Annotated in this window: 50 protein-coding genes and 1 pseudogene (1 of these 51 running past the window's edge); 30 read left to right on the top strand and 21 right to left on the bottom strand. The window is 59.1% G+C overall.

The genetic code is table 11. The features are described from left to right. Window positions 1-293: 293 nt before the first annotated feature. Window positions 294-638, bottom strand: coding sequence for a hypothetical protein (locus ACZZ0B_RS20520; protein ID WP_008078374.1), 345 nt, complete (start codon window positions 636-638; stop codon window positions 294-296). A 213-nt stretch (window positions 639-851) separates the two neighbouring features. Here ACZZ0B_RS20520 and ppc point away from each other — a divergent pair, with 213 nt between their 5' ends. The 7 genes from ppc (at window position 852) to ACZZ0B_RS20485 (ending at window position 8,279) form a co-directional block, all read left to right on the top strand. After that, on the top strand, window positions 852-3,482 hold the full coding sequence (ppc, locus tag ACZZ0B_RS20515; RefSeq protein ID WP_463546115.1) for a phosphoenolpyruvate carboxylase: 2,631 nt from the start codon (window positions 852-854) through the stop codon (window positions 3,480-3,482). 300 nt (window positions 3,483-3,782) lie between these two features. After that, complete coding sequence (gene adk, locus ACZZ0B_RS20510) at window positions 3,783-4,433, top strand: adenylate kinase (protein WP_008078383.1); 651 nt, start codon at window positions 3,783-3,785, stop codon at window positions 4,431-4,433. 93 nt (window positions 4,434-4,526) lie between these two features. After that, window positions 4,527-5,201 carry a tRNA (adenosine(37)-N6)-threonylcarbamoyltransferase complex dimerization subunit type 1 TsaB gene (gene tsaB, locus ACZZ0B_RS20505; RefSeq protein WP_463546114.1) on the top strand — a complete coding sequence of 225 codons (675 nt, stop codon included), beginning with the start codon at window positions 4,527-4,529 and terminating at the stop codon, window positions 5,199-5,201. A gap of 364 nt (window positions 5,202-5,565) precedes the next feature. Then, window positions 5,566-5,874 carry a hypothetical protein gene (locus ACZZ0B_RS20500; protein ID WP_463546113.1) on the top strand — a complete coding sequence of 103 codons (309 nt, stop codon included), beginning with the start codon at window positions 5,566-5,568 and terminating at the stop codon, window positions 5,872-5,874. Next, window positions 5,874-6,734: a DUF72 domain-containing protein gene (locus ACZZ0B_RS20495; protein WP_463546112.1), complete on the top strand. Its 861-nt coding sequence runs from the start codon at window positions 5,874-5,876 to the stop codon at window positions 6,732-6,734. The genes ACZZ0B_RS20500 and ACZZ0B_RS20495 overlap by 1 nt, the downstream gene beginning before the upstream one ends. A 28-nt stretch (window positions 6,735-6,762) precedes the next feature. After that, window positions 6,763-7,584, top strand: coding sequence for an isocitrate lyase/PEP mutase family protein (locus ACZZ0B_RS20490; RefSeq protein ID WP_463546111.1), 822 nt, complete (start codon window positions 6,763-6,765; stop codon window positions 7,582-7,584). Window positions 7,585-7,586: 2 nt separating this feature from the next. After that, window positions 7,587-8,279, top strand: coding sequence for an extensin-like domain-containing protein (locus ACZZ0B_RS20485; RefSeq protein ID WP_463546110.1), 693 nt, complete (start codon window positions 7,587-7,589; stop codon window positions 8,277-8,279). 3 nt (window positions 8,280-8,282) lie between these two features. On the opposite strand, the gene ACZZ0B_RS20480 is transcribed toward ACZZ0B_RS20485, so the two are convergent. Continuing rightward, on the bottom strand, window positions 8,283-8,903 hold the full coding sequence (locus ACZZ0B_RS20480; RefSeq protein WP_008078403.1) for a hypothetical protein: 621 nt from the start codon (window positions 8,901-8,903) through the stop codon (window positions 8,283-8,285). Window positions 8,904-8,995: 92 nt separating this feature from the next. Between ACZZ0B_RS20480 and ACZZ0B_RS20475 the strand changes: the two genes are divergently transcribed. Further along, window positions 8,996-9,778: a class I SAM-dependent methyltransferase gene (locus ACZZ0B_RS20475; protein ID WP_463546109.1), complete on the top strand. Its 783-nt coding sequence runs from the start codon at window positions 8,996-8,998 to the stop codon at window positions 9,776-9,778. Between the two features lie 132 nt (window positions 9,779-9,910). Here the strand turns inward: ACZZ0B_RS20475 and ACZZ0B_RS20470 are convergent, their stop codons facing one another. Beyond that, window positions 9,911-10,546: a TetR/AcrR family transcriptional regulator gene (locus ACZZ0B_RS20470; protein WP_158830714.1), complete on the bottom strand. Its 636-nt coding sequence runs from the start codon at window positions 10,544-10,546 to the stop codon at window positions 9,911-9,913. A gap of 94 nt (window positions 10,547-10,640) precedes the next feature. On the opposite strand from ACZZ0B_RS20470, the gene ACZZ0B_RS20465 reads away from it, so the two are divergent. Together ACZZ0B_RS20465 and ACZZ0B_RS20460 are read left to right on the top strand one after the other, a co-directional pair. After that, window positions 10,641-11,753, top strand: a complete 1,113-nt coding sequence (locus tag ACZZ0B_RS20465) for an efflux RND transporter periplasmic adaptor subunit (protein WP_463546108.1) — start codon at window positions 10,641-10,643, stop codon at window positions 11,751-11,753. A 6-nt stretch (window positions 11,754-11,759) separates the two neighbouring features. Then, the gene (locus ACZZ0B_RS20460) at window positions 11,760-14,831 is read left to right on the top strand and encodes an efflux RND transporter permease subunit (RefSeq protein WP_463546107.1); all 3,072 of its coding nucleotides are present in this window, start codon (window positions 11,760-11,762) and stop codon (window positions 14,829-14,831) included. Window positions 14,832-15,109: 278 nt separating this feature from the next. Here ACZZ0B_RS20460 and ACZZ0B_RS20455 read toward each other — a convergent pair whose 3' ends face one another. Continuing rightward, complete coding sequence (locus ACZZ0B_RS20455) at window positions 15,110-15,565, bottom strand: hypothetical protein (RefSeq protein WP_463546106.1); 456 nt, start codon at window positions 15,563-15,565, stop codon at window positions 15,110-15,112. Window positions 15,566-15,667: 102 nt separating this feature from the next. Here ACZZ0B_RS20455 and ACZZ0B_RS20450 point away from each other — a divergent pair. Beyond that, window positions 15,668-16,759 (top strand): annotated as a pseudogene (locus ACZZ0B_RS20450) (Fic family protein); the annotation flags it as partial. 127 nt (window positions 16,760-16,886) lie between these two features. Here ACZZ0B_RS20450 and ACZZ0B_RS20445 read toward each other — a convergent pair. The 4 genes from ACZZ0B_RS20445 to plsB form a co-directional block, all read right to left on the bottom strand. Next, window positions 16,887-17,576: a DUF4197 domain-containing protein gene (locus tag ACZZ0B_RS20445; RefSeq protein WP_053117582.1), complete on the bottom strand. Its 690-nt coding sequence runs from the start codon at window positions 17,574-17,576 to the stop codon at window positions 16,887-16,889. 40 nt (window positions 17,577-17,616) lie between these two features. Further along, window positions 17,617-18,015, bottom strand: a complete 399-nt coding sequence (locus ACZZ0B_RS20440; protein WP_463546105.1) for a YbaY family lipoprotein — start codon at window positions 18,013-18,015, stop codon at window positions 17,617-17,619. Between the two features lie 51 nt (window positions 18,016-18,066). Further along, window positions 18,067-18,753, bottom strand: coding sequence for a hypothetical protein (locus tag ACZZ0B_RS20435; RefSeq protein WP_463546104.1), 687 nt, complete (start codon window positions 18,751-18,753; stop codon window positions 18,067-18,069). 97 nt (window positions 18,754-18,850) lie between these two features. Further along, window positions 18,851-21,349 (bottom strand): glycerol-3-phosphate 1-O-acyltransferase PlsB, encoded by a 2,499-nt coding sequence (gene plsB / locus ACZZ0B_RS20430; RefSeq protein ID WP_463546103.1) that lies wholly within the window; start codon window positions 21,347-21,349, stop codon window positions 18,851-18,853. Between the two features lie 238 nt (window positions 21,350-21,587). Between plsB and ACZZ0B_RS20425 the strand changes: the two genes are divergently transcribed. Beyond that, window positions 21,588-21,797 carry a cold-shock protein gene (locus ACZZ0B_RS20425; protein ID WP_007908870.1) on the top strand — a complete coding sequence of 70 codons (210 nt, stop codon included), beginning with the start codon at window positions 21,588-21,590 and terminating at the stop codon, window positions 21,795-21,797. A gap of 91 nt (window positions 21,798-21,888) precedes the next feature. Here ACZZ0B_RS20425 and ACZZ0B_RS20420 read toward each other — a convergent pair whose 3' ends face one another. From ACZZ0B_RS20420 to ACZZ0B_RS20405, 4 genes are all read right to left on the bottom strand, one after another. Next, a complete protein-coding gene (locus tag ACZZ0B_RS20420) occupies window positions 21,889-22,266 on the bottom strand; it encodes a hypothetical protein (protein ID WP_150594540.1) in 378 nt (125 codons plus the stop codon). A gap of 76 nt (window positions 22,267-22,342) precedes the next feature. Next, a complete protein-coding gene (locus ACZZ0B_RS20415) occupies window positions 22,343-23,152 on the bottom strand; it encodes a putative RNA methyltransferase (protein ID WP_158830720.1) in 810 nt (269 codons plus the stop codon). Beyond that, the gene (gene dapE, locus ACZZ0B_RS20410) at window positions 23,152-24,303 is read right to left on the bottom strand and encodes a succinyl-diaminopimelate desuccinylase (protein ID WP_122591327.1); all 1,152 of its coding nucleotides are present in this window, start codon (window positions 24,301-24,303) and stop codon (window positions 23,152-23,154) included. The genes ACZZ0B_RS20415 and dapE overlap by 1 nt, the downstream gene beginning before the upstream one ends. 205 nt (window positions 24,304-24,508) lie before the next feature. Further along, window positions 24,509-27,097, bottom strand: a complete 2,589-nt coding sequence (locus tag ACZZ0B_RS20405) for a glycosyltransferase (RefSeq protein WP_008078436.1) — start codon at window positions 27,095-27,097, stop codon at window positions 24,509-24,511. 226 nt (window positions 27,098-27,323) lie between these two features. On the opposite strand from ACZZ0B_RS20405, the gene tcdA reads away from it, so the two are divergent. After that, window positions 27,324-28,142 carry a tRNA cyclic N6-threonylcarbamoyladenosine(37) synthase TcdA gene (tcdA, locus tag ACZZ0B_RS20400; RefSeq protein ID WP_008078446.1) on the top strand — a complete coding sequence of 273 codons (819 nt, stop codon included), beginning with the start codon at window positions 27,324-27,326 and terminating at the stop codon, window positions 28,140-28,142. Between the two features lie 141 nt (window positions 28,143-28,283). Here the strand turns inward: tcdA and ACZZ0B_RS20395 are convergent, their stop codons facing one another. The 4 genes from ACZZ0B_RS20395 to ACZZ0B_RS20380 form a co-directional block, all read right to left on the bottom strand. Beyond that, the gene (locus tag ACZZ0B_RS20395; protein WP_463546102.1) at window positions 28,284-28,694 is read right to left on the bottom strand and encodes a SufE family protein; all 411 of its coding nucleotides are present in this window, start codon (window positions 28,692-28,694) and stop codon (window positions 28,284-28,286) included. After that, the gene (locus tag ACZZ0B_RS20390) at window positions 28,691-29,896 is read right to left on the bottom strand and encodes an aminotransferase class V-fold PLP-dependent enzyme (protein ID WP_463546101.1); all 1,206 of its coding nucleotides are present in this window, start codon (window positions 29,894-29,896) and stop codon (window positions 28,691-28,693) included. Before ACZZ0B_RS20390 ends, ACZZ0B_RS20395 begins: the two co-directional genes overlap by 4 nt. A gap of 132 nt (window positions 29,897-30,028) precedes the next feature. Continuing rightward, window positions 30,029-31,063, bottom strand: coding sequence for a 2,3,4,5-tetrahydropyridine-2,6-dicarboxylate N-succinyltransferase (dapD, locus tag ACZZ0B_RS20385; protein ID WP_008078452.1), 1,035 nt, complete (start codon window positions 31,061-31,063; stop codon window positions 30,029-30,031). A gap of 33 nt (window positions 31,064-31,096) precedes the next feature. Then, window positions 31,097-31,459, bottom strand: a complete 363-nt coding sequence (locus tag ACZZ0B_RS20380; protein ID WP_003222107.1) for an ArsC family reductase — start codon at window positions 31,457-31,459, stop codon at window positions 31,097-31,099. A gap of 279 nt (window positions 31,460-31,738) precedes the next feature. Between ACZZ0B_RS20380 and ACZZ0B_RS20375 the strand changes: the two genes are divergently transcribed. Continuing rightward, a complete protein-coding gene (locus tag ACZZ0B_RS20375) occupies window positions 31,739-33,370 on the top strand; it encodes a Na+/H+ antiporter (protein WP_008081687.1) in 1,632 nt (543 codons plus the stop codon). A 12-nt stretch (window positions 33,371-33,382) separates the two neighbouring features. Here the strand turns inward: ACZZ0B_RS20375 and ACZZ0B_RS20370 are convergent, their stop codons facing one another. The 5 genes from ACZZ0B_RS20370 to map all read right to left on the bottom strand — a co-directional run bounded on the left by ACZZ0B_RS20370 (window position 33,383) and on the right by map (window position 39,949). Next, window positions 33,383-34,024: a zinc metalloprotease gene (locus ACZZ0B_RS20370; RefSeq protein WP_008081688.1), complete on the bottom strand. Its 642-nt coding sequence runs from the start codon at window positions 34,022-34,024 to the stop codon at window positions 33,383-33,385. 95 nt (window positions 34,025-34,119) lie between these two features. Next, the gene (locus ACZZ0B_RS20365; protein WP_008081689.1) at window positions 34,120-34,848 is read right to left on the bottom strand and encodes a M12 family metallopeptidase; all 729 of its coding nucleotides are present in this window, start codon (window positions 34,846-34,848) and stop codon (window positions 34,120-34,122) included. A gap of 166 nt (window positions 34,849-35,014) precedes the next feature. Continuing rightward, window positions 35,015-36,214 carry a succinyldiaminopimelate transaminase gene (gene dapC, locus ACZZ0B_RS20360; protein WP_463546100.1) on the bottom strand — a complete coding sequence of 400 codons (1,200 nt, stop codon included), beginning with the start codon at window positions 36,212-36,214 and terminating at the stop codon, window positions 35,015-35,017. A 208-nt stretch (window positions 36,215-36,422) separates the two neighbouring features. After that, window positions 36,423-39,125 carry a [protein-PII] uridylyltransferase gene (locus tag ACZZ0B_RS20355; RefSeq protein ID WP_463546099.1) on the bottom strand — a complete coding sequence of 901 codons (2,703 nt, stop codon included), beginning with the start codon at window positions 39,123-39,125 and terminating at the stop codon, window positions 36,423-36,425. A gap of 41 nt (window positions 39,126-39,166) precedes the next feature. Next, window positions 39,167-39,949, bottom strand: coding sequence for a type I methionyl aminopeptidase (map, locus tag ACZZ0B_RS20350; protein ID WP_008081693.1), 783 nt, complete (start codon window positions 39,947-39,949; stop codon window positions 39,167-39,169). A gap of 373 nt (window positions 39,950-40,322) precedes the next feature. On the opposite strand from map, the gene rpsB reads away from it, so the two are divergent. The 16 genes from rpsB to dnaE form a co-directional block, all read left to right on the top strand. Beyond that, on the top strand, window positions 40,323-41,063 hold the full coding sequence (gene rpsB / locus ACZZ0B_RS20345; protein ID WP_008081695.1) for a 30S ribosomal protein S2: 741 nt from the start codon (window positions 40,323-40,325) through the stop codon (window positions 41,061-41,063). A 203-nt stretch (window positions 41,064-41,266) separates the two neighbouring features. Further along, window positions 41,267-42,130 (top strand): translation elongation factor Ts, encoded by an 864-nt coding sequence (tsf, locus tag ACZZ0B_RS20340; protein ID WP_007908856.1) that lies wholly within the window; start codon window positions 41,267-41,269, stop codon window positions 42,128-42,130. A 209-nt stretch (window positions 42,131-42,339) separates the two neighbouring features. After that, window positions 42,340-43,083 (top strand): UMP kinase, encoded by a 744-nt coding sequence (gene pyrH, locus ACZZ0B_RS20335; RefSeq protein ID WP_003222124.1) that lies wholly within the window; start codon window positions 42,340-42,342, stop codon window positions 43,081-43,083. Then, window positions 43,080-43,637: a ribosome recycling factor gene (frr, locus tag ACZZ0B_RS20330; RefSeq protein ID WP_008081697.1), complete on the top strand. Its 558-nt coding sequence runs from the start codon at window positions 43,080-43,082 to the stop codon at window positions 43,635-43,637. Before pyrH ends, frr begins: the two co-directional genes overlap by 4 nt. A gap of 14 nt (window positions 43,638-43,651) precedes the next feature. Next, the gene (gene uppS, locus ACZZ0B_RS20325; protein ID WP_008081700.1) at window positions 43,652-44,407 is read left to right on the top strand and encodes a polyprenyl diphosphate synthase; all 756 of its coding nucleotides are present in this window, start codon (window positions 43,652-43,654) and stop codon (window positions 44,405-44,407) included. Beyond that, window positions 44,407-45,213 (top strand): phosphatidate cytidylyltransferase, encoded by an 807-nt coding sequence (locus ACZZ0B_RS20320; RefSeq protein WP_463546098.1) that lies wholly within the window; start codon window positions 44,407-44,409, stop codon window positions 45,211-45,213. Before uppS ends, ACZZ0B_RS20320 begins: the two co-directional genes overlap by 1 nt. Beyond that, entirely contained in the window at window positions 45,210-46,400 is a 1,191-nt protein-coding gene (ispC, locus tag ACZZ0B_RS20315) for a 1-deoxy-D-xylulose-5-phosphate reductoisomerase (RefSeq protein ID WP_008081704.1), read from the top strand. Before ACZZ0B_RS20320 ends, ispC begins: the two co-directional genes overlap by 4 nt. A gap of 54 nt (window positions 46,401-46,454) precedes the next feature. Next, window positions 46,455-47,807: a sigma E protease regulator RseP gene (gene rseP / locus ACZZ0B_RS20310; protein WP_008081706.1), complete on the top strand. Its 1,353-nt coding sequence runs from the start codon at window positions 46,455-46,457 to the stop codon at window positions 47,805-47,807. A gap of 74 nt (window positions 47,808-47,881) precedes the next feature. Beyond that, the gene (gene bamA / locus ACZZ0B_RS20305) at window positions 47,882-50,272 is read left to right on the top strand and encodes an outer membrane protein assembly factor BamA (RefSeq protein WP_008081708.1); all 2,391 of its coding nucleotides are present in this window, start codon (window positions 47,882-47,884) and stop codon (window positions 50,270-50,272) included. Between the two features lie 45 nt (window positions 50,273-50,317). Next, the gene (locus ACZZ0B_RS20300) at window positions 50,318-50,821 is read left to right on the top strand and encodes an OmpH/Skp family outer membrane protein (protein WP_007908849.1); all 504 of its coding nucleotides are present in this window, start codon (window positions 50,318-50,320) and stop codon (window positions 50,819-50,821) included. A 3-nt stretch (window positions 50,822-50,824) separates the two neighbouring features. Next, on the top strand, window positions 50,825-51,880 hold the full coding sequence (lpxD, locus tag ACZZ0B_RS20295) for a UDP-3-O-(3-hydroxymyristoyl)glucosamine N-acyltransferase (RefSeq protein WP_463546097.1): 1,056 nt from the start codon (window positions 50,825-50,827) through the stop codon (window positions 51,878-51,880). Between the two features lie 106 nt (window positions 51,881-51,986). Further along, window positions 51,987-52,427 carry a 3-hydroxyacyl-ACP dehydratase FabZ gene (fabZ, locus tag ACZZ0B_RS20290; RefSeq protein WP_003222142.1) on the top strand — a complete coding sequence of 147 codons (441 nt, stop codon included), beginning with the start codon at window positions 51,987-51,989 and terminating at the stop codon, window positions 52,425-52,427. Continuing rightward, window positions 52,424-53,200 carry an acyl-ACP--UDP-N-acetylglucosamine O-acyltransferase gene (gene lpxA, locus ACZZ0B_RS20285; protein ID WP_007908847.1) on the top strand — a complete coding sequence of 259 codons (777 nt, stop codon included), beginning with the start codon at window positions 52,424-52,426 and terminating at the stop codon, window positions 53,198-53,200. Before fabZ ends, lpxA begins: the two co-directional genes overlap by 4 nt. Before the next feature lie 2 nt (window positions 53,201-53,202). After that, window positions 53,203-54,333 carry a lipid-A-disaccharide synthase gene (gene lpxB, locus ACZZ0B_RS20280; protein ID WP_463546096.1) on the top strand — a complete coding sequence of 377 codons (1,131 nt, stop codon included), beginning with the start codon at window positions 53,203-53,205 and terminating at the stop codon, window positions 54,331-54,333. Between the two features lie 11 nt (window positions 54,334-54,344). After that, complete coding sequence (rnhB, locus tag ACZZ0B_RS20275; protein WP_463546951.1) at window positions 54,345-54,971, top strand: ribonuclease HII; 627 nt, start codon at window positions 54,345-54,347, stop codon at window positions 54,969-54,971. A gap of 76 nt (window positions 54,972-55,047) precedes the next feature. Continuing rightward, window positions 55,048-56,732, top strand: partial view of a DNA polymerase III subunit alpha gene (gene dnaE / locus ACZZ0B_RS20270; RefSeq protein WP_463546095.1) — the 5' end (the start) only. It continues 1,837 nt past the right edge of the window; only the first 1,685 of its 3,522 coding nucleotides appear in the window; the start codon lies at window positions 55,048-55,050; its stop codon lies beyond the right edge, outside the window.

Raw genomic sequence — 56,732 nt, 5'->3', positions numbered from 1 at the left:
AACGCTCGTTCCAGGCGTGGTTACAGCTTCCGACCGGAGGCGTTTTTCAAAAGTTCAGAAAAGATGGCCTATCGCCTAAATAATTTTTGACCGAATGGACAAGGCTCTGGGACGGGAACTTTGGCGGGTTGAAGCGGTACGCGCGGGGAAAAAAGACGTAATTTTGGAGCTAAATTACAATTCCCGTGGGAGCTGGCTTGCCAGCGATGGGGCCATCAGATTCAACACATCGGCGACTGCACTGACGCCATCGCTGGCAAGCCAGCTCCCACAGGTTTTGAGGCGTTAGAAGTTTAGTGTTTTTGCTTGCCGGCAGCGGCCGAGAGGTCATGCAAATGGCGGCGCGACAGCGCGAGAAACCGTGGCGTAGGCCCCACATCTTCGTACAGCGGATCACCTTCCTCATCCGTCGCCACCACCGTCGAACCCTTCACATACGGCAGGCTCGCTTCAAACTCTTCAAGGGCGGCGCCGATCAGTTCGCCGAGCAGTTCTTCGGCATGCCGTTTAGGGTACATCTCGGCAATCGCTGCCAGTCGCGCAGCCGCTTCAACGTCCAGATGAATCGTGTAGCCAGTGTCAGTCAGGCGACCTTTGGCGTTTTCTTCCCAATGCTGGGCGAGTTCACGAATTTTCATGATGACCTCATTTCGCACCTGCTCATGGCAGGTCTGGGTGAGTGTCCGCCGGGGCCGGCGGCAAGCCGTTGTACGGCTTACTGTTGAGACTAGCTTTCGGCCACAAGGTTTAAAGTCCCTTGGTCGGATGCTTGTAAGAAGCGGCGTAGAGCGGCACTCTCTAGGTCATGCACTTGTTTCTAAGCCGTCCGGATTACTGCTGGGGAATTGCTGATGACCGATATTGATGCACGCTTGCGCGAAGACGTTCACCTGCTCGGAGAGCTGTTGGGCAACACCATTCGAGACCAGTACGGCGAGGCGTTCCTCGACAAGATCGAGCAGATTCGCAAGGGCGCCAAGGCCGATCGCCGTGGCTCGATGGACGCTGAACTGAGCGCCAGCCTCAATCAATTGAGCGAGGACGAACTGCTCCCGGTGGCGCGCGCGTTCAACCAGTTTCTCAATCTGGCGAACATCGCCGAGCAGTATCAGTTGATCCATCGGCGCGAAGAGTCGCAGCCGGCGCCGTTCGAGTCCCGCGTGCTGCCTGAGTTGCTCGCGCGTTTGCGCAACGAAGGCCACAGTGCCGAATCGCTGGCGCGGCAACTGGCGCGACTGGAGATCGAACTGGTGCTGACTGCGCACCCGACCGAAGTCGCACGCCGCACGCTGATCCAGAAGTACGACGCGATTGCCGCGCAACTCGCCGCGCAGGATCATCGCGACCTGACCAGCACCGAACGCGAACAGATTCAAAACACCCTGCAACGCTTGATTGCCGAAGCCTGGCACACCGAAGAAATCCGCCGCACACGACCGACGCCGGTCGATGAAGCCAAATGGGGTTTCGCGGTGATCGAGCATTCGCTGTGGCAGGCGATTCCCAACCATATGCGCAAGGCCGACAAGGCCTTGTTTGAAGCGACAGGCCTGCGCTTGCCGCTTGAAGCTGCGCCGATCCGCTTCGCTTCGTGGATGGGCGGCGACCGTGATGGCAACCCTAACGTCACCGCTGCGGTAACCCGCGAAGTGTTGCTGCTGGCGCGCTGGATGGCCGCCGATTTGTACCTGCGTGATGTCGATCACCTCGCCGCCGAGTTGTCGATGCAGCAGGCCTGCGAGGCCCTGAAAGCCAAGGCTGGCGACAGCGCCGAACCGTATCGGGCGGTGCTCAAGCAATTACGCGAACGTCTGCGTGCCACACGTAACTGGGCGCACGCCTCACTGGCGGCGAACACCCCGGCGCCGGCCGATGTGCTGCACAACAATCGCGACCTGCTCGATCCGCTGGAACTGTGTTTCAACTCGCTGCACGAGTGCGGCATGGGCGTGATCGCTGACGGCCCGCTGCTCGATTGCTTGCGCAGGGCGGTGACCTTCGGCCTGTTCCTCGTGCGCCTCGATGTGCGCCAGGATTCGTCTCGACACAGCTCGGCGATGACTGAAATCACCGACTACCTCGGCCTCGGTCGCTACGAAGACTGGGACGAAGAGCAACGCACCACCTTCCTGACCCGCGAACTGAGCAATCGTCGGCCGTTGCTGCCCGCGCATTTCAGGCCATCGGCCGACACCGCCGAAGTGCTCAACACCTGCAAGGAAATCGCCGCGGCGCCGGGCGCCTCGCTCGGTTCCTACGTGATCTCCATGGCCGGCGCCGCTTCCGATGTGCTCGCCGTGCAACTATTGCTCAAAGAGTCCGGCGTACTGCGACCGATGCGCGTGGTGCCACTGTTCGAAACCCTCGCCGACCTCGACAACGCCGGGCCAGTGATGGAGCGGTTGTTGTTGCTGCCGGGTTACCGCGCACGGCTGCAAGGCCCGCAGGAAGTGATGATCGGCTACTCCGACTCGGCCAAGGACGCCGGCACCACAGCCGCGGCCTGGGCGCAATATCGCGCGCAGGAGCGCTTGGTGGAAATCTGCCGTGAGCAGCAAGTCGAACTGCTGCTGTTCCACGGTCGCGGCGGCACCGTAGGCCGTGGCGGCGGCCCGGCGCACGCGGCGATTCTGTCGCAGCCACCGGGTTCGGTGGCGGGGCGTTTCCGTACCACCGAGCAGGGGGAAATGATTCGATTCAAATTCGGCCTGCCGGACATTGCCGAGCAAAACCTCAATCTGTATCTGGCGGCGGTGCTTGAAGCGACCTTGCTGCCACCACCGCCACCGACCCCGGAATGGCGCCATCTGATGGATGAATTGGCGGCTGACGGTGTCAGCGCCTATCGCCAGGTGGTGCGAGAGAATCCGCAGTTCGTCGAGTACTTCCGCCAGTCCACCCCGGAGCAGGAACTGGGTCGTTTGCCGCTCGGCAGTCGGCCGGCCAAACGTCGCGCGGGCGGTATCGAGAGTCTGCGAGCAATTCCGTGGATCTTCGGCTGGACGCAAACGCGGCTGATGCTGCCGGCGTGGCTCGGCTGGGAATCGGCGTTGAGCAAAGCACTGGAACGTGGCGAAGGCGAGTTGCTCGGGCAGATGCGCGAGCAGTGGCCGTTCTTCCGCACGCGTATCGATATGTTGGAAATGGTGCTGGCCAAGGCTGACGCGGATATTGCGCTGTCCTACGATCAGCGTCTGGTCGAGCCGGACTTGCTGCCGTTGGGCGCGCAGTTACGCGACCTATTGTCGCAGGCGTGCGCGGTGGTGCTTGGTCTGACTGGCCAGTCGCAGCTGCTGGCACATAGCCCGGACACCCTCGAATTCATCCGTTTGCGCAACACCTACCTCGACCCGCTGCATCTATTGCAGGCCGAGTTGCTGGCGCGTTCGCGGCAGCAGGAGGTCGAGCAGGGCAGCCCGGTGGAACAGGCGCTGCTGGTGTCTGTGGCGGGGATTGCCGCCGGTTTGCGTAACACCGGCTAAGGTTTCTGTCGTGGCGCGCGGCACCGGTCACAAACGCCGAATGCCGCTTTGCCTGCCCGGCGAAAGTGCCGTCAGGCGACAGTTAATGATGGGGTTGCGACTTGGGTTACCGCGTCGCGAGGTCGCGGGGGGCGTCGGTTTCTCCGACTTTTGGCGTCTTGTGTGGGCGCAGCCTGCTGTGTATCTTGATCAGCCTTTGGCCGTTTGTGCGGCCACGACCCGTATTTTCAGGATTCGTCCCAAGAGGCGAATCCTTTGTTTTGTAAAAGCTTTTTATAAAAAAATTGAGGAGCACATCTAATGCGCGTCATTCTGCTGGGAGCTCCCGGGGCCGGTAAAGGTACTCAGGCTAAGTTCATCACCGAAAAATTCGGCATTCCACAAATTTCCACTGGCGACATGCTGCGTGCAGCGGTCAAGGCCGGTACTCCACTGGGCGTGCAAGCCAAGAGCATCATGGATGCCGGCGGCCTGGTGTCGGATGACCTGATCATCGCACTGGTTCAGGACCGTATCGCTCAGCCAGACTGCGCCAACGGTTTCCTGTTCGACGGCTTCCCGCGCACCATTCCGCAGGCTGAAGCACTGGTCACCGCCGGTGTCGAGCTGGACGCTGTGGTTGAAATCGCTGTTGAAGACGAAGAAATCGTTCAACGCATCGCCGGCCGTCGTGTTCACGAAGCCAGTGGCCGCGTTTACCACATCGTCTACAACCCGCCGAAAATCGCTGGCAAAGACGACATCACCGGCGAAGAGCTGGTACAGCGCAAGGACGACACCGAAGAAACCGTGCGTCATCGCCTGTCGGTCTACCATTCGCAGACCAAGCCGCTGGTGGAGTTCTATCAGAGCCTGTCCGCGAAAAACGCTGGCAAGCCGAAGTACAGCCACATCCCGGGCGTTGGTTCGGTCGATGCGATCACCGCCAAGGTGCTGGCAGCGCTGAGCTGAAAAGTCTGAATCGCAGCATCATCCACGGCCCGCTTGCGGGCCGTAGTTGTTTATACTGACGCACTTTTTCCCACCCCTGTTTTGGAAACATCGATGAGCACCTTGCTGGCCCTGGACACCGCGACTGAAGCTTGCTCCGTTGCCTTGCTGCATGACGGCAAGGTCACGAGCCATTACGAGGTGATCCCGCGCCTGCACGCGCAGAAGCTGTTGCCGATGATTCAGCAACTGCTGGCCGACGCCGGCACTACGTTGCGGGCGGTCGATGCGATCGCTTTCGGTCGCGGGCCGGGCGCGTTTACCGGTGTGCGGATTGCCATTGGTGTAGTGCAGGGGCTGGCATTTGCGCTGGAACGGCCGGTGTTGCCGGTGTCCAACCTGGCGGTGCTGGCGCAGCGCGCGTTGCGTGAGCATGGCGTGAGCCAGGTCGCGGCGGCCATCGATGCGCGCATGGATGAGGTGTATTGGGGCTGCTACCGCGAGACGGCGGGGGAGATGCGCCTTGTTGGCGCTGAAGCGGTGCTGCCGCCGGAAGCGGCGGCGTTGCCGGCGGATGCCAGTGGCAAGTGGTTCGGTGCCGGCACCGGTTGGGGTTATGCCGAGCGCATCGCCGTCCAACTGACGGGCTCCGACGCCGGCATGCTGCCCCACGCCGAAGACCTGCTGACCCTGGCGCGCTTCGCCTGGGAACGCGGCGAGTCGATCCCGGCGGACGACGCACAACCGGTTTACCTGCGCGACAAAGTCGCCACCCCCAAAGCTCGCTGATCTGTTTGCAGTTTCCCGGTGCTGAGAGGATTTAGTGGTGAGGACATTTTGTGGCGAGGGGATTTATCCCCGTTGGAGTGCGCAGCACTCCCCTGCATTTTTCCAGTGACACCGCATTCTCAGGATTTACGACTGCTGCGCAGCCGAACGGGGATAAATCCCCTCGCCACAATGATCTCACCCAAGGCCTCCACCAAGCTTCCCGCCAAAACCCAGTGTGACATTCCGCAAATCCTGCCAATCGTCAGTTTCCACCCTCCGGTTTTAAACCTTTTGCGCTTTATGTGTTCTAGTTATCACTCGGCGATTTGCTAAGTCGGTCAGGTGCCGCTAAATTGCCATCATCGATACCGAGCATGAATTTATGCGTATAGACGGCCTCTCCTCTCAGTCCTATCCCATCAAGCGCAAGCCTCGCAAAGGCAATGTGACCGTGGATGAATCCGTCGACGATATCGACGGTGAGCTGGAATTTCCGAGCGAAGAACAACTGGCCGCCCGAGCTGCCAAAGCCTCTGCGCAACGCCTGAGCAATCTGCCTGCCCGTCAGCAAGACATGATCTACCACCGTGCGATGAAAAAGAGCGTGGCCATGGCCCTCGCCAGCTACCTGAGCACGGCCGGTTTTGTCGATTGGGATGCGGACGTGCTGGGCCTCGATCTGTACATCTGATGGCGCTGCCTTACTACCTCGGTTGCCCGTCCTGGAGCGAAAACGCCTGGCGCGAGTACCTCTATCCGCAAGACGCCAAAACCTCTGATTTTCTCAGCCTGTATTGCCAGGTGTTCAACGCTGTTGAAGGCAACACGACCTTCTACGCCAGCCCGTCGCCCGCCACCGTGCAGCGTTGGACCGAGGTCATGCCCGCGCACTTTCGTTTCACCGCCAAATTCCCTGGCGATATCAGCCACAGTGGTGACCTGCGCGAACAACTGACCGCCGCCGAGACTTTCCTGCAGTTGCTCAAGCCGCTGGGTGAACGCGTGTCGCCGCTGTGGCTGCAACTGTCGAAAAGCTTCACGCCGCATCGGCTGCCGGAACTGGCGGCGTTCATTGATGCGCTGGATTGCCCGCTGGCGGTGGAAGTGCGCCATGAACAATTCTTCGCCAAAGGCGAGAGCGAACGCCTGCTCAATCGCTTGTTGCTCGACCGTGGCGTCGAGCGCATCTGCCTTGATCCGCGCGCGCTGTTCAGTTGCCTGTCGACCGAGTCCTCGGTGATCCACGCGCAATCGAAAAAGCCCCGCGTGCCGACGCGTCCGGCGGCGTTCACACAATTCCCGCAGGTACGTTTCATCGGCCATCCCGAGCTTGAGGCCAACGACACGTTCCTCGTGCCGTGGGTGGCGAAAATCGCCGAGTGGATCGAAGAGGGGCGCACGCCGTACATCTTCCTGCACACCGCCGACAACTTGCTGGCGGCGAAGCTGGCGCAACGTTTTCATGCACAACTGATGCAACGTTTGCCTGGCTTGCCGTCCCTGCCTGAGCTATACAGAGAACCCGCCGCCGAGCAACTTGGCCTGCTCTGAGGCGGTTTTTTTGCCCTGGAGTCTGCCGATGGACGCGCAAACCGTTAAAGCCCACGCCTTCAAAGCGCTGCATGAGCGTTCGCAGATTTTCGTCATTCCCAATCCATGGGATGCCGGTTCAGCGAAGATGCTCGCCAGCCTCGGCTATCAAGCCTTGGCAACGACCAGCGCCGGTTATGCATTTTCCCAAGGCAAGGCCGATGGTGCGTTGAGTCTCGATGAGACCTTGGCCAACGTCCGCGCGATTGTCGCCGCGACCGATTTGCCGGTGGCGGTGGATCTGGAAAACGGTTTCGCCGATGACCCGGCCGAGTCCGCAAAAAGCCTGTTGCGCGCTGCCGAAGCGGGCGCAGTCGGTGGCTCGATCGAAGATGCGACGGGCCGACCGGACGCGCCAATCTACTGTTTCGAACATGCGCTGGCGCGCATCGAAGCCGCCGTCGCCGCGGTGCGCACGCTGCCGTTCCCCTTCATCCTCACCGCCCGTGCGGAGAACTATCTGCACGGCAATCCTGACATCAACGACACCATTCGCCGGCTAAAGGCTTTCGCTGACGCGGGCGCCGACGTGCTGTACGCGCCGGGTTTGCGCAATGCCGAAGAAGTGCGGGCGGTGGTGCGCGCGGTGGCGCCGAAACCGGTCAACGTGTTGATGTCTGGCGGTTTGAAACTGACCGTGCAGGAGCTGCAGGACATGGGCGTGCGCCGTATCAGCACAGGTTCGGCACTGGCGCTGGCGGCGTTCGGCGAGTTCTTCCGCGCTGCCGAAGAGATTCAGCAATCGGGCACGTTCGGGTTCACCTCGCAGTCGATGCCGTACGCCAAAGCCAATCAGTTCTTCAAGGACTGAGCATGGGGCGATGGATTGCCCTGACGGTGCTGCTGCTCATCGGCGGCGCTGTCGTCAGCGTCTGGCGCGGCTGGCTGGAGGTGCCGCCACAGTGGAATCCGTGGGCACCACTGGACGTCAAAGCCGCGCCCAACTGGCTCACCGGTTACAAGCTGATGCGTTTGCGCAGCGACCGGCAACTTTGTGCTCAGGCCTTGAGCAGCTCCGATCTGCGCGTCACGCGACAATCCGACAGCCCCGACGCCAAGTGCCCGCTGATCGGCGCTTTGCGCGTGCAGGGCGGTGAGGTGGCGCTGAGCAGCAGTTTCCTCGCCAGTTGTCCGCTGGCAGTCGCCTACGCCATGTTCGAATACCACACTCTGCAACCCGCTGCGCAAGCTGCGTACGGCGAGAAAGTCGTGCGCCTCGACCACCTCGGCAGCTTCGCCTGCCGCAATATCTACAACCGCGAGAGCGGCGCACTCAGTCGCCACGCCAGCGCCGATGCGTTGGACATCGCCGGGTTTCGTCTGGCCGACGGCCGCAGCATCAGCGTGCTCAAGGATTGGCCCAAGCAAAACCAGCACGCGCAGTTTCTGCGCCAGGTGCGCGACGGCGCCTGCGAGGCGTTCAGTGTGGTGTTGAGCCCGGATTACAACGCCGCCCATCGCAATCATTTTCATGTCGATGTCGGGCGTTGGAGCGTGTGTCGCTGAGGCTTAAGCGGCGATGCGCAGGTTCTGCAGAACGATCGGGCGTGCCCAGCCGTTATCGAAGTCCAGGGCCTTCTGTTGCTCGACGATTTCTTCCGGCGGGAACGGCGGATAAGGTTTTTGCAGCAGATCGAGGTCGAATTCGGCAATCGGCAGGTACAGCGGTTTCTTCTGCGGCGCGGCACCTGGCTCGGGTACTGGCTGGCCATTGTTGATCACGATTGGCCGTACCCAGCTGCTGTCGAAATCCTGCTGTTCTTGCTGAGCTTTCAGTTCTTCTGCCGGGAACGGTGGGAAAGGCTTGTCCAGCAGTTCCGTTTCGAACTCGGCGATCGGCAGGAACAATGGCTCCGGCGGGCGCACTTCGGTTTCCACCACATCGCATTCGCGCTGGCTGACGATGTGCGCGTGCAGGTCGCTGCCGATGGTCGGCTCTTCAGTGCTGCTCAGATCAACCGGTGGAAATGTGCCGCAGGCCGGCACCACATCACTCGACTGCTCGGCCATCGCCTGGGCAAAGAAATCCTGCCACAGATGACTGACGCCGCTCAGTGCTTGAGTGTTTTGACGGCTAAAGTCGCCATGGGGCGAGATGTAGCCAATCGATGTGGGAAGAATGCCTGACATTTTTTTCGGTTGACGCTCAGCTCTGGCAAAATGCGCGTTGAATGAGTTATCGGCGGTTTTTGCCGCTCCTTGAATTTTTGAGCGTGTTTTCCATGATTGAGCAACCCGCGGCCTGCCGCATTTATGTTCAGGCCCTCGGCCCGACGTTTGAAGTGCAAGCCGAGCATTGGGCCGAGCGTCTCGGTCTGCCGCGTGAGGGGGCGGACGGCGAGTTTGCCTTGCAGGTCGGCGAGCAGGGTTTGCAGCTGCAACAGCTGGGCCCGGACGCACCAGGGCCGGTGCGGGTCGACTTCGTTGAGGGCGGCGCGGCGCATCGGCGTTTATACGGTGGCGGCAGCGGGCAGATGATCGCCAAGGCTGTCGGCGTCGCACAAGGCGTGCGCCCACGCGTGCTGGATGCTACGGCGGGGCTGGGCAAGGACGCGTTTGTGCTGGCCAGCCTCGGTTGCGAGATGAGCCTGATCGAGCGTCAGCCGTTGATTGGCGCGCTACTTGAGGATGGTCTGGCGCGCGGTGCTGAAGATTTCGAGGTCGCGCCGATCGTGGCGCGGATGAAATTGCTCAAAGGCAATTCCATCGAGGTCATGCAGAACTGGGAAGGTGAGGCACCGCAGGTGATCTACCTCGACCCGATGTTTCCGCACCGTGAGAAGACCGCGCTGGTGAAGAAGGAAATGCGCCTGTTCCGGCCGCTGGTGGGCGATGATCCGGATGCGCCGGCGCTGTTGCAGGCGGCTTTGGCCCTGGCGACGCACCGGGTGGTGGTCAAGCGACCGCGCAAGGCACCGTGCATTGAGGGGCCTAAGCCGAGTCATGCGCTGGATGGCAAATCGAGCCGCTACGATATCTACCCGAAGAAAGCGCTCAAGCCTTAAAACCGAGTCGCTTCTATCGCTGGCAAGCCAGCTCCCACAGGGTTCAGCGGTGTGCAGACGATTTGTGATCACACCCAAATCCTTGTGGGAGCTGGCTTGCCAGCGATGGCGTCAGTGCCGACAGCGCAAAAGTCAGGGCTTGTATGCGCGCATAAACAGCCCCACCACTTCCTCGATATGGCTCTGCGAAGCCTCTTCGCTCAACGGCTCCCCACAGCCATACAACAACCGAAAATTCCCCGCACCTTTGATCAGGCAAAAGAAATGCTCGGCCGCATTACGCGGCAGGTCGATGTTCAGCGCGCCCGTCTCATGGATGCGCGTCAGCAGCCGCTCCATCCCCAGCACCATGCGTTGCGGCCCCGCCTCGAAGAAGATCAGCGACAACTTCGGATCCTGACTGCCCAGCGCCATGATCAAACGGTGCAAATTCACCGATTCATCGCTGTTGATCAGGTGATGGAAGCCTCGGGCAATGTTCAGCAACACATTTTCCACGGCAATGCCTTCGGGCAATTCGAAGAACAGTGGCGGTAATTGCTCCTCGCATTTGGCCACCACGGCGGCGGAGAACAGCGTCTCCTTGTCGTTGAAATGGCTGTAAACCGTCAGCTTCGACACGCCGGCCTCGCTGGCGACCGCGTCCATGCTGGTGTTGGCATAACCATGACTCAGAAACAGAGTTTTCGCGGCGTCGAGGATCGCCTGGCGCTTGGCCAGATCCTTGGGACGGCCCGGGCCGTTTGGAGCTGCAAGATTGTTCGACATTCTTCGCTTTTATTACTGGACTGGTGAGTTTGCTATTAATAACATACCGGCCAGTATAATTATTCCAAGCAGCATTAGCGAAAGGTCCATCACCATGTTCCGTCATGCACTGCATTTCACGTGGCCATTTGCATTGCCAGTGAGTCTGGCGTTGTTATTGTCCGCATGCGGTCAGGAAGAGGCGACGCAAGTCAGCGTGCGACCGGCCATGGTGGTGCAGCCAGAGCCTTCGGCGCAGGCGATGGAAAGTTATCCGGGCGAGGTGCGCGCCCGCTATGAACCGGATCTGGCTTTCCGCATCGGCGGCAAAGTCAGCCGACGACTGGTCGATGAAGGTCAGCGCGTGAAGGCTGACCAAGCGCTCGCCAAACTCGATCCGCAGGACGTGCGCCTGCAACTCGAAGCCACCCGCGCACAGGTCGCTGCCGCCGAAGCCAATCTCAATCTGGTGCGCGCCGAGCGCGATCGCTACAAGACCCTGATGGACCGGCAGATGGTCAGCCGTTCGGCCTACGACAATGCCGAAAACCTTTACCGTTCCGGTGAAGCCCGCCTTAAACAAATCAAAGCTGAATTCAACGTTTCGACCAATCAGGCCAGTTACGCGGTGCTGCGTGCGCCGCAGGATGGCGTGGTGGCCAAACGTTCGGTGGAAGTCGGGCAAGTGGTGGCCGCCGGGCAAACCGTGTTCACCCTCGCCACTGATGGCGAACGTGAAGTGCTGATCAGCCTGCCGGAGCAGAGCTTCGGCCGCTTCAAGGTCGGTCAGCCGGTCACCGTCGAGCTGTGGACGCAGCAGAATCAGCGCTTCGCCGGGCAGATCCGTGAACTGTCGCCCGCCGCCGATCCACGCTCGCGCACCTTCGCCGCACGCATCTCTTTCACCAGTGGCAAAGTCCCGGCGGAGTTGGGCCAGAGCGCTCGCGTGTTCGTGCAATCGGCCGATGCCGTGTCGCTGTCGGTGCCGCTTTCGGCACTCACCGCTGAAAACGGCGCGACCTACGTTTGGGTCGTCAACGGCAACAACACGGTGAAGAAAACCCCGGTGCGCATCGGCCCATTCGGCGAAAAAACCGTGCCGGTGCTCGAAGGATTGAACGCCAGCGACTGGGTAGTGGCGGCTGGCGTGCATGTATTGCTCGAAGGGCAGCAGGTGCGTCCGGTGGATCGCTCCAACCGTGTGGTCAATCTGGCGGACAAGGAGTAAGCCCCGATGCGCTTCAACCTTTCCGAATGGGCGCTGCGTAATCGCCAGATCGTACTGTTCCTGATGCTTTTGCTGGCCATTGTCGGCGCGTTGTCCTACACCAAACTCGGCCAGAGTGAAGACCCGCCGTTCACCTTCAAGGCCATGGTCATCCAGACTCGCTGGCCGGGCGCGACGGCTCAGGAAGTCTCGCGCCAGGTCACCGAACGCATCGAAAAGAAACTGATGGAAACCGGCGAGTACGAGCGCATCGTCTCGTTTTCACGTCCCGGTGAATCGCAGGTGATGTTTATCGCCCGCGACTCGATGCATTCCAAGGATATTCCCGACCTCTGGTACCAGGTGCGCAAGAAGGTCAGCGATATCCGCCAGACCTTGCCGCCGGACATTCAGGGGCCGTTCTTCAACGATGAATTCGGCACCACGTTCGGCAATATCTATGCGCTGACCGGCGATGGTTTCGATTACGCAGTGCTCAAGGATTACGCCGATCGCATCCAGATCCAGCTGCAACGGGTCAAGGACGTCGGCAAGGTCGAGCTGCTCGGTTTGCAGGACGAAAAAATCTGGGTCGAACTGTCCAACGTCAAACTGGCAACCCTCGGTTTACCACTGGCGGCGGTGCAACAGGCGCTGCAAGAACAGAACGCCGTGTCGACCGCCGGGTTCTTTGAAACCGGTAGCGAGCGATTGCAGCTACGGGTCTCGGGGAATTTTCAGACAGTCGATGAGATAAGAAACTTCCCGATCCGCGTCGGTGATCGTACGTTCCGCATCTCCGATGTCGCTGATGTGCGTCGGGGGTTCAATGATCCTCCGGCACCGCGCATGCGTTTCATGGGCGAAGACGCGCTGGGTCTGGCAGTCGCGATGAAGGATGGCGGCGATATTCTCGTACTCGGTAAAGCGCTGGAAGTCGAGTTCTCGCGCATCCAGAAAAATCTGCCGGCCGGCATGCAATTGCGCAAGGTCTCCGATCAGCCGGCAGCAGTGAAAACCGGGGTTGGCGAGTTCGTCCAGGTGTTGGTCGAAGCGCTGGCGATCGTGTTGCTGGTGAGCTTCTTCTCCCTCGGCGTGCGCACCGGGATGGTCGTCGCGCTGACCATTCCGCTGGTGCTGGCGATGACTTTTGCCTGCATGTATTACCTGGGCATCGGCCTGCACAAGATTTCCCTCGGCGCGCTGGTGCTGGCGCTGGGTCTGTTGGTGGACGACGCGATCATTGCTGTGGAAATGATGGCGATCAAAATGGAGCAGGGCTTCGATCGCATCCGCGCCGCGAGTTACGCCTGGACCAGCACGGCGTTCCCGATGCTCACCGGTACGTTGATCACCGCTGCCGGGTTCTTGCCCATTGCCACCGCGCAATCGGGCACTGGCGAATACACGCGCTCGATCTTTCAGGTGGTGACCATTGCGCTGCTCGCGTCATGGGTGGCGGCGGTGGTGTTTGTGCCGTATCTGGGGGAAAAGCTCCTGCCGGATCTGGCGAAAATTCACGCGGCCAAACATGGCTCCGGCGATGGTCAACCCGATCCGTATGGCACGCCGTTTTATCAGCGGGTTCGGCGTTTGGTCGAGTGGTGTGTGGTTCACCGCAAGACTGTGATTGTGTTGACGGTAGGACTGTTTATCGCCTCGGTGATGTTGTTCCGCTTCGTGCCGCAGCAGTTCTTCCCGGCCTCCAACCGGCTGGAGTTGATGGTTGATCTGAAGTTGGCCGAAGGTGCCTCGCTGGCCAATACCGCCGCAGAGGTCAAACGACTGGAAGCGATGCTCAAGGAACACGCCGGCATCGACAACTATGTGGCCTATATCGGCACCGGTTCGCCGCGTTTCTACTTGCCGCTGGATCAGCAATTACCGGCCGTAAGCTTTGCGCAGTTTGTGGTGTTGGCCAAGACCATCGAAGAGCGTGAGGCGCTGCGCAGCTGGTTGATCGCGACGCTTGATGAACAATTCCCGGCCATGCGCTCACGGGTTACGCGCCTGGAAAACGGCCCGCCGGTAGGTTATCCGGTGCAGTTCCGGGTGACCGGTGAACACATCGAAGAAGTCCGCGCGCTGGCGCGAAAAGTTGCGGCGAGGGTTCGCGAGAATCCGCATGTGGTCAATGTGCATCTGGATTGGGAAGAGCCGAGCAAAGTCGTGTACCTGAACATCGATCAGGACCGCGCGCGGGCGCTGGGCGTGAGCACGGCCAATCTGGCGAAATTCCTGCAGAGTTCGTTGACCGGGTCGAGTGTCAGTCAGTATCGCGAAGACAATGAGTTGATCGAGATTCTGCTGCGCGGCACGGTGCATGAGCGTACTGAGTTGTCGCTGTTACCGAGTCTGGCGGTACCGACGGATAACGGTCGCAGTGTGGCGTTATCGCAGGTTGCGACGTTGGAATACGGCTTCGAAGAGGGGATTATCTGGAGCCGCAATCGTCTGCCGACGGTGACGGTGCGGGCGGATATTTATGGCAAGGAGCAGCCGGCGACGCTGGTGAAGCAGATCATGCCGACGCTGGACCCGGTTCGGGCTGAATTGCCTGACGGCTATTTGCTGGAGGTCGGTGGCACGGTGGAGGATTCCGAGCGTGGGCAGAAGTCGGTGAATGCCGGGGTGCCGATGTTCATCGTCGTGGTGCTGACATTGCTGATGGTGCAGTTGCGCAGTTTTTCGCGCACGGCGATGGTGTTTTTGACGGCGCCGCTGGGGTTGATCGGGGTGGTGTTGTTTTTGCTGGTGTTCCGTCAGCCGTTCGGGTTTGTGGCGATGTTGGGGACGATTGCGTTGTCCGGGATGATCATGCGCAATTCGGTGATTCTGGTGGATCAGATCGAGCAGGATATTGCCTCGGGACTGAGGCCTTGGCAGGCGATTATCGAGGCGACGGTGCGGCGGTTTCGGCCGATTGTGTTGACGGCGCTGGCGGCGGTGCTGGCGATGATTCCGTTGTCGCGCAGTGTGTTTTTCGGGCCGATGGCGGTGGCGATCATGGGCGGGTTGATTGTTGCTACGGCTTTGACGCTGTTGTTTTTGCCGGCGTTGTATGCGGCTTGGTTCAGGGTTCGGCGGGAATCCGTTTGAGCTTGGCGGCCTTTGGGCCGACCATGCTCTGGGTGTTCTTTGTGAATATCCGTTTCTGCGGGGGTTGCCGCTGGCGGTTTCGCTTTTACAGCGAGTCCCTTTGGCAAACGCCCCAAAGGAACCAAAGGTCTGTGCCCTGACGTCCGGCCCTCGCTAAGGCTCGGGTTCCTTCGTTCCGGGTTCATCCGGGGGCATCGTCTACGGTTTGCTGCGCTGCACCTCCCTCGATGCTTTCCCCGTATGAATCCCTCCACTCAGCCTCCCGACGAGCTCCAAGATCAAAAGCAGGCGAGCTGACACTCGGCCTGATTGTGGGTGCGGGTTCGCCACGATTCCATGTAGGAGCTGCCGAAGGCTGCGATCTTTTGATCTTGCTTTTGCAGGAGCCGAGCTTGCTCGCGAAGGCGGCCTGACAGCCAACTTGTTTCTGCCCGGATGTACACGATCCAATTGTAGGAGTGAGCCTGCTCGCGATGACGGCCTGACAGCCAACCATGCTCTGTCTGATTCAACACGATCCAATTGTAGGAATGAGCCTGCTCGCGATAACGGCCTGCCAGCCAACCATGCTCTGTCTGATTCAACACCATCCAATTGTAGGAGTGAGCCTGCTCGCGAAGGCGCCCTGCCAGCCAACCATGCTCTGTCTGATTCAACACCATCCAATTGTAGGAGTGAGCTTGCTCGCGAAGGCGGCCTGACAGCCGACCAATCTCTGCCTGAGTTGCCTCCATTTCCTTCCTACATCTTTTTCAGAAACCTCCGATATTGAGCCTTTCCCCCCTCGGGTGTTGTACTCCAGCGTCTGTTTTCAACCGCCTCGAGTTCACCCTTTCATGAAAAACCCACCCGTCTTCAAAGGCCGATCCGATCCCGTGTTCAATCTTCTGCTGCGCTCGCCGCACAAGCAGCGTCTGGCGGATTATCTGGCGTTGCTCAAGCCGCTGGATGATCAGGGCCGTTATCTGCCTTTCGAGGCGTTGCGTTATCGCTGGGCGTCCGGGTTGGATGTGAAGGTGTGTTGGGCGTTGGTCAAGAAGGCGCGGGTGGCGCAGTACGTCAATCTGTTGCCGTTGGGCGAGCCGGTGCAGTGGGGCAAGTATGTGCTGACGCCGTTGGCGCAGATCACGTTGTCGTTGGTGGATCGGCAGACGACTTCTGCCGCTCTGGATTACATGACCCGTCAGATCGGCGAGCAGGCGCATTGCAGTTATTTGCTGAATGATTTGATCGAGGATGAGGCCATCGCCAGTAGTCAGTTAGAGGGCGCGGCGACGACTACGCGTGTGGCCAAAGACATGCTCAGGCATCGGCGTCAGCCGCGTACGCCGGATGAGCGGATGGTGATGGGCAACTACAGGATGATGAATTTCGCTTGGGAAAAACGCGATGAGCCCATGAGTGTGGATTTGATCGCTGCGATGCATCGGGTGGGGGTGGAGGGGATTGCTGACGAGGATTATTCTCCGGGCGTTTTCCGGGCGAATGATGAGGTGGTTGTTCAGGACGGCGCGGGCAATACGGTGCATCGTCCTCCGCCCTCTGCCGGGTTGGTCTTGCGGCTAGAAAGGTTGTCGGACTGGATCAATTTGCCTGAGGGGTCACCTCAGGAGAAGGGTTATGTGCATCCGCTGATCAAGGCGATCACGCTGCATTTTGCCTTGGGTTACGAGCATCCCTTTCGCGACGGTAACGGGCGGGTTGCGAGGGCGTTGTTTTACTGGTTCATGTTCAAGAACGAGTTTGCGGCGTTTCGTTACATTGCGATCAGTTTGCTGCTGCGTAATGCGCCGGTGAAGTATGGGCGCTCTTATTTGTATAGCGAAGCGGATGAGCTGGATCTGACGTACTTCATCGAGTTTCAGTGTTCGGTGATTCAGCGAGCGGTAAGCCGGTTCACGGACGTGTACCGCAAGAGCGTGGTCTACAAGACCCATGCAGCCTGACAGAAAACCCTGTAGGAGCTGCCGAAGGCTGCGATCTTTTGATCTTCAATGCTCGACAGCAAAGACAAGATCAAAAGATCGCAGCCTTCGGCAGCTCCTACATGGGACGTTACAACGTGCCGAAGACTTTCTTCGCCAGACTCGTCGCCGCAGCGGCCGGGTTCTGGCGGATGGTTTCTTCCTGTTTGCCGATCATTTCGAACAAGCCATTCAGCGCCTGCTCGGTCACGTAGTTTTCGACATTCGCGCTTTTCGCATCGACCACACCGAACGCCGCAGCCTGGCCGGCGAACGAGTTGTACTTCTGCGCCACGCCGACTTTGTCGGTCGCCTGTTTGACGATCGGCAGGAACTTGGCGCGGATTTGTTCGCGGCTGGATTTGTCGAGGTATTGCGTGGCTGAATCCTGGCCGCCGCTGAGGATGCCTTTGGCGTCGGCGACGCTCATTTTTTTCACGGCGTCGACGAGGATTGGCTGGGCTTGGGTCACGGCACTTTCCGCCGCTTTGTTCATCGCGGTTTCGAGTTCTTCAACCTGGGCGCCCATGCCGAAGGCTTTCATTTTGCTGGCGGCTTTACCGAGTTTACCCGGCAGTTCGATTTTCACCTCGGGGTTGTTGCTGAAGCCACCCGGGGTGCCCAGTTGTTTGACGGCGATTTGCGCGCCTTGGGTCAGGGCATCCTTGAGGCCGCCGGTGGCGTCTTGTTGCGACAGGTCGCTGAGTGACAGGGCCAGAGCATTGGCGCTGATCATCAGACCGGCGCACAGGCCGGCGAAGCGAAGGGTAGGGCGGAGCATGGCGGCTTCCTTGTTGCAGAAAGTGGTGGCGGAGAATGAATTAACGAATCGCGTCGACGCGGATTTTCAGCGGCTGCGGGTCGTTGCCGTCGAGTTGCACGGCGTGGTTTTCGGTGGTGATGAACATCAGCTCGCCGTTGACTTCGATACGCGCGCTGACCGAATAACGGTGGCCGGGTTTGACCTGCGCCGGATCGTAGCTCAAGTGGAACGGCAGCGGCACCTGGCCTTTGATCGGGCCTTTCTGCTCGTCGAGCACGACCGCTGGGGCGTCGGCGAGGGAAACGTCTTGCAGGCTCACGCTCAGGGTCGCGCTCGGTGGCAGGGCGATGCGTTGCAGGTAGAACACTTCGCCATTGAGGCTGGCCTTGCCGGCGGGGGTGGTCGATTGGCAGGCGCTCAACAGCGTGGCGGCGGCGAGAAGGGTGAGTTTTTTCATCGGAACCTCTAATACTTTTGCGCCGGAAGAATCCCGGCGCCGAAGAGAAATCTAGCGGATTTTGCCATCAACGTCAGTGAACAAACGTAATGGTTTCTCCAGCCACTGCGAGATCCACTGCGATAGCCGCGAACTCAACGTAGGCGAAACCGGCGCAAGTTCGACATGCCAGGGCGTGACTGCAATGGATTGGTGATAGCGGTTTTCCACACCGCTTAACGCATAGCGCTTGCCGGGTATGACGCTGTCTGGATCGTATTGCAGATAAAACGAAACGGCGCTTCGTTCATCTTGAGTGACGCGGGTAAGTTGGGTATTCGGGTCATCAGCATCGTGCAGACTGATCGTCACGGCTTCATGTTCAGCAACGACACTGGGCTCCTGAACTTCCACATACAGAAAGCCGATCGGACTTAGATGCAGCGTCTGCCGGTGCGGGGCTGTGTTGACGATAACGAAGTAGTCCAGCGCCACCAGCAAAGGCTGTTGGTCATGGAACATTTGAACGTTGATCTGATACTTCACGCCGACATCGCTGTACTGATGCGGAAATGAGAACTTCCAGTCGACATCAAAGACTGACGAGTGCCGCCAGTCTTTAATGTTGATCGGAGAAGTGGAGTTAACCACTTTGACGCTGACCACCGTTTCATTCTCACCGCCCTCAGGAGCGCGGAAGTCTGGGGGCAGACGGAAGTCGACGGTGACGATGGGAGTTTGTTCGTGCAGCAGGCTCATCTCGATATCCTTATCGCGATTTTTAAAGTGAGCCTATTTATCCACGAATCAACTAACGGGAGAACCCGGCGGGCTCTCCGTTAGTTATCGGCAAGTTTCAGCCTTCGGCGGTTACCGCGCTTTCAGCCGCATCTTCACTGCGATGCAAGGCGACCTGGCGGATCGACAAACGAATGTCCGCTGGCAGCACGCGCTTGGCCGCACCTTCGGCCAATTCGCCGAGCAGTTCGTGGTAGCTGAGCTTGCCGGCCTCGTCGCGACGCAGCACGTCGAGGTCGAGCAAGGTCTGGATGAAATGACGGAACAGGCTCTTGTCGAAAAACTCCGGGGCGTTGAGGCCGTGGAGGATCGACAGGCGCTGGGCCATGACGGTGCAGAGGTCTTCCAGTTCTTCGGCGCTGATGCTGTTCTGGCCGCTGTTGAGCAGCAAGGACACGGTCATGTAGAAACGCTGCAAGGTCTGCGCGATGCTTTTCGACAGCAATGTCAGTAACACAAAATGCCGCGAACTTGGCGCCGGACGCAGGTAGACGTCTTTCTCGAAACGCAGCAGACCTTGCTCGACGAATGCTTCCAGCCACTGATCGACCACGGCATCCAATTCGTCCAGCGTCCAGCGAATGAACAGCTCCGATTGCAGGTACGGATACAGCGCGCGGGTGTAGCGCAGGATCTGTTCGCGGCTCATGCGCGAGGCGCTCTGGAAGAAGCTCGCGAGCAACGCCGGCAGGGCGAAGATGTGCAACACGTTGTTGCGGTAGTAGGTCATCAGGACGGCGTTCTGCTCGTCGAGATAGAGAATCTTGCCCAGCGCATCGTTCTGCTCGGACAGCAGATCCATGTCCTTGACGTGCTCGATCAAGGCACGACCATCGCCTTCCGGCAACGTGGTGTGTGGCGAGTACGGGACTTTGCGCAGCAGCGCCAGATACAGATCCAGCACCCGCGCCATCGCCCGATCGTCCAGCGCCAGCCGCGTGGTCGACAGCAGCGCCAGCGCCACCAGGTTGACCGGGTTGATCGCCGCCGCTTCGTTCAAATGCTGCGCGACTTTCTCGCCGAGGCGATTAGTGGTTTCGTTGAGCCACGCCGGTTTGAACTGTGGGCCGAGTTCCTGTTGGCGCCAGTCCGGTTGCTCGGCATCGAGGAATTCCGCCAGTTTGATCGGCTCGCCGAAGTTGACGGCGACCTGACCGAAGCGCTGCTTGAGCGCACCGATGACTTTGAAGATGTCGAAGATCGATTCTTTCTTCTTGCTCGCGCCACGCAGTTCGCCGAGGTAGGTACGCCCCTCCAGCACGCGCTCGTAACCGATGTACACCGGCACAAACACGATCGGCATGCGCGACGAACGCAGGAAGCTGCGCATCGTAATGGCGAGCATTCCGGTTTTCGGTTGCAGCATGCGTCCGGTGCGCGAGCGGCCGCCCTCGACGAAGTACTCGACCGGGAAACCTTTGGTGAACAGCGTGTGCAGGTATTCGTTGAACACCGAGGTGTACAGCGGATTACCCTTGAAGGTGCGGCGCATGAAGAACGCGCCGCCACGCCGCAGCAGGCTGCCGATCACCGGCATGTTCAAGTTGATCCCGGCGGCGATGTGCGGCGGGGTCAGGCCGTTGCGGAACAGCAGGTACGACAGCAGCAGGTAGTCGATGTGGCTGCGGTGGCACGGCACATAGATCACTTCGTGACCCTGAGCGACCTTCTGCACGCCTTCGATGTGGTTGACCTTGATGCCGTCGTAAATCTTGTTCCAGAACCAGCTCAGCACCACTTCGAGGAAACGGATCGCGGTGTAGGTGTAGTCCGAGGCGATCTCATTGCCGTAGCGCAGGGCCTGGGCCTTGGCTTTTTCCGCGGAGATGTTTTCGCGCTCGGCTTCGTCGAGGATCGCTTGCTTGACCAGTGGCTGGTTGAGCAGACCTTTGACCAGGTTACGGCGGTGGGAAATGTCCGGGCCGATCACTGCTGCTTTGAGGTTGCGGAAGTGCACGCGCAGGATCCGCTGGGCCATGCGCACAGTGCGTTCGTGACCCTTGTTGTGCTCGATCAGCTCGCGCAGGTGAATCGGTGCGGAGAATTGCACGCGGGTTTTGCGGCCGAGGACGATGATGCTCAGCAGCCGACGCAGACGTCCGGTAACTGCCCAGCTGTCGGCGAACAGCAACTTCCACGGACTGTTTTCGCTGTCCGGCGACTGGCCCCAGAACACGCTGACCGGAATGATCTGTGCGTCTTCAGCAGCGTTCTGCGTGAGCGCACTAACCAGTCGGGTCAAGGTTGGCGGTGCGCCGCGTTTGTCCTGGCGACCGAGCCAGTCGGGATCCGGCGTCAGGTAGAAAAACGCCGCCGGTTCAATCAGCGAACCCACCGACACCGGCAGCACCGGACGCGGCAGGCCGGCCTTGGTGCACTCAGTGTCGACCACCGCCAGATCGGTCAGCGAAGGGTTTTGCAGGACGTAGAACACCGGACGACTGCGGTCGAGGTTGAGGGTGAACGACGACTGGTTGATCGTCTCCGAGCGAACCCAGAGATACAACAGTCGGCGCAAGGTGCCAAACACAAGACGACGGAACGGGGAGCGGGTCATACGGCTTCTGCGTGAGTGGATAAAACCGAGCGTTTGCTCGGGCGGTCGATAGTGTGCCGTATTGGACGAAAATCGGCAAAAAAGCGGCGAAGTAATCTCCTGTTGAGACTTTTCGCGCCTGTCATATACTCGGCGGTCTGTCGCCGGGGCCCTTTTATGGACGTCGGACGCAGGTTGATGTTCCGCAAAGGCTTTCCTGCGAAAAGCCTGTTCAATAATAAAAAAGGAGTATGAACAGATGGCAACCCGTGAAACCGGCAACGTGAAGTGGTTCAACGACGCCAAGGGCTACGGCTTTATCCAGCGCGAAGACGGGGTGGACGTGTTCGTGCACTACCGCGCGATCCGCGGCGAAGGGCACCGGTCGCTGACTGAAGGTCAGCAGGTCGAGTACGCGGTGATTACTGGCGAGAAGGGTTTGCAGGCTGAGGATGTTGTAGGCCTGTAACCTTGAAGATCAAAAGATCGCAGCCTTCGGCAGCTCCTACAGGTGTACACATGACCCTGTAGGAGCTGCCGAAGGCTGCGATCTTTTGTGTTTAAGCGGTTTTCCAGGTGATTTCTTCTTCACCGTCTTCGCTGATGCGCATCCAGCGATCTGCCGTCTCTTCACCTTCTTCTTCGACCCACGTCCCCGGCGCGCAACGCACTTCGACGTTCAGCGCGGCAAACGCTGCGCGCGCGCAGGCGATGTCGTCGTCCCATGGGGTCTGGTCGCTTTCCAGGTACAGGCTGTTCCACTTGCCCACGGCTTTCGGCAGCCAGGTCACCGGCACATTGCCGGCCTTGCACTTGTAGGTCTGACCTTTCTGAACCCAGTCGGTGCACGGGCCCAGCGCGGCGCCCAGCCAGGCCGAAATGGCCTTGTGGTCGACGTCGGCGTCTTTCAGGTAAATCTCGATATCCGGTTGGCGCATGGATGTCCTCACTGCGGGTCTGAAAAATCCACTCGCGGATTTAGCCGGCCCCGGGCACTCGCCCGAGGCCAAAAGTTTATTGAAGAACGAAATAATCGTAGCGCATCGACACGGTGGTCTCGAACGGCTCGGCCTGTTCGATCACCGCCGCGCGACGCTCGGCACTGGCGCGCCAGCCGTGGGGTGTCATCGCCAACAGGTTGGCGCGATCCTCGGGCTTGTCCAGGGTCAGCTTGAATTCCAGGGTTTCACTGTGCGCCAGCGCCATGCCTTCCGGCACCAGGGCCAGATGCTTGTCGTCGGTGTACTCGCGCACTTCGTCGTACAGGCGTTCGCGCAGTTCCATCAGATGGCCGCTGGTCGGGCCGACTTTCATCAGACCGCCGCCGACGCTGAGCAATCGCTTGGCTTCTTCCCAATCCAGCGGGCTGAAAACGCTGGCGAGAAACTGGCAACTGCCCGACGCCAACGGCACACGGGCCATGCTGGCGATCAACCAGCTAATCGCCGGGTTACGTTTGCACGCGCGTTTGACCGCTTCACGTGAGATGTCCAGCGCGTAGCCATCGGCGTTCGGCAAGGCCTCGGCGATTTGCGCGGTGTAATAACCCTCGCCACAACCGATGTCGACCCAGCGCCCCGGCGCATAACTCGCCGCCAGCTCGGCCAGGCGCTTGGCCACCGGCGCGTAATGGCCGGCGTTCAAAAAGTCGCGGCGCGCCTCGACCATGGCCTGGTTGTCGCCAGGGTCGCGGCTGTTTTTGTGCTGCACCGGCAGCAGGTTCAGGTAACCCTGCCGCGCACGGTCGAAGCGGTGGCCGGCGGGGCAGACCACGCCGTTATCCACCGCATTCAGCGGCTCACTGCATATCGGGCAAGCAAGCATCAGGCGAGCAACTTGATCAGGGTCTGATAGTAGATCTCGGTCAGTACGTCGAGATCTGCCGCCAATACGCGCTCGTTGACTTGGTGAATGGTCGCGTTGACCGGGCCCAGTTCAACCACTTGTGTGCCCATGGTCGCGATGAAACGGCCATCGGAAGTCCCGCCGCTGGTCGACGCTTTGGTCTCGCGGCCGGTGATGTCCTTGATGCTCGCCGACACCGCGTCGAGCAGCGCGCCCGGTTCGGTAAGGAACGGCAGGCCGGACAGCGCCCAGTCGATGTGCCAGTCCAGATCGTGTTTGTCGAGGATGTCGGCCACGCGTTTCTGCAGGCCTTCGACGGTCGATTCGGTGGAGAAACGGAAGTTGAATACCGCCACCAGATCGCCCGGAATCACGTTGGTCGCGCCGGTGCCGGAGTTGACGTTGGAGATCTGGAAACTGGTCGGCGGGAAGAAATCGTTGCCGTGATCCCAATGCTCGGCGGCCAGTTCGGCCAGCGCTGGAGCGGCGAGGTGGATCGGGTTCTTCGCCAGATGCGGGTAAGCGACGTGACCCTGAATGCCTTTGACGGTGAGCTTGGCACCGAGCGAGCCGCGACGGCCGTTTTTCACCACGTCGCCCACCAGCGTGGTGCTCGACGGTTCGCCGACGATGCACCAGTCCAGACGCTCGTTACGCGCGGCCAGACGCTCGACCACAGCCTTGGTGCCGTGGTGCGCCGGGCCTTCTTCGTCGCTGGTGATCAAGAACGCGACTTTGCCTTTGTGATTCGGGTAGTCGGCGACGAAGCGCTCGGCGGCCACGGTCATCGACGCCAGGCTGCCTTTCATGTCCGCCGCGCCACGGCCGCAGAGCATGCCGTGTTCATCGATCAGCGCGTTGAACGGGTCGATCTGCCACGCGGTGACCGGGCCGGTCGGCACCACGTCGGTGTGGCCGGCGAAGCACAGCACCGGGCCGTCGTTGGTGCCGTGGGTCGCCCAGAAGTTATCCACATCTTCGATGCGCATCGGCTCGAGGCTGAAACCGGCATCGCCCAGGCGCTGCATCATCTGCTTCTGGCAATCGGCGTCGACCGGCGTCACGGACGGACGGCGGATCAGGTCGATGGCGAGTTGGAGGGTCGGCGAAAGGTCGGCGTGGGCCGTCATGTAATAACTCCGGGGTGCGCACGGTAAACCTGTAGGAGCTGCCGCAGGCTGCGATCTTTTGATTTTGTTTCTTGAAATCAACAGCGAGATCAAAAGATCGCAGCCTGCGGCAGCTCCTACCGAGTTTGTTGGCATTGAAAAAGGCGACCATTCTAATGCAAAACGGCGACCCGAAGGCCGCCGTTTGACGTTATGCAACAACCAATCAAGCGGCGGCAGGCTCAGGTTTGGCCGCAGGTTTCGGCAATGACGACAGGAACGCCATGATCAGCGCCGCCAGATACGGCAGCGACTGCACCAGCAGCATCACCACCCAGAAACGCATGTCGTTGCTCGGCATGCCGTTGACCAGGTAGATCCCCAGCGCCGCGCCCCACAACAGCAGCATGATGAACAGCTCTTCACGCGCTTCGGAAATCGCCACCCAGAAACCATGGTTGTCGGCGTTTTTCGGTGTGCGGAAGAACGGAATGCTGGTGGTGAAGAAGCCGTACAGCACCGCTTTGGCGATGGTGTGCGACAACGCCAGCCCGGCCAGCGCCGCGCAGAAGGCATCTTTCAGGTTCACGCCGACGGCGCGACGGTAGAGGAAGATGATCTTGCCGACCTTGAACACGAACAGCGCCAGCGGCGGAATTGCAAAGATCAGCAGCGGCGGATCGACCCGCTGCGGCACGATGATCATCGCCGCCGACCACAACAACGCGCCGACGGTGAAGAAGATGTTCATGCCATCCGCGACCCACGGCAACCAGCCCGCGAGGAAGTGGTAACGCTGGCCGCGCGTCAGTTCGGTGTCCTTGCCGCGCAGCAGGCTGCGGGTGTGGCGCTTGATGATCTGAATCGCACCATAAGCCCAGCGGAATCGCTGCTTTTTGAAGTCGATGAAGGTGTCCGGCATCAGACCCTTACCGTAGCTGTCGTGGTAATACGCCGCCGACAGGCCTTTTTCGAACACGCGCAGACCGAGTTCGGCGTCTTCACAGATGCACCAGTCAGCCCAACCCAACTCTTCCAGCACCGAGCGACGGGTCATGGTCATGGTGCCGTGCTGGATGATCGCGTCACGGTCGTTGCGGGTGACCATGCCGATGTGGAAGAAGCCTTTGTATTCGGCGTAGCAGAGCTTCTTGAAGGTGCTTTCGTTCTGGTCGCGATAATCCTGCGGCGACTGCACCACCGCGATTTTCGGATCGGCGAAGTGCGGCACCATGTGCTTTAGCCAGTTTGGGTGCACGCAGTAATCGGAGTCGATCACGGCGATCACTTCGGCGTCTTTGGCGGTGTGTGGAATCAGGTAGTTCAGCGCGCCGCCCTTGAAACCGGCCAAAGGCGAGACGTGGAAGAACTTGAAGCGCGGGCCGAGGGTTTCGCAGTAGTCACGCACCGGTTCCCACACAGCCGGGTCCTTGGTGTTGTTGTCGATGATCAGGACTTCGTAGTCCGGGTAATCGAGAGCAGCAAGGGCGTCGAGGGTCTGTTTGACCATCTCCGGCGGCTCGTTGTAGCACGGCACATGAATCGAGACTTTCGGGCGGTAATTGGAGTCGCCCTCGACCGGCAGGAACTCGCGCCGGCGTTTGTGAATCCACACCGCTTCGGCCAGCTCATGCGCCTCGGTGAGCAACACAATGAACACCCCGAGCGCACCGAGCGCCAACAGGAAGCCGACCGTCAAACTGAACCACGTGCTGTATTGCAGGCTGTAGTCGTAACCGATCCAGACCAGCACCGAACCGCAAAGGAAGGCGATAAAGGTCAGGAAGATCCGCCCACGCTGACGCAGGGCCGAGCCGTCGATCATCAGCAAAGTCAGCGACAGCAGCGCCAGCACCACCGAGCCGATCGCCAGCACGCGCCACTGCGGGATCGCCACCACCGGGCCTTCGAAGTTGAATTTCTGCTGACGCGCGGCGTTGAACACGCCCCAGTACGCGCCCACCGAACCTTCGTCGCTGGCCTTCCACGGCTGGTCAAACGCTTCGATGACGAAGTAGTTGAAGCCTTGGCGGTTGAGCTTGTTGACCAGCGTACGCAGGTAAATCGCTTGATCCGCCGGCGATGCATCGGCGCCACCGCGCATGCGACCGTTGCTCGGCCAGCCGACCTCGGAGAGCAGTAGCGGTTTTTTCGGGAAGAGCTTTTTCAGGTCGCGGGCACGGTCGAAAACGAACTGCCCAGCCTTGTCGACCGGAATAAATTCCCAGTACGGCAGAACGTGCGCAGCGATCAGGTCAACGTGCTTGGCCAGCTCCGGGTGTTCTTCCCAGACGTGCCATTGCTCGGAGGTGGTCACCGGCACTTTCACTGCCGCGCGCACACGATCGAGCAATACGCTCAGCTCTTGCGCGGTGATTTCCTTACGGAAGATCGCCTCGTTACCGACCACCACGCGAACCACGCTGCGCGAGGTGTTGGCCAGTTCGATGGCGCGGGTGATTTCCCGTTCGTTGCGTTCCTGATCGGGGCTGATCCAGATCCCCAGCGTCACGCGCAGGCCGAACTCTTCAGCCAGTTTCGGGATGTCTTGCAACGAACCGTCGACCGAGTAGATGCGGATGTTGTCCGTCAGCTTGCTCATGATCTCCAGGTCGCGGCGCATTTCTTCGTCAGACGGATACTGATCCTTCTGCGGATATTGTCCCTGCTGGAATGGCGAATAGGAGAAACCGGAGATCTGCTCCGGCCAGTTCGGCGCGGAAACCGGGCGATTGATCAGCGCCCAGAAACCGGTGAACAGGGCAGCGATTGCCAGAACCACCACCAGGTTGAGTCCAAATTTACGCGATGACATAGCTATTTCGGGTTCCAAAGGCTGTGGAACGAAGGAGTCGGTTGGCGTTGCGCCTTTCTTATTGCAAAAGGGCGCGCATCCTACACCGGCAGTCCGCCAGTCGTACATCTGACAGGGAAATGCCCGACATTGGGCAGCCGACTTTGACTTAAGTTCTTACACTTGTAGCTCGAAGCTTAAAACTTGTCGCTGTGTAGCCCTATAATGCGCGCCGGTTTTTGGGGTAATGGTCATGAGTACAGAAGATCCGCGGTTTGCAGGCATCGCCCGTTTGTATGGCATCGAAGGCCTGGCGCGTTTGCGCGCGGCGCATGTGGCGATCGTCGGCGTCGGTGGCGTCGGTTCCTGGGCGGCGGAAGCCATGGCCCGTTGTGGCGTCGGCGAGATTTCGCTGTTCGACTTAGATGACGTCTGCGTCAGCAACGCCAATCGCCAGTTGCACGCGCTGGACAGCACCGTCGGCAAACCCAAGGTCGAGGTGATGGCCGAGCGTCTGCGCGGGATCAACCCGGATTGCACCGTGCACGCGGTCGCCGACTTCGTCACCCGCGACACGATGGCCGAATACATCACGCCAAATATTGATTGCGTGATCGACTGCATCGACGCGGTCAACGCCAAGGCGGCGCTGATCGCCTGGTGCAAGCGCCGCAAGATCCAGATCATCACCACGGGTGGCGCGGGCGGGCAGATCGATCCGACGCTGATTCAGGTGTGCGACCTCAACCGCACGTTTAACGACCCGTTGGCCTCGAAAGTGCGTTCGACGTTGCGTCGTGATTATGGCTTTTCGCGCACTGTGACCCGCCATTACAGCGTGCCGTGTGTGTTTTCTACGGAGCAACTGCGTTATCCGAAGCCGGATGGCAGCATTTGTTTGCAGAAGAGTTTCGTTGGCGATGGGGTGAAGTTGGACTGCGCGGGTGGGTTTGGCGCGGTGATGATGGTCACGGCGACGTTTGGCATGGTTGCGGCGACCAAGGCTGTGGACAAGATTGTCGCGGGTGTTCGGCGCCCGGCGGAGCGGGTCAAACCTCAGGTTTGATGCTGGGGCTTATGGCCTCATCGCGAGCAGGCTCACTCCTACAATTGGAATGCATTCCCCTGTAGGAGTTGTCGAGTGAAACGAGGCTGCGATCTTTTGATCCTGTTTTCAAGATCAAAAGATCGCAGCCTGCGGCAGCTCCTACAGGGTGGAGGCCAGCTCATTCATTCGCTGGAGCACGGCATTCAGGCCATTGCTGCGCGAGGGCGATAGCTGGCGCGAAAGGCCGAGCTGATTGAACCAGTCCGGCAGATCAACTTGCTGCAACTCAGCCGCCGATAAGCCGTTAACCCGCAACAGCAACAACGCCACCAACCCGCGAATCATCCGTGCATCGCTGCTGGCGCTGAATTGCCAGTGACCGTCACGCAAATCCCCCACCAGCCACACTTGGCTCTCACAGCCATGTACTCGGTTGGCCTCGCACTTGTCCGCGTCATCCAGTGGCGGCAGACGATCACCAAACTGCATCAACAACCGCGCCCGCTGTTCCCAGCCAGCGGCATTCTGAAAAGTCTGTAGTGCCTCGGCAGCCTCGACCGGCAAGCTCATCGCAACAGCTCCAGCGCCTGATCCAGCGCTTCAAAGAACCGTTCCAGATCCTCGGAATCGTTGTACAACGCCAGCGACACCCGAATCGCCCCGGCCAGCTCGAAGCTTTTCAGCAACGGCATCGCGCAATGATGCCCGGCGCGCACGGCAATGCCTTGTTCGGTCAGCAAGTGCGCCAGATCGGCGTTATGCACACCTTCGACGACAAAACTCGCCAGCGCCAATTGCGGCTTGCCGAGCAGGCGAATGCCATTACGAGCGGCGAGGCCACGCAGCAGATAGTCATGCAGCGCGGCTTCATGGGCCGACACTGCGTCCTGATCGAGCCCGGCCAGATAATCGAGCGTCGCGCCGAGGCCGATCACACTGGCAATCGGCGGCGTGCCCGCTTCAAAACCCAATGGCGCCGGGCGGAAACGAGCGTCGTGGTAGTTGGCTTCCAGCACCATTTCGCCGCCAAACTGCCAAGGCTTCAATTGCTCAAGCGCAGCATTACGTCCGAACAACACACCAAGGCCATCCGGCCCATAGAGTTTGTGGCTGGAAAACACATAAAAGTCGCAACCCAGCGCCTGCACATCGTGCCGACCATGAACCACGCCTTGCGCGCCATCGACCACGGTCAACGCGTTCTGCGCCTTGGCCATGCCCAGCAGCGCCGGCAATGGCTGCCATGCGCCGAGCACGTTGGACAACTGACTGACCGCCAGCAATCGCGTGCGCGGGCCAATCAAATGCACAGCCGCAGCGAGGTCGATCAAGCCGTCGGCATCCAGCGGCAAAATCACCAGTTTCAGGTTGCGCCGTTGTGCCAGTTGCTGCCACGGCAGCAGGTTGGCGTGATGCTCCAGGGCGCTGATGACAATTTCATCGCCCGGGTGGAAAAGATGTTCCAGGCCATAGGCCAGGAGATTCAGCGCACTGGTGGCGCCGTGGGTGAAGATGATTTGTCCGTTGTCACCGGCATTCAGCCACTGGGCGACCTTCAGCCGACTGTCCTCGAACGCCTGCGTGGCATGGGCGCCGGGCAGGTGTTGCGCACGATGCACATTGGCCGCGCCGTTGGCGTAGTAATGCGTCAGCGCGTCGAGCAGGGCTAGGGGTTTTTGCGTGGTGGCGGCGTTGTCCAGATAGGTCTGGTCTTGCCGTTGCAGCGCGGCGATGGCCGGGAAATCGGCACGCCAGGGGGAGGGAATCATCACAGTTTTTAGCCCTGGTGAAGAGGGGCGGGATGTACGCCAGACCCTGTAGGAGTGAGCCTGCTCGCGATGGCGTCTGTGAGGGCGCTAAAAGCATCGCGAGCAGGCTCACTCCTACAATGGATCGTCTAACGTTTAGTTGTGAGCGTGCAGCGCTTCGTTCAGTTCGATCGCCGATTTGTGGGTTTTGCATTCCACTGCGCCGGTTTCCGAATTGCGACGGAACAGCAAGTCAGTCTGACCGGCCAGCTCACGCGCCTTCACGACTTTAACCAGATTGTTGTTTTCGTCGAGCAGCGCCACCTTGGTGCCGGCGGTCACGTACAGGCCCGACTCCACAGTGTTGCGGTCGCCCAACGGAATACCGATACCGGCGTTGGCGCCGATCAGGCAGCCTTCGCCGACCTTGATGACGATGTTGCCGCCGCCCGACAAGGTGCCCATGGTCGAGCAACCGCCGCCCAGATCGGAACCTTTGCCGACGAATACGCCAGCGGAAACGCGGCCTTCGATCATGCCCGGGCCTTCGGTGCCGGCGTTGAAGTTGATGAAACCTTCGTGCATCACGGTGGTGCCTTCACCGACGTAAGCGCCCAGACGCAGACGTGCCGCGTCAGCGATACGCACGCCGGCCGGAACCACGTAGTCGGTCATTTTCGGGAACTTGTCTACCGAGAATACTTCCAGCAGGTCGCCACGCAGGCGGGCTTCCAGTTGCAGTTCGGCCAGTTCGCTCAGGTCGATGGCGCCCTGGCTGGTCCAGGCAACGTTCGGCAGCAAAGGGAAGATCCCGGCCAGGCTCACGCCGTGCGGCTTGACCAGACGGTGCGACAGCAGGTGCAGCTTGAGGTAAGCCTCAGGCGTCGAGGTCAGTTGTGCATCTTCGGCCAACAGGGTGGCGACCAGCGGCTTGTGGCTCTCGGCCAGACGGGTCAGCAGCTTGCCTTGTACGGCGTCGATGCCTTTCACGGCTTCAGCCAGTTGCGCCGCCTGAGCGGTGGTGAAGGTGATGGCCTGGTTGCCTTCGGTGTAACCGAGGATCGGCGCGACAGCGGCGACCAGTTCGGCCGATGGGTTGAGCAGTGGCTGTGCGTAGAACACTTCCAGCCACGCGCCTTGACGGTTCTGAGTGCCGACACCAAAGGCGATGCTGAACAGGGAATTGGACATGTAAATACACCTCTACAAAGAGTGACGGGCTGCTTACTTCAGAGCGGCCGCGTAGATATCTGGCTTGAAGCCAATCAGGGTTCGGTCACCGAGATCGAGCACCGGGCGCTTGATCATCGAGGGTTGAGCGAGCATCAGCTCAATGGCTTTCGACTGGTCGAGATCGGCTTTGCGTTCGTCGTCGAGTTTGCGAAAGGTCGTGCCTGCGCGGTTCAACACCGTTTGCCAGCCGTGTTCGTCACACCATTGGGTCAGGTGCTCACGGTCGATACCGGCGGTCTTGTAGTCGTGAAAGTCGTAGCTGACAGCGTGTTCATCAAGCCAGGTGCGCGCCTTTTTCATGGTGTCGCAGGCTTTGATGCCGAAAAGGTGCAACGTTTTACTTGAAACGGTCAAGGAATTGCCCCCTTTACAGGTGCTGGAGAAAAATGGTGACGGATTATGCCATGACCCTTCGGCGAATACGCAAAACCCTGTAGGAGCTGTCGAGTGAAACGAGGCTGCGATCTTTTGATTGTGTCTTCAAAGATCAAAAGAACGCAGCGTGCCGCAGCTCCTACACATTGTTTTGCGGACATCAGTTGGGGCGTGTGCGACATAGGTGCAAACGCCAGACGCATGCTAAGCGGCTAATATGGCAGTTCAACGCTGTCGATTGTCTGAGATTTCCGCTTTATGCAAACTGCTTATACCGTCCTGATCCTGCTGATGCTGGTCAGCGTTTCGCGTCTGGTCGGACGGGTCATTCCGCTGCCGCTGCCTTTGGTGCAAATCGCCGCCGGTGCCTTGCTGGCCTGGCCGACGCTGGGTCTGCACGTCGCCCTCGACCCCGAACTCTTCCTGTTTCTGTTCCTGCCGCCGCTGCTGTTTTCCGATGGCTGGCGCATGCCCAAACGCGAATTCTGGCATCTGCGCGGGCCGATTTTGACGCTGGCGGTCGGGTTAGTGCTGTTCACCGTGGTCGGTGCCGGCTATTTCATTCACTGGTTATTGCCGGCGATTCCGTTGCCGGTGGCTTTCGCCCTGGCCGCTGTGCTGTCACCGACCGACGCCGTGGCGGTTTCGGCAATTTCGCAGAATCGCTTGCCGACGCCGCTGATGCACATCCTGCAGGGCGAGGCGTTGATGAACGATGCCTCGGGTCTGGTGACGTTCAAGTTCGCTTTGGCCGCCGCGATCACCGGGGTGTTCTCGCTGACCAACGCCAGCCTGACCTTCGTCGTGGTGGCGCTCGGTGGTCTGGCGGTCGGCGTGGCGTTGAGTTGGCTGGTCGGGCGTTTGCGTGCGTGGATGATCGCGCGCGGCTGGGACGATCCGGCGACCCACGTGGTGTTCATGTTGCTGCTGCCGTTCGCTGCTTATGTATTGGCTGAACGCCTTGGCGTGTCGGGGATTCTTTCGGCGGTGGCGGCAGGGATGATGCAGAGCTGGCTCGACTTGTTGCCACGCCAGACCAGCACCCGCCTGCTCAATCGCAGCGTCTGGTCACTGTTGGAATTCGCCTTCAACGGCTTGATTTTCCTGCTGCTCGGTCTGCAATTGCCGGACATCATCAAAGCCGTGGTCAGCCACGAACCGACGTTGTGGCCGACATTGTTCTATCGCTGCCTCGACGTCGTGGCGATTTTCCTCGCGTTGGTATTGCTGCGGTTTATCTGGGTGCAGAGCATCTGGCGTTTGTCAGTGTTGCTGCGGCGTTTGCGCGGTAAAGGCGAGCTGACTCAAGTGCCGACCGCGCGTTCCTGCTGGCTGCTGACCGTCGGCGGTGTGCGCGGAGCGGTGACGCTGGCGGGTGTGATGTCGGTGCCGATGCTGATGGGCTCGGAGGCATTTCCCGAGCGCGATCTGCTGATCTTCATCGCCGCCGGGGTGATTCTGCTCTCGCTGATTTCGGCGTGCATCGCGCTGCCGCTGTTACTGCGCGGCATCGAAAAGAGCCCGGACGACAAGCGCCGGCAGGAAGTCCGCGATGCCTGGCGCAAAACCGCCGAAGCGGCGATTCACTCTCTGGAAACTGAAGAGTTACCGCCGCAAGATGCTGCACAAGCAGCGCTGGCGGCAGAACTCAAGGCGCGGATCATGTCCGAATATCGCCATCAACTTGACGTGTTCAACGACTCCGCCGAAGCGCAGGCGATGGCGTTTCAGATGGATCTGCTGGAGCGGCGTTTACGTTTGAAGGCGCTGCGAGCGCAGCGCCTCGAACTCTATAGTCTCAGCCGTCATCACCAGATTGGTGATGACGTGTTACGTGAAGTGTTGGGTGAACTTGATTTGAGCGAGGCAAATCTGGGACAGGTGAAATAACCAGGCCCGGGTTTACACCGGGCAGGGGTAAGCCTTCGCCATGAAGGCTTTATCTTTTTCGCTGAGCTCCAGATTAAGAAAGTTCTGAAAATCGCCTGTGGTCCAGGATTGGTAGATGACGTAGTGCATGATCGACTTGCGGTCGTAGTCCGAGCAAATGCTGTCTTCGGTGGCTGCCCGATCAAGATACTCACGGTGTAGCCATTGGCGCTTCCTGTTCGCCTCGTAGTTATCCTCATCAGGATTATCGGTAATGCCGTGTCTTTCGTAGATGGCGGGCACATTCCATGGAATTGCGGCTGCCGGGTGGATCTGTTCGTGTTCCGCACCCAGCATATGGCCGAACTCATGCATCACATTCGCGGCGAAATAACGCGCGTGAATGGCCGGGTGAGGCCAGAGCTGCATCGTCGCTGTATGGGTATTGAGTAATGCGTCAGTGCCAATATTGGACGAGAAAACGCCATCGTTGCTAAGTATGCGGATATCCCCCTCGACACCCTCAACGAAATCAAACTTCAAGTTGATGTGCGGCAACCAATTGCTGGCTGCCGCGATGGTCGCGTCTTTGAACTCTTGCGTGCCATTGAGGAAGGCGATACGAAGAATACGGCCGGGAGTCCACAGTTTCGATGGATTTTTTTTAGCCCACATCAGTAATGCACTCCACACGAATTTGTCTGGGACAGGGCGGGGGCGTAAGTTGAATTGAATAACATGGTTTAACTTCCTTGTTTTTGCGAGATTGCTTATTGGGGATAGAGCAAGCTCATCATCTTGATGTCTTTCTTGCTGATCTCGCGATTGATCGGGTTCTCCCAGTCGCCTAAAGTCAAATCGTTAGATACCGGATGATGCATGATCGATTTACGGTCGTACTCGGTGTAAATCGCTTCGAGGGTGTTGAATGGCGTGAACAGGTTGAAGTCCACTTGCTCCGGGGTCAGCGGCCCCATCTCGCGGTTCTGGTAATAGTCGTACACTTTCGGTTTGTCCCAAGGGATGTCGGCCTGCGGGTGCTGGTGTTCGTGCATGGCGCCCAGAGCATGGCCAAACTCGTGGGTGACAATGGTTTCAAAGTCTTCATGATCCGGTTTGACGCCCAGGTTCATCGTTGGCCAATCCGGATGAATCAGCAGCGCGTCTGTGCCGAGCATGGAACTGTTGTAATTATTCTTTGTGGCGATGCGAATATCACCTTGCAGGTCATCGACAAACTCGAAACTCAGATTAACGTACGGAATCCAGCGAACAGCTGCCTCCATGATTTTGCGTTTGTGATCAGGATCGACGTCGTCGATGAAAGCGATGGTCAGCGTTCGACCATTGGCCCACAGTTTTGAATAGTTGATCAGCGAGCGTTTGCGTCGACCGCCGCTGGCGGAAGTTACGTTCGCCGGATTCTCTTTAATGGCCGCCTCATAAGCAGCGAGATCATCCGGCCACTGTAGGAGTTTGCAATCCTGGAGATCATTCATCTTTATCTTCTTCCCTGAAGTTGTAATTAATGTTGAATTTTATGCGATGAAATTCGCGACTCAAGAGTAAGTCGTGAGGGCCGAAAGAGGGAGTGATCAGTTGTTTTGAAGTGTAACTTGCAAGCCAAGTTACCGTGCCAGATTGCCTGGCACGGTTTTCAGCTATTTATTTCTGACGGGTAAAAAACGCACGAATTCGTTCCGCCGCTTCAACACATTCAGCCAACGGCGCAACCAGCGCCATACGCACACGGCCGGCACCCGGATTAACGCCATCGACATCACGGGACAGATAAGAACCCGGCACGACAGTGACATGCTCTTGTTCGAACAAATCACGGCAGAACGCCGCGTCATCACCGTTCACATTCGGCCACAAATAAAAGCTGCCATCCGGACGCTGCACGTCCATCACCGGGCTGAGAATTTCCAGTACCGCGTCAAACTTCTCACGGTACAGCGCACGGTTGGCGCGCACGTGTTCTTCGTCGTTCCACGCGGCAACGCTGGCCAGTTGCGTTTGCACCGGCATCGCGCAGCCGTGATAGGTGCGGTACAGCAGAAAGCCTTTGAGGATGTCGGCATCGCCAGCAACAAAACCGGAGCGCAGGCCTGGCAGGTTCGAGCGCTTGGACAGGCTGTGGAAGACCACGCAACGTTTGAAATCCTTGCGGCCCAGTTCAACGCAAGCGGTGAGCAGGCCGGGCGGTGGTATTTGTTCGTCGAAGTACAGCTCGCTGTAGCACTCGTCCGCAGCAATCACGAAATCGTATTCGTCGGCCAGGGCGATGAGTTTTTTCAGCACATCGACCGGGATCAGCGCACCGGTCGGGTTACCCGGCGAGCACAGGAACAGGATCTGGCAGCGCTTCCAGATGTCCGGCGACACCGCGTCGAAATCCGGGTTGAAGCCATTTTCGTCGAGGCATGGCAGGTAGTGCGGCTTGGCCCCGGCAAGGAACGCGGCGCCTTCATAGATTTGATAGAACGGGTTCGGGCTGACGACCAAAGCATCATCGCCGCGATTGACCACGGTCTGAGTGAAGGCGAACAGCGCTTCCCGGGTGCCGTTGACCGGCAGCACGTTGCGCGCCGGATCAATCCAGCCGCTCGGCACGCCAAAACGCCGCTCGCACCAGCCGGCGATGGCTTCGCGCAGGGCCGGGATGCCCAAGGTGGTCGGATAGACCGCCATCTGATCCAGACTGTTCGCCAGTGCTTCGGCGACAAAACCTGGCGAGCGGTGTTTCGGCTCGCCAATCGACAGGGCGATCGGGCGTTTGTCCGGGTTCGGCGTGACGGTGCCGAGCAGGGCACGGAGCTTCTCGAACGGGTAGGGCTGGAGCTGGTTCAGAGCTTTGTTCATTGGGGCCTCGTTGAATGTGGGAGGGATTGCCTCAATACCCGCCATCCACAAAACCTGTAGGAGTGAGCCTGCTCGCGATGAGCAAGGCTCATTCAATATCCATGCAACTGATGAACCGCTATCGCGAGCAGGCTCACTCCTACAAGGGGTTTGTTGAACAGGCTGGTATCGGAGTCTTCCTTCCCACAGGAGTAATAGTTACTTCAATTCAAATACTGATACGCGAAAGCTTGATATCCGGTTCCTGATTGACGCTCAACTGCTCAACAATCGCGTCCTGCAAGCGGCTGCACAGCAGCGGATCGGAGAGCGGCTGGTTGTGCGCATCAGTGATAAAGAACACGTCTTCCACCCGCTCGCCCAAGGTCGCAATCTTGGCGTTCTGCAGCGACAGGTCGAACTCGAGGAAAATCCCGCCGATCCGCGCCAGCAGGCCCGGTCGATCCGGTGCGGTCAACTCCAGCACAGTCACCGGGCGCTGCGCATCGTTGTGGATCGTCACTTGCGGTGCAAAGGCGAAATGCTTGAGCTGGCGCGGTACCCGGCGCTGAATGATCGTCGGGTAATCGTCGGGGTTGCGCAGCGCTTCGGTCAGGCCTTCACGGATCTGTTTGACCCGCGTCAGGTTGTCGCCGATGGACTCGCCCTCGTTATCGAGCACGATGTAAGTGTCGAGGGTGAACTGGCTGCTGGAGGTGATAACCCGCGCGTCATGAATGTTCAGGTTGAGCTGATCCATCGCCGCCACGGTCACCGCGAAGAAGTCGTGCTGGTCCGGTGCATAAATGAAGATCTGCGTGCCGCCCTCGAACTCGCGCTGGGTGGTTTCCTTGATCAACACCAGCGGCCCGCCATCGACCGGTTGCTGCAGGATCGCATCACTGTGCCAGGCCACGTCGCCAGCGGTATGGCGCAAGAAATAGTCATCGCCCAACTGCGCCCACAACTGCTCGACATCGTCCGGGTCGGTGCCGCCGCGCACCAGAATATCCAGTGCGGCGCTCTGGGTCTGGCGGATCTGTTCTTCGCGATCGACCGGGTTTTCCAGGCCACGACGCAAAGCGCGCTTGGTTTCGGTGTAGAGCTGGCGCAACAGACTGGCGCGCCACGAATTCCACAGCGTCGGGTTGGTTGCGTTGATGTCGGCCACGGTCAGCACGTACAGATAGTCGAGGCGGGTTTCGTCGCCGACAGCCTGAGCGAAATCGTGGATCACCTGTGGATCGGACAAGTCCTTGCGTTGGGCGGTGGTCGACATCACCAGATGGTTCTGCACCAGCCAGACGATCAGGCGGCTGTCCCACACCGGCAACTGGTGGCGCTGGCAGAACGCTTCGGCATCGACCGCGCCGATCTCCGAGTGATCGCCATGCCGGCCCTTGCCGATGTCGTGGTACAGACCGGCCATGTAGATAAGTTCGGGTTTGGGCAGCTTGGCCATGAGCTTGGCGGCCAGCGGGAATTTTTCCGAGACCTGCGTGTACTGCAATTTGCGCAGGTGCTTGATCAGGTTCAGCGTGTGCGCATCGACGGTATAAATGTGGAACAGGTCGTGCTGCATTTGCCCGACGATGAAACCGAACTCCGGCAGATAACGCCCGAGAATGCCGTATCGGTTCATCCGGCGCAGGTTGCGGTGGATGCCGATCTTGCACTTGAACAGTTCGATGAACAGGCTGGTGTTGCGTATGTCGTTGCGGAAGTTGTCGTCGATCAGATGACGGTGCTCGCGCAGCAGGCGAATGGTGTCGGCGCGCACGCCTTTGATTGCCGGCTGCTGGGCCATCAGCACGAAGATTTCGAGCATGGCGAATGGCGTGCGGCGGAACACGTTGTCGTTGCGCGCTTCGATGTAACCGTCATGCAGTTGAAAGCGTGCATTGATCGGCTGTGGCGGCGCTTCGTCTTCCGGCGCGAGGATGACTTCTTCGAAGTGCTGGATGATCAGGTCGCTGAGCTGGGCAATGCTCATTACTACGCGGAAATACTGTTGCATGAAGTTTTCGACGGCCTGTTTGGCGTCGTCACCTTCAAACCCGAGCAGCCCGGCAATGGTGCGCTGATGGTCGAACAGCAAGCGGTCTTCGGAACGGCCCGCGAGCATGTGCAGGGCGTAACGCACTTTCCAGAGGAATTCCTGGGAGGAGGCGAGCAGGGCGTTTTCGCTCTCAACGAGGAAACCTTCGCCAGCGAGGGCGCGCAGGTTCAGCGTGCCGTATTGGCGACGCGCAACCCACAGAATCGTCTGAATATCCCGCAGGCCGCCGGGGGAGCCTTTGACGTTGGGTTCCAGGTTGTATTCGGTGTCGTTGTATTTGTGGTGGCGGGCCTTCTGCTCGGCGCGCTTGGCCAGGAAGAACTCCTTGGCCGGCCACATGTGGGCGGTGCTGGTGACGTCGAGCATGCGCTGGCGCAGATGCTCGGGGCCGCAAATGGTGCGGCTTTCCATCAGGTTAGTGACCACGGTCAGGTCGGCGCGGGCCTCTTGGGCGCATTCATCGACCGAGCGCACGCTCTGGCCGACTTCCAGGCCGATGTCCCACAGCAAGGTGAGAAACCGTTCGATGGAATCGCGGAAAACTTCGTGGTCGGCGCTGTCCAGCAGGATCAGCAGGTCGATGTCGGAATACGGGTGCAGCTCACCGCGACCATAGCCGCCGACCGCGACCAGCGCGATGTCGGCGTCTTCGCTCCAGTTGAACTGCTCCCAGGCCTTTTGCAGGATGTTGTCGACGAACCAGGCACGGTCTTCGATCAGGCGGCGAATGTCGCGGCCTTGGCGAAAACGCGTGTCGAGAACCTCGCGAGCCTGACGGATCGCCTTCTTGAACGCCGCGATAGGACTCGCTTTCAGGGCCAGTTCAGCCTGGAACTGGCCGCGGTCGAAGAGTTCGGGATCCACCTGCGGCATCGATTGGCTTTCCTTCTATAGGGCTGGGAGCGTTTGCTGGATCAGGCCGAGATGCGCGCGATAGTGTCGTCGGCGCGCAGGGTGAAGATCTCGTAGCCGGTGTCGGTGACCAGCAGGGTGTGTTCCCACTGTGCCGACAGCTTGCGGTCTTTGGTGATCGCGGTCCAACCGTCGCCCAATACTTTGGTGTCGGCTTTGCCCTGGTTGATCATCGGCTCGATGGTAAAGGTCATGCCAGCCTTCAGCTCCATGCCGGTGCCGGCGCGGCCGTAGTGGAGGATCTGCGGCTCTTCGTGGAAAACCTTGCCGATACCGTGACCGCAGAATTCGCGGACCACCGAGAAGCCGTTCTTTTCAGCGTGCTTCTGGATGACTTCGCCGATGTCGCCGAGGCGGCAGCCAGGTTTGACGATTTCGATCGCCTTGTACATGCATTCCTGGGTGATCTGCGACAGACGTTCAGCCCAGACCGGCACTTCGCCGACGTGGAACATGCGGCTGGTGTCGCCGTGGTAGCCGTCTTTGATCACGGTCACATCGATGTTCAGGGTGTCGCCATTTTTCAGCGGCTTGTCGTTCGGGATACCGTGGCAAACCACGTGGTTGATCGAAGTGCAGATCGACTTCGGGTAACCCTTGTAGTTGAGCGGCGCAGGGATGGCTTGCTGCACATTGACGATGTAGTCGTGGCAGATCTGGTTCAGCTCATCGGTGGTAACGCCCGGTTTGACATGTTCGGCAATCATTTCCAGCACATCGGCGGCCAGTTTGCCGGCGACACGCATGCCAGCGATGTCCTCGGGGGTTTTGAGGTTGACGGTCATACAGGCTCTCTCTGCGCTCGGCGGCGCTTGCTGATACGAATAGGGTGGCAGGTGTGCGTTTTGCGACCCTGAAAAACGCGATTCTAACAGACGCACGGCGCAAATCCGCGCCTGCGTGCATCGCTTCTCTCTATACAATGGTGCCCCTGAAGCCGATTCCAAGGGGGCTGCGCCCATGTCCTTGGTGCGAATACAGATTTCGTGTTCCGTTTCTGCGCACCCTGTGGTATAAAATGCGCCGCTTTCCGGGGATACCCCGAAAGGCTTAAATCCACACACGTGTCGACACGATGACCTGGGTGCTTTTGGCTTTATGCCACTGGTTGGTCATTGGGATACGTGGAGGCCAAACCCGACTTATTAAGGAACTATCATGTCCCAAGTCAATATGCGCGATATGCTGAAGGCCGGTGTGCACTTCGGTCACCAAACCCGTTACTGGAATCCGAAAATGGGTAAGTACATTTTCGGCGCGCGTAACAAGATTCACATCATCAACCTTGAAAAAACCCTGCCAATGTTCAACGAAGCTCTGACTTTCGTAGAGCGTCTGGCCCAGGGCAAAAACAAGATTCTGTTCGTCGGCACCAAGCGTTCCGCTGGCAAGATCGTTGCTGAAGAAGCAGCACGTTGTGGTTCGCCGTACGTCGATCACCGCTGGTTGGGCGGCATGCTGACCAACTTCAAAACCATTCGTGCTTCCATCAAGCGTCTGCGTGACCTTGAAGTTCAAGCCGAAGACGGTACTTTCGCCAAGCTGACCAAGAAAGAAGCGCTGATGCGCTCCCGTGATCTTGAGAAGCTGGATCGTTCGCTGGGCGGCATCAAGGACATGGGCGGTCTGCCAGACGCACTGTTCGTGATCGACGTTGACCACGAGCGCATCGCGATCACCGAAGCCAACAAGCTGGGCATCCCGGTTATCGGCGTTGTCGATACCAACAGCAGCCCGGAAGGCGTTGACTACATCATCCCAGGTAACGATGACGCAATCCGCGCTATCCAGCTGTACATGGGTTCGATGGCTGACGCTGTTATCCGTGGTCGCAACAATGTTGGCGGCGGCACTGTAGAATTCGCAGCTGAAGAAGCTCCGGCAGCTGCAGCTGAGTAATTAACGCCCTGGCGTTGACTCAGTAAGCAAAAAGGGGGCTTGGCCCCCTTTTTGCCACCTCGAAAACCAATTGTTGGCGCCCACTTGTGGCAGCGCCCGCCCTGTATTTGTAACGTGCAGCGGCTACAAACGGGTTCGGGAAGAATTGAACGCCCGTTCGATCGGGTGGAATGGTTGAAAACCTATCCAAGAGGAATTTGAAAATGGCAGCAATTACTGCAGCGTTGGTTAAAGAACTGCGTGAGCGTACTGGCGAAGGCATGATGGACTGCAAGAAAGCCCTGGAAAAGGCTGACGGCGACATCGAAAAAGCCATTGATGACATGCGTGCTTCGGGCGCAATCAAGGCTGCCAAAAAAGCAGGCAACGTAGCTGCTGAAGGCGCGATCGCTCTGAAAGAAGACGGCAAATCTGCTGTTCTGCTGGAAGTGAACTCGCAGACCGACTTCCTGGCTCTGCAGGATGACTTCAAGGCATTCGTTGCTGAAAGCATTGAAAAAGCCTTCGCTGACAAGCTGACTGATGTTGCTCCGCTGATCGAAGCCCAAGAAGCTGCTCGCCTGGTACTGGTCGGCAAGGTTGGCGAAAACGTCAACATCCGTCGTCTGGTTCGCGTAGAAGGCGACGTTGTTGGTGGCTACCTGCACGGCAACAAGATCGGTGTTGCAGTTGTTCTGAAAGGCGGCAACGTTGAACTGGCCAAAGACATCGCTATGCACGTAGCGGCCAGCAACCCTGAGTTCCTGCTGCCATCGGAAGTTTCGGCTGAAGCGATCGAGCGCGAAAAAGCTGTGTTCCTGCAGCTGAACGAAGAAAAAATCAAAGGCAAGCCAGAAAACATTGTTGAAAATATGGTCAAAGGCCGTATCAGCAAGTTCCTGGCCGAAGCAAGCCTGGTTGAGCAGGCGTTCGTCAAGAACCCTGAAATCAAGGTTGGCGAACTGGCCAAGAAAGCCGGTGCTGAAATCGTTTCCTTCACTTACTTCAAAGTAGGCGAAGGCATCGAGAAGCCGGTCGACAACTTCGCTGAAGAAGTTGCTGCCCAGCTGGCTGCCGCCAAGCAATAAGACAGTTTTCAACTGTCGCCCGAAAGAGGCTGCCCGCTCACGCGCGCAGCCTCTTTTCAGATGGGGGAGCCAATTTTTTATTGGTTTCCACTTGGAACTGACTTACAAAGCCATGTTCCGATGGCGCTGAAGCAGCGCCAAGCTAGAGTGAACGCCAGCTGTAAACAGCTCGCAAAGAATTTTTTAATACGCCGCAGGAGAGATTCGCAATGGCTCAGCAGGGCAGTGGTTATCAGGCTCGCTATAAACGCATTCTACTCAAGCTTAGCGGCGAGGCCCTGATGGGCTCGGAAGAGTTCGGGATCGATCCGAAAGTACTGGATCGCATGGCGCTGGAAGTCGGCCAACTGGTCGGCATCGGCGTTCAGGTCGGTCTGGTGATCGGTGGCGGCAACCTGTTCCGTGGCGAAGCCCTGAGCAAAGCCGGTATGGATCGGGTCACAGGCGACCACATGGGCATGCTGGCCACTGTGATGAACGCCCTGGCCATGCGCGATGCGCTGGAACGTGCCAATATCTCGGCCATCGTCATGTCGGCCATTTCCATGGTTGGCGTGACCGATCACTACGATCGCCGCAAAGCCATGCGTCACCTGAACTCCAAAGACGTCGTGATCTTCGCGGCCGGTACCGGCAATCCGTTCTTCACCACGGATTCGGCAGCCTGCCTGCGTGCAATCGAAATCGACGCCGACGTCGTGCTGAAAGCGACCAAGGTTGATGGCGTTTACACCGCAGACCCGTTCAAAGACCCGCATGCCGAGAAGTTCGATCATCTGACTTATGATGAAGTACTGGATCGCAAGCTGGGCGTGATGGATCTGACCGCTATCTGCCTGTGCCGCGACCACAAGATGCCGTTGCGCGTATTCAATATGAACAAGCCTGGTGCCCTGCTGAACATCGTCCATGGCGGCGCTGAAGGCACCCTGATCGAGGAAGGTCAACAATGATCAACGAAATCAAAAAAGACGCTCAAGAGCGCATGCAAAAATCCCTGGACTCTCTGTCCCATGCTTTTGGCCAGATTCGTACCGGCAAGGCTCACCCAAGCATTCTGGGCAGCGTGATGGTGCCGTACTACGGCGCAGACACCTCCATCACTCAAGTGGCCAACATCACTGTGAAGGACTCGCGCACCCTGCAAGTCGTTGCCTTCGAGCGCAACATGCTCGCGGCAGTCGATAAGGCAATCCAGAGCGCTGGCCTGAACCTCAACCCGACCAACCTGGGCGAGTTGTTGTTGATCTCCATGCCTGCCCTGACTGAAGAAACCCGCAAGGGCTTCACCAAGCAGGCGCGCAGTGCCGCCGAAGATGCTCGTGTTGCCGTGCGCAACATTCGTCGTGACGCCTTGGGCGAGCTGAAGAAGCTGGTCAAGGACAAAGAAATCAGCGAAGACGAAGAGCGTCGTGCTGCTGCCGATATCCAGAAGCTGACCGACAAGGCCGAAGCTGATATCGATACAGCTACCAAGCAAAAAGAAGCGGATCTGATGGCCGTATAAGGGTCGAGTTTTTAATGGACAAGACCAAGCAGACTGCGCCGTCCGCGGTGCCGCGCCATGTCGCGATCATCATGGATGGTAACAATCGCTGGGCTAAAAAACGCTTTATGCCAGGTGTCGCCGGGCATAAAGCGGGCGTGGATGCTGTGCGGGCAGTGATCGAGGTGTGCGCTGAGGCCAAGGTCGAAGTGCTGACCTTGTTCGCCTTCTCCAGTGAAAACTGGCAGCGTCCGGCCGATGAAGTCAGTGCCTTGATGGATCTGTTCTTCAAGGCGCTGCGTCGTGAGGCCAAGCGCCTCAACGACAACAACATCAGCCTGCGCATCATTGGTGATCGTTCGCGCTTTCATCCTGAGCTTCAGGCCGCCATGCGTGAAGCTGAAACGATGACGGCAGGTGCCAATCGCTTCATTCTGCAGATCGCCGCCAATTACGGCGGTCAGTGGGATATCGCGCAAGCTGCACAGCGTCTGGCGCGTGAAGTCCAGGCCGGGCATCTGCGCCCGGAAGACATCACTCCTGATCTGTTGCAAACCTGTCTGGCCACCGGCGATCTGCCGCTGCCGGACCTGTGCATTCGCACGGGTGGCGAACATCGCATCAGCAACTTCCTGCTTTGGCAGTTGGCTTACGCCGAGTTGTATTTCTCCGACCTGTTCTGGCCGGACTTCAAACACGATGCCATGCGCAATGCGCTGGCCGATTTCGCTTCGCGTCAGCGTCGCTTCGGTAAAACGAGTGAACAGGTCGAAGCTGGAGCCCGGGTTTAATGCTTAAACAACGAATCATCACTGCGCTGATCCTGCTGCCGATCGCCTTGTGCGGTTTTTTCCTGCTCGAAGGTTCGGGTTTTGCCCTGTTCATCGGTCTGGTCGTGAGCCTGGGTGCCTGGGAATGGGCGCGTCTGGCGGGCTTTACCGCACAATCGTTCCGCGTCGGCTATGCCGCGGTCGTCGCATTGATGTTGTTCGTCATGTATGTGCTGCCAGGCCTGGCGCCTTGGGTGCTGGGGGCTTCGGTGCTCTGGTGGGCGGTGGCGACGTACCTGGTACTGACCTATCCGCGTTCCAGCGAACATTGGTCCACGGCTGCCACCAAATTGGTCATTGGCTTGCTGATTCTCTTGCCCGCCTGGCAGGGTCTGGTACAGATCAAGCAGTATCCGCTGGGTAACTGGCTGATCATGGCGGTCATGGTGCTGGTGTGGGGCGCGGACATTGGCGCCTATTTCTCTGGCCGAAAATTCGGCAAGCGCAAACTGGCGCCCCAAGTCAGTCCGGGTAAAAGCTGGGAAGGCGTTTATGGCGGTCTGGCATTGAGTCTGGTGATCACTGCCGTCGTCGGGCTGGTGCGTGACTGGACGGTTGTCGAATTGCTCAAAGGCTTGATTGGCGCCGCGCTGATCGTTTTCATCTCCGTTGTCGGCGACCTGACTGAAAGCATGTTCAAACGTCAGTCCGGCATCAAGGACAGCAGTAATCTGCTGCCGGGTCATGGTGGTGTTCTGGATCGCATCGATAGCTTGACCGCCGCCATCCCCGTCTTCGCTGTATTGCTGTGGATGGCTGCGCCGTGAGTCGTCCTCAACAGATTACCGTTCTTGGGGCGACTGGCTCGATTGGCCTGAGCACGCTCGACGTCATTGCTCGTCATCCTGAGCGTTATCAAGTTTTCGCCTTGAGTGGTTTCACTCGCCTGAGTGAGTTGCTGGCCCTTTGCGTGCGTCACGTGCCGCAGTTTGCAGTGGTGCCGGAAGCGATTGCCGCGCGTGGTCTGCAGGACGACTTGCGTGCTGCCGGCTTGCCGACCCGTGTTCTGGTGGGGGAGGAGGGCTTGTGTCAGGTCGCCTCTGCTCCGGAAGTCGATGCGGTCATGGCGGCGATTGTTGGCGCTGCGGGCCTGCGTCCGACGCTGGCTGCGGTCGAGGCGGGCAAGAAAATCCTGCTGGCCAATAAGGAGGCGCTGGTAATGTCCGGCGCCTTGTTCATGCAAGCCGTGCGCAAGAGTGGTTCGGTCCTGCTGCCGATCGACAGCGAACACAATGCGATTTTCCAGTGCATGCCACAGGATTTCGCCCGTGGCTTGAGCTCGGTGGGCGTGCGACGGATCTTGCTGACAGCCTCTGGCGGCCCCTTCCGGCAGACGCCGATGGCTGAGCTGGCGCATGTTTCACCTGATCAGGCCTGTGCGCACCCGAACTGGTCCATGGGGCGCAAGATCTCCGTGGATTCAGCCAGCATGATGAATAAAGGGCTTGAGTTGATCGAGGCCTGCTGGTTGTTCGATGCAAAGCCTGCGCAGGTCGAGGTGGTGATCCATCCGCAGAGTGTGATCCACTCGTTGGTCGATTACGTCGATGGCTCGGTGCTGGCGCAGTTGGGCAACCCTGATATGCGCACGCCGATCGCCAATGCCCTGGCCTGGCCCGAGCGCATCGATTCGGGTGTGGCGCCGCTGGATCTGTTTGCGGTCGCGCGGCTGGACTTCGAAGCCCCGGATGAACAGCGTTTTCCTTGCTTGCGTCTGGCCCGTCAAGCGGCTGAAGCGGGCGACAGCGCGCCGGCGATGTTGAATGCGGCCAATGAAGTGGCGGTGGCAGCGTTTCTCGATGGGCGGGTTCGCTACCTGGAAATCGCGAGTATCATCGAAGAAGTCTTGAGTCTTGAGCCGGTTGTTGCGCTGGATGATCTCGATGCGGTGTTTACCGCCGACGCAAAAGCCCGGATTCTGGCAGAGCAATGGCTGAGCCGGCACGGCCGATAGATTTTGCAACACAATGGCTACACGCGACACTGAACAGGATTGCGGAGAAAGTAGATGAGCGCGCTCTATATGATTGCCGGCACCCTGATCGCCTTGGGTGTGCTGGTCACCTTTCACGAATTCGGCCACTTCTGGGTCGCGCGACGCTGTGGCGTCAAGGTTCTGCGTTTCTCCGTAGGCTTTGGCATGCCCCTGCTGCGCTGGCACGACAAGCAAGGCACCGAGTTCGTGGTTGCCGCGATTCCGCTCGGTGGCTACGTCAAGATGCTCGATGAGCGCGAAGGCGAAGTCCCGTTCGAGCAGCTTGATCAGTCGTTCAATCGCAAGTCCGTGCGTCAGCGTATCGCTATTGTGGCCGCGGGTCCGATTGCCAACTTCCTGCTGGCCCTGGTGTTCTTCTGGGTGCTGGCGATGTTGGGCAGCGAGCAGGTGCGCCCGGTCATCGGTGCGGTCGAGTCCGGTAGTATCGCCGCCAAGGCTGGTCTGACGGCGGGTCAGGAGATTGTCGCAATTGATGGCGAGCCGACTTCGGGCTGGGCAGCGGTCAATTTGCAATTAGTGCGTCGTCTGGGTGAAAGCGGTTCACTGCAGTTATTGGTGCGTGAGCAGGGTTCTACGGCGGATTCGCCGCGCGAACTGGCGCTGGATCATTGGCTCAAGGGGGCCGACGAGCCGGATCCGATTCGTTCGTTGGGTATTCGTCCATGGCGCCCGGCCTTGCCGCCGGTGCTGGCTGAGCTCGATCCAAAAGGCCCGGCGCAAGCTGCTGGCCTGAAAACCGGCGACCGTCTGGTGTCGCTCGACGGTCTGGCGCTGAACGACTGGCAGCAAGTGGTCGATACCGTTCGTACGCGTCCTGATACCAAAATCATGCTGCGTGTCGAGCGTGATGGTGCTCAAATCGACGTCCCGGTGACGCTGGCGGCTCGCGGCGAAAGCAAGGCGCCAAGCGGTTATCTGGGCGCTGGCGTCAAAGCGATCGACTGGCCGCCGGAAATGATCCGCGAGGTCAGCTATGGGCCTTTGGCCGCGATTGGCGAGGGCGCTCGTCGCACTTGGACCATGAGCGTCCTGACCCTCGATTCGCTAAAGAAAATGCTGTTCGGCGAGCTCTCGGTAAAAAACTTGAGTGGACCGATAACCATTGCTAAAGTGGCGGGCGCTTCTGCCCAGTCGGGCGTCGCTGATTTCCTGAATTTCCTTGCTTATCTGAGTATTAGCCTGGGTGTTCTGAATTTGCTGCCCATTCCTGTACTGGATGGGGGGCATTTGTTGTTTTATCTGATCGAGTGGGCGCGTGGTCGTCCCTTGTCGGATCGGGTGCAAGGTTGGGGGATACAGATCGGTATCAGTTTGGTGGTCGGGGTGATGTTGCTTGCTCTGGTCAACGATCTGGGTCGACTGTAACGCTTCGCTGAATTGCGAATCTGCCGCATTTTGCGGCAGTTTGTTTATTGCCAGTTGGAATAAGAAAGGACTTCATGAAACGTCTGCTGCTAACTGCGGTTCTCACCGTATTGATGATCGCCGAAGTTCACGCCGAGTCCTTCACTATCTCTGATATTCGCGTCAATGGCCTCCAGCGGGTCTCCGCGGGTAGTGTCTTTGGTGCCTTGCCGTTGAACGTCGGCGAGCAGGCGGATGATCGTCGCCTGGTGGAATCCACTCGTGCGTTGTTCAAAACCGGTTTCTTTCAAGATATCCAGCTGGGCCGCGAAGGCAACGTTCTGGTAATCACGGTTGTCGAGCGCCCATCCGTCGCCAGTATCGAAATCGAAGGCAACAAGGCGATTTCCACTGAAGACCTGATGAAGGGCCTCAAGCAATCCGGTCTGGCCGAAGGCGAGATCTTCCAGCGTGCCACCCTCGAAGGCGTGCGTAACGAACTGCAGCGCCAGTACGTCGCGCAGGGCCGCTATTCGGCTACCGTCGATACCGAAGTGGTTTCGCAGCCGCGTAACCGTGTTGGTCTGAAAGTGAAGATCAACGAAGGCACCGTTGCCGCCATTCAGCACATCAACGTGGTGGGCAACACGGTTTTCCCTGAGGAAGACCTGACCGACCTGTTCGAACTGAAAACCACCAACTGGCTGTCGTTCTTCAAGAACGATGACAAGTACGCCCGTGAAAAGCTTTCCGGTGACCTGGAGCGTCTGCGTTCCTACTACCTGGACCGTGGCTATATCAACATGGATATCGCTTCGACCCAGGTGTCCATTACCCCGGACAAGAAACACGTCTACATCACCGTCAACGTGACCGAAGGCGAGAAGTACACCGTTCGTGACGTCAAACTCAGCGGTGACCTGAAAGTCCCTGAAGACCAGGTCAAATCGCTGTTGCTGGTGCAGAAGGGCCAGGTGTTCTCGCGCAAGCTGATGACCACCACCTCCGAACTGATCACCCGTCGTCTGGGCAACGAGGGTTACACCTTCGCCAACGTCAACGGCGTACCGCAACCGCACGATGACGACCACACTGTCGACATCCTGTTTGCTGTCGATCCAGGCAAGCGCGCTTACGTCAACCGCATCAACTTCCGTGGCAACACCAAGTCCGAGGACGAAGTGCTGCGTCGTGAAATGCGCCAGATGGAAGGCGGCTGGGCTTCGACCTACCTGATCGACCAATCCAAGACCCGTCTTGAGCGTCTGGGCTTCTTTAAAGAAGTCAACGTTGAAACTCCGGCCGTGCCGGGTGTCGACGACCAGGTCGACGTGAACTACGCGGTTGAAGAACAGGCTTCCGGTTCGATCACCGCCAGCGTCGGTTTCGCCCAGAGCGCCGGTCTGATCCTCGGTGGTTCGATCACCCAGAACAACTTCCTCGGTACCGGTAACCGTGTCAGCGTCGGTCTGACCCGAAGCGAATACCAGAGCCGCTACAACTTCGGTTACGTTGACCCGTACTGGACCGCCGATGGCGTGAGCCTGGGTTACAACGCGTTCTATCGCACCACTGACTACAAAGACCTCGACGTCGACGTAGCGAGCTATGCGGTAGACAGCCTGGGTGCCGGCGTCAACGTTGGCTACCCGATCAGCGAGACTTCGCGTCTGACCTTTGGTCTGTCCGCACAACAAGACAAGATCAAGACCGGTACTTATACCGTTGACGAGATTTTCGACTTCGTTAAGAAGGAAGGCGATCAATACCTGAACTTCAAGGCGTCGGCCGGCTGGTCCGAATCCACTTTGAACAAAGGCGTATTGCCGACCCGTGGCCGTTCCCAGAGCCTGACGCTGGAAACCACTATTCCAGGCAGCGACCTGTCGTTCTTCAAGCTTGATTACCGTGGCCAGTTGTTCCAGCCACTGAGCGAGAACTACACCATGCGTCTGCACACCGAATTGGGTTATGGCGACGGTTACGGTTCGACTGACGGCTTGCCGTTCTATGAAAACTACTATGCTGGTGGTTTCAACTCGGTTCGTGGCTTCAAGGACAGTACGCTGGGTCCGCGCAGTACGCCTAGCCGAGGTGCAGGTGTGACCGGCAACACCGGTACGCTTGCCGACCCGGATCAGGATCCGCTGCCGTTCGGCGGTAACGTGTTGATCCAGGGTGGTGTCGAGGTGTTGTTCCCGCTGCCGTTTGTCAAAGATCAGCGCTCCCTGCGTACTTCGGTATTCTGGGATGTCGGTAACGTGTTTGACTCCAAGTGCGAGAAGACTACCAACGCTACCGTCGGTTCGACTTCCAGCACTCAGTGCAACGATATCAGCCTCAGCAACATGGCGAGCTCCGTCGGTGTGGGTGTGACCTGGGTCACCGCACTGGGTCCTCTGAGCTTCGCGTTGGCCATGCCGATCAAGAAACCGGATGACGCTGAAACTCAAGTGTTCCAATTCTCCCTCGGCCAGACGTTCTAAGCGTCTGACCCAAGATAACGACAATGGATTTTGTAGGAGTGCATCGTGCGTAAGTTGACTCAATTGGTTCTCCTGGCCTCCTTGATGGTGGCAGGCCCGGCATTTGCCGACATGAAAATCGCTGTTCTGAACTATCAGATGGCGCTGCTGGAATCCGACGCGGCCAAGAAGTACGCCGTGGATGCCGAGAAGAAGTTCGGTCCGCAACTGACCAAACTGAAAACTCTGGAAAGCAGCGCCAAAGGCATTCAGGACCGTCTGATGGCCGGTGGCGACAAAATGCAGCAAGGCGAGCGTGAGCGTCTGGAGCTGGAATTCAAGCAAAAAGCCCGTGACTTCCAGTTCCAGTCCAAAGAGCTGAACGAAGCCAAAGCTGTTGCCGACCGCGAAATGCTCAAGCAACTGAAGCCGAAACTGGATAGCGCAGTGGAAGAAGTCATCAAGAAAGGTGGTTTTGACCTGGTGTTCGAGCGTGGCGCAGTAATTGATGTCAAGCCTCAGTACGACATCACGCGCCAGGTTATCGAGCGCATGAATCAGCTGAAGTAACCCATGACCGTGACTATCAAACTCGGCCAGTTGGCCGAGTTCCTCGGCGCCACCCTGCGTGGCGACCCGGAGAAGCAAATTACTGGGCTAGCCACTTTGCAAGAGGCTGGCCCAGCTCAGTTGAGCTTTCTGGCAAATCCTCAATACCGCAAATTCCTGGCAGGCTCGCAGGCAGCGGCGCTATTGCTCAAAGAAGCTGATGCTGAAGGCTTTGTCGGGAATGCGCTGGTGGTGCCGGATCCTTATCTGGCCTACGCACGTATTTCGCACTTGTTCGATCCCAAACCAAAGGCTGCGGCGGGTATCCACCCATCGGCAGTGATTGCGGACGACGCTGTGGTTGATCCAACCGCCAGCATCGGCCCGTTTGTGGTTATCGAAGCCGGTGCGCGGATCGCTGCTCAGGTGACCTTGGGCGCACATTGCTTTATCGGCGCGCGCAGTGAAATTGGTGAAGGCGGCTGGCTCGCGCCCCGCGTGACCCTGTATCACGACGTGCGCATCGGCAAACGTGTGGTGATTCAGTCCGGTGCGGTACTCGGTGGTGAAGGCTTCGGCTTTGCCAACGAGAAGGGTATCTGGCAGAAAATTGCCCAGATCGGTGGCGTGACCATCGGCGATGATGTCGAGATTGGCGTGAATACCGCCATCGACCGTGGTGCGCTGGCCGACACCGTTATCGGTAATGGTGTGAAGCTCGACAACCAGATCCAGATTGCGCACAACGTCCAGGTCGGTGATCACACCGCCATGGCCGCCTGTGTCGGCATTTCTGGCAGCACCAAGATTGGCAAGCATTGCATGCTCGCTGGCGGTGTCGGTCTGGTTGGCCACATTGATATTTGCGACAACGTTTTCCTCACCGGGATGACCATGGTGACTCACTCGATTACCGAGCCGGGTGCCTATTCTTCCGGTACAGCCATGCAACCGGCGGCCGAATGGCGCAAAAGCGCGGCCCGCATCCGTCAGCTCGATGACATCGCGCGACGTTTGAAACAGCTGGAAAAGCGCGTAGGGGAAGTGACCCCTGACGGCAATGCTTCATCAGATGGCTGATACCATTTCCATATCAAGTGTGCACAGCCTCTAGACTGCCTCCTTGATTTGCTAGAGGAGTGCGCGTCAGTCGCGCTCCCAATCTTTACATAGGCTTCCCCCCGAAATGATGGACATCAACGAGATTCGCGAATACCTGCCTCACCGTTACCCGTTCCTGCTGGTGGACCGGGTGGTGGAACTGGACACTGAAGGCAAGCGCATTCGCGCCTACAAGAATGTCAGCATCAATGAACCGTTCTTCAATGGTCACTTCCCGGCGCATCCAATCATGCCGGGCGTACTGATCATCGAAGCGATGGCTCAGGCTGCCGGGATCCTCGGTTTCAAAATGCTTGATGTGAAGCCTGCCGACGGCACGCTTTACTACTTCGTCGGTTCCGACAAGCTGCGCTTCCGTCAGCCTGTGTTGCCGGGCGACCAGTTGATCCTTGAAGCCAAGTTCATCAGCTGCAAGCGCCAGATCTGGAAGTTCGAATGCCAGGCTTCGGTGGACGGCAAGCCGGTCTGCTCGGCTGAAATCATCTGCGCGGAACGCAAGCTATGAGTTTGATTGACCCTCGCGCAATCATCGATCCGTCGGCCGTACTGGCTGACGGCGTCGAGGTCGGCCCGTGGTCGATCATCGGCGCAGGTGTGGAAATCGGCGAGGGTACCGTGATCGGGCCGCATGTAATCCTCAAAGGCCCGACGCGCATCGGCAAGCACAATCGCATCTACCAGTTTTCCTCGGTAGGCGAAGACACGCCGGATCTGAAGTACAAAGGTGAAGAAACCCGTCTGGTGATTGGTGACCACAACGTCATCCGCGAAGGCGTGACCATCCACCGTGGCACCGTTCAGGATCGCTCGGAAACCACGCTGGGCGATCACAACCTGATCATGGCCTATGCCCACATCGGTCACGACAGCGTTATCGGCAACCACTGCATTCTGGTCAACAACACCGCGTTGGCCGGCCATGTACACGTTGATGACTGGGCGATCCTCTCCGGTTTCACCCTCGTACATCAGTATTGCCACATCGGCGCCCACAGCTTTTCCGGCATGGGCACGGCGATCGGCAAGGACGTTCCGGCGTTCGTCACCGTGTTCGGCAACCCGGCCGAAGCGCGCAGCATGAACTTCGAGGGCATGCGCCGTCGTGGTTTCAGCGAAGACGCGATCCACACCTTGCGTCGCGCCTACAAAACCGTCTACCGCCAAGGCCTGACGGTCGAGCAGGCTCTAGCGGAGCTGGCAGAGCCGGCGGCGCAATTCCCGGAAGTTGCGATTTTCCGCGACTCGATCCAGTCGTCGACTCGCGGCATCACTCGCTGATCATGGCTAATTTGCGTATTGCGCTGGTGGCGGGTGAGGCTTCCGGTGACATTCTCGGCGCCGGTCTCATGCGCGCCCTCAAGGCGCAGCATCCGGCGGTCGAGTTCATCGGCGTCGGCGGGCCGCTGATGCAGGCTGAAGGCCTGACGTCGTACTTTCCCATGGAACGCTTGTCGGTCATGGGCCTGGTAGAAGTGCTCGGTCGCCTGCGCGAGTTGCTCAAGCGCCGCAAGGACCTGATCGCCACATTGATCGCCGAGAAGCCGGACGTGTTCATCGGCATCGATGCTCCGGATTTCAATCTCAACATCGAACTGAAGCTGCGTCAGGCCGGGATCAAGACCGTGCATTACGTCAGCCCGTCGGTGTGGGCGTGGCGGCAGAAACGCGTGCTGAAGATTCGCGAAGGCTGCGACCTGATGCTGACTCTGCTGCCGTTCGAAGCGAAATTCTACGAAGAGAAGGGCGTGCCGGTGCGGTTCGTCGGCCACACGCTGGCCGATACCATTCCGCTGGAGGCGGATCGCGCGGCGGCGCGTGCCGAGTTGGGCCTGCCCGACGGCCCGCTGGTGGCGTTGATGCCCGGCAGCCGTGGTGGCGAAGTGTCGCGTTTGGGTGGGCTTTTCCTCGACACCGCTGAACGATTGCGCGCCATGCGCCCAGGTGTGCGCTTTGTCATTCCGTGCGCCAATCCCGAACGCCGCGCGCAGCTTGAAGAGCTGCTCGCCGGCCGTGATCTGCCGGTGACCTTGCTCGACGGCAAATCCCATCTGGCCCTCGCCGCGTGTAACGCCGTGTTGATCGCTTCCGGCACTGCGACCCTCGAAGCGCTGCTGTACAAGCGCCCAATGGTAGTGGCTTACCGTCTGGCGCCGCTGACGTTCTGGATTCTCAAGCGCATGGTCAAGAGCCCGTACGTGTCTTTGCCGAACCTGCTCGCCCAGCGCTTGCTGGTGCCAGAATTGTTGCAGGATGATGCGACGGTCGAAGCGCTGGCGCAGACCCTGTCGCCGCTGATCGACGGTGGCGAAGAGCAGACCCGTGGCTTCGACGAGATCCACCGCACGCTGCGGCTGGACGCTTCCAATCAGGCGGCGGACGCCGTCCTTAACCTGATCGGTCAAACACGATGAGCAAGACAAGCATGCAGATGGGCCTGGATTTCACGCTGGTCGCCGAAGTCGAAGAACTGGTCGCCGGTGTCGATGAAGTTGGGCGCGGCCCGTTGTGCGGTGCCGTGGTGACGGCAGCGGTAATCCTCGATCCGAACCGGCCGATTCTCGGCCTCAACGACTCGAAGAAACTCACCGAAGCCAAGCGTGAAAAGCTCTACGACGAGATCATCGAGAAATCCCTGAGCTGGTGCATCGCCCGCGCAGAAGTCGAAGAAATCGACGAACTGAACATCCTTCACGCGACCATGCTCGCCATGCAGCGCGCGGTCGCCGGCCTGCATATTCAGCCGAAACTGGCGATGATCGACGGCAACCGCTGCCCACACTTGCCGATGCGCGCCGAAGCGGTGGTGCAGGGCGACGGCAAGGTGCCGGCCATTGCTGCCGCGTCGATTCTGGCCAAGGTCAGTCGTGACCGTGAAATGGCCGCATTCGAATTGATCTACCCGGGTTACGGCATCGGTGGCCATAAAGGCTACCCGACGCCCGTTCATCTGGAAGCGTTAGCGCGGCTCGGCCCTACGCCGATTCACCGGCGCTCGTTCGCCCCGGTGCGTCTGGCTTACGAAGCGCTGGAAGGCCTGACGCAGGTTTAGTCGCAAGGCTGATGTTTTGTTCGAGGCCCGGTACAATCCGGGCCTTGTTGTCTCTATGTAACTGGACAGGATCACTATGCCGGCTTCATTCGTTCATCTACGCCTGCACACTGAATACTCGCTGGTCGACGGGCTGGTGCGGATCAAGCCGTTGGTCAAGGCGCTGACCGCCATGAACATGCCGGCGGTCGCGGTCACCGACCAGAACAACATGTGTTCCCTGGTCAAATTCTATAAAAACACCATGGGCGCCGGCATCAAGCCGATCTGCGGCGCTGACCTGTGGCTGTCGAACAAAGACCCGGACGCTCCGCTGAGCCGGCTCAGCCTGTTGGTGATGAACGCCAAGGGCTATCGCAACCTCACCGAGTTGATCTCGCGCGGCTTCATCGAAGGCCAGCGCAACGGCATGATCATCATCGAGCGTGAGTGGGTCGCTGAAGCCAACGAAGGCCTGATCATGCTGTCCGCCGCCAAAGAGGGCGAGATCGGCATGGCCTTGATCAGTGGCAACCCGGCTGAAGCCGAGGCCCTGACGCGCGAGTGGATGACGGTGTTCCCGGATCGTTTCTATCTGGAGATCCAGCGCACCAACCGTCCCAACGATGAAGAGCAATTGCACGGCGCCGTGGCGCTGGCCGACAAACTCGGCGCGCCTTTGGTGGCGAGCAACGACGTGCGCTTCATCAAGCAGGAAGACTTCGCCGCCCACGAAACCCGCGTGTGCATCGGTGAGGGCCGCGCCCTCGACGACCCGCGCCGTTCGAAGAATTACAGCGATCAGCAATACCTGAAAAGCGCCGAGGAAATGATCGAGCTGTTCAGCGATATTCCCGATGCGATTGAAAATACCGTCGAGATCGCCAAGCGCTGCAACATTGAAGTGAAACTGGGCACGCACTTCCTGCCCAACTTCCCGATTCCCGATGGCATGACCATCGACGAATATTTCCGCAAAGTCTCCTTCGACGGTCTCGAAGAACGACTCGCGGTGCTGCTGCCCAAGGACACCACCGAAGACTACGAAGCCAAGCGTCAGGTCTATGTCGACCGCTTGAATTTCGAGCTGGATATCATCATCCAGATGGGCTTCCCCGGTTACTTCCTGATCGTTATGGACTTTATCCAGTGGGCCAAGAGCAACGGCGTACCGGTAGGTCCGGGCCGTGGTTCGGGTGCCGGTTCGCTGGTGGCTTACGTTCAAAAGATCACCGACCTCGACCCGCTGGAATACGACCTGCTGTTCGAACGTTTCCTTAACCCGGAACGGGTCTCGATGCCCGACTTCGACGTCGACTTCTGCATGGACGGTCGTGACCGCGTAATTGATTACGTGGCCGAGAAATACGGGCGCAACGCGGTAAGCCAGATCATCACCTTCGGTTCCATGGCCGCCAAGGCTGTGGTGCGCGACGTGGCGCGGGTGCAGGGCAAGTCCTACGGTTTGGCGGATCGTCTGTCGAAGATGATTCCGTTCGAAGTCGGCATGACCCTGGAAAAAGCCTACGAGCAGGAAGAAATCCTCCGTGACTTCATCAAGGTCGATGAAGAAGCCGCAGAAATATGGGAGATGGCGCGCAAGCTCGAAGGCGTTGTGCGTAACGTCGGTAAACACGCCGGTGGTGTGGTTATCGCGCCGACCAAGCTGACTGACTTCTCGCCGATCTATTGCGACGAGGCCGGTGACGGTCTGGTAACCCAGTTCGACAAGGACGACGTTGAAGCGGCCGGTCTGGTGAAGTTCGACTTCCTCGGTCTGCG

Source organism: Pseudomonas sp. AC247 (genome assembly GCF_979258015.1).
Note: the sequence above shows the minus strand (reverse complement) of the source record. Positions and strands in the feature narration are given on the sequence as shown.

What these genes read in the sequence shown, in the direction of transcription:
- ACZZ0B_RS20520 (WP_008078374.1), bottom strand. Translation starts at nt 638, where the DNA reads ATGAAAATTCGTGAACTCGCCCAGCATTGGGAAGAAAACGCCAAAGGT.
- ppc (WP_463546115.1), top strand. Translation starts at nt 852, where the DNA reads ATGACCGATATTGATGCACGCTTGCGCGAAGACGTTCACCTGCTCGGA.
- adk (WP_008078383.1), top strand. Translation starts at nt 3,783, where the DNA reads ATGCGCGTCATTCTGCTGGGAGCTCCCGGGGCCGGTAAAGGTACTCAG.
- tsaB (WP_463546114.1), top strand. Translation starts at nt 4,527, where the DNA reads ATGAGCACCTTGCTGGCCCTGGACACCGCGACTGAAGCTTGCTCCGTT.
- ACZZ0B_RS20500 (WP_463546113.1), top strand. Translation starts at nt 5,566, where the DNA reads ATGCGTATAGACGGCCTCTCCTCTCAGTCCTATCCCATCAAGCGCAAG.
- ACZZ0B_RS20495 (WP_463546112.1), top strand. Translation starts at nt 5,874, where the DNA reads ATGGCGCTGCCTTACTACCTCGGTTGCCCGTCCTGGAGCGAAAACGCC.
- ACZZ0B_RS20490 (WP_463546111.1), top strand. Translation starts at nt 6,763, where the DNA reads ATGGACGCGCAAACCGTTAAAGCCCACGCCTTCAAAGCGCTGCATGAG.
- ACZZ0B_RS20485 (WP_463546110.1), top strand. Translation starts at nt 7,587, where the DNA reads ATGGGGCGATGGATTGCCCTGACGGTGCTGCTGCTCATCGGCGGCGCT.
- ACZZ0B_RS20480 (WP_008078403.1), bottom strand. Translation starts at nt 8,903, where the DNA reads ATGTCAGGCATTCTTCCCACATCGATTGGCTACATCTCGCCCCATGGC.
- ACZZ0B_RS20475 (WP_463546109.1), top strand. Translation starts at nt 8,996, where the DNA reads ATGATTGAGCAACCCGCGGCCTGCCGCATTTATGTTCAGGCCCTCGGC.
- ACZZ0B_RS20470 (WP_158830714.1), bottom strand. Translation starts at nt 10,546, where the DNA reads ATGTCGAACAATCTTGCAGCTCCAAACGGCCCGGGCCGTCCCAAGGAT.
- ACZZ0B_RS20465 (WP_463546108.1), top strand. Translation starts at nt 10,641, where the DNA reads ATGTTCCGTCATGCACTGCATTTCACGTGGCCATTTGCATTGCCAGTG.
- ACZZ0B_RS20460 (WP_463546107.1), top strand. Translation starts at nt 11,760, where the DNA reads ATGCGCTTCAACCTTTCCGAATGGGCGCTGCGTAATCGCCAGATCGTA.
- ACZZ0B_RS20455 (WP_463546106.1), bottom strand. Translation starts at nt 15,565, where the DNA reads ATGGAGGCAACTCAGGCAGAGATTGGTCGGCTGTCAGGCCGCCTTCGC.
- ACZZ0B_RS20445 (WP_053117582.1), bottom strand. Translation starts at nt 17,576, where the DNA reads ATGCTCCGCCCTACCCTTCGCTTCGCCGGCCTGTGCGCCGGTCTGATG.
- ACZZ0B_RS20440 (WP_463546105.1), bottom strand. Translation starts at nt 18,015, where the DNA reads ATGAAAAAACTCACCCTTCTCGCCGCCGCCACGCTGTTGAGCGCCTGC.
- ACZZ0B_RS20435 (WP_463546104.1), bottom strand. Translation starts at nt 18,753, where the DNA reads ATGAGCCTGCTGCACGAACAAACTCCCATCGTCACCGTCGACTTCCGT.
- plsB (WP_463546103.1), bottom strand. Translation starts at nt 21,349, where the DNA reads ATGACCCGCTCCCCGTTCCGTCGTCTTGTGTTTGGCACCTTGCGCCGA.
- ACZZ0B_RS20425 (WP_007908870.1), top strand. Translation starts at nt 21,588, where the DNA reads ATGGCAACCCGTGAAACCGGCAACGTGAAGTGGTTCAACGACGCCAAG.
- ACZZ0B_RS20420 (WP_150594540.1), bottom strand. Translation starts at nt 22,266, where the DNA reads ATGCGCCAACCGGATATCGAGATTTACCTGAAAGACGCCGACGTCGAC.
- ACZZ0B_RS20415 (WP_158830720.1), bottom strand. Translation starts at nt 23,152, where the DNA reads ATGCTTGCTTGCCCGATATGCAGTGAGCCGCTGAATGCGGTGGATAAC.
- dapE (WP_122591327.1), bottom strand. Translation starts at nt 24,303, where the DNA reads ATGACGGCCCACGCCGACCTTTCGCCGACCCTCCAACTCGCCATCGAC.
- ACZZ0B_RS20405 (WP_008078436.1), bottom strand. Translation starts at nt 27,097, where the DNA reads ATGTCATCGCGTAAATTTGGACTCAACCTGGTGGTGGTTCTGGCAATC.
- tcdA (WP_008078446.1), top strand. Translation starts at nt 27,324, where the DNA reads ATGGTCATGAGTACAGAAGATCCGCGGTTTGCAGGCATCGCCCGTTTG.
- ACZZ0B_RS20395 (WP_463546102.1), bottom strand. Translation starts at nt 28,694, where the DNA reads ATGAGCTTGCCGGTCGAGGCTGCCGAGGCACTACAGACTTTTCAGAAT.
- dapD (WP_008078452.1), bottom strand. Translation starts at nt 31,063, where the DNA reads ATGTCCAATTCCCTGTTCAGCATCGCCTTTGGTGTCGGCACTCAGAAC.
- ACZZ0B_RS20375 (WP_008081687.1), top strand. Translation starts at nt 31,739, where the DNA reads ATGCAAACTGCTTATACCGTCCTGATCCTGCTGATGCTGGTCAGCGTT.
- ACZZ0B_RS20370 (WP_008081688.1), bottom strand. Translation starts at nt 34,024, where the DNA reads ATGTGGGCTAAAAAAAATCCATCGAAACTGTGGACTCCCGGCCGTATT.
- ACZZ0B_RS20365 (WP_008081689.1), bottom strand. Translation starts at nt 34,848, where the DNA reads ATGAATGATCTCCAGGATTGCAAACTCCTACAGTGGCCGGATGATCTC.
- dapC (WP_463546100.1), bottom strand. Translation starts at nt 36,214, where the DNA reads ATGAACAAAGCTCTGAACCAGCTCCAGCCCTACCCGTTCGAGAAGCTC.
- ACZZ0B_RS20355 (WP_463546099.1), bottom strand. Translation starts at nt 39,125, where the DNA reads ATGCCGCAGGTGGATCCCGAACTCTTCGACCGCGGCCAGTTCCAGGCT.
- map (WP_008081693.1), bottom strand. Translation starts at nt 39,949, where the DNA reads ATGACCGTCAACCTCAAAACCCCCGAGGACATCGCTGGCATGCGTGTC.
- rpsB (WP_008081695.1), top strand. Translation starts at nt 40,323, where the DNA reads ATGTCCCAAGTCAATATGCGCGATATGCTGAAGGCCGGTGTGCACTTC.
- tsf (WP_007908856.1), top strand. Translation starts at nt 41,267, where the DNA reads ATGGCAGCAATTACTGCAGCGTTGGTTAAAGAACTGCGTGAGCGTACT.
- pyrH (WP_003222124.1), top strand. Translation starts at nt 42,340, where the DNA reads ATGGCTCAGCAGGGCAGTGGTTATCAGGCTCGCTATAAACGCATTCTA.
- frr (WP_008081697.1), top strand. Translation starts at nt 43,080, where the DNA reads ATGATCAACGAAATCAAAAAAGACGCTCAAGAGCGCATGCAAAAATCC.
- uppS (WP_008081700.1), top strand. Translation starts at nt 43,652, where the DNA reads ATGGACAAGACCAAGCAGACTGCGCCGTCCGCGGTGCCGCGCCATGTC.
- ACZZ0B_RS20320 (WP_463546098.1), top strand. Translation starts at nt 44,407, where the DNA reads ATGCTTAAACAACGAATCATCACTGCGCTGATCCTGCTGCCGATCGCC.
- rseP (WP_008081706.1), top strand. Translation starts at nt 46,455, where the DNA reads ATGAGCGCGCTCTATATGATTGCCGGCACCCTGATCGCCTTGGGTGTG.
- bamA (WP_008081708.1), top strand. Translation starts at nt 47,882, where the DNA reads ATGAAACGTCTGCTGCTAACTGCGGTTCTCACCGTATTGATGATCGCC.
- lpxD (WP_463546097.1), top strand. Translation starts at nt 50,825, where the DNA reads ATGACCGTGACTATCAAACTCGGCCAGTTGGCCGAGTTCCTCGGCGCC.
- fabZ (WP_003222142.1), top strand. Translation starts at nt 51,987, where the DNA reads ATGATGGACATCAACGAGATTCGCGAATACCTGCCTCACCGTTACCCG.
- lpxA (WP_007908847.1), top strand. Translation starts at nt 52,424, where the DNA reads ATGAGTTTGATTGACCCTCGCGCAATCATCGATCCGTCGGCCGTACTG.
- lpxB (WP_463546096.1), top strand. Translation starts at nt 53,203, where the DNA reads ATGGCTAATTTGCGTATTGCGCTGGTGGCGGGTGAGGCTTCCGGTGAC.
- rnhB (WP_463546951.1), top strand. Translation starts at nt 54,345, where the DNA reads ATGCAGATGGGCCTGGATTTCACGCTGGTCGCCGAAGTCGAAGAACTG.